This is a genomic window from Thermithiobacillus plumbiphilus (assembly GCF_038070005.1).
Classification (GTDB): Bacteria; Pseudomonadota; Gammaproteobacteria; order Acidithiobacillales; family Thermithiobacillaceae; genus JBBPCO01.
On record NZ_JBBPCO010000006.1, the window covers coordinates 1 to 56988 of the forward strand.

General features: G+C 61.7%; 50 protein-coding genes and 4 pseudogenes (1 of these 54 only partly in view). 22 read left to right on the forward strand and 32 right to left on the reverse strand.

What is annotated here, in order from left to right:
• The first annotated feature begins 157 nt into the window (after window positions 1-157).
• Window positions 158-932 (forward strand): annotated as a pseudogene (locus WOB96_RS06970) (IS5 family transposase).
• 38 nt (window positions 933-970) lie between these two features.
• Here the strand turns inward: WOB96_RS06970 and WOB96_RS06975 are convergent.
• The 10 genes and pseudogenes from WOB96_RS06975 to WOB96_RS07020 all read right to left on the reverse strand — a co-directional run bounded on the left by WOB96_RS06975 (window position 971) and on the right by WOB96_RS07020 (window position 10082).
• Entirely contained in the window at window positions 971-2197 is a 1227-nt protein-coding gene (locus tag WOB96_RS06975) for a multiheme c-type cytochrome (RefSeq protein ID WP_341370566.1), read from the reverse strand.
• Window positions 2198-2283: 86 nt separating this feature from the next.
• Complete coding sequence (locus WOB96_RS06980; protein WP_341370567.1) at window positions 2284-3807, reverse strand: hypothetical protein; 1524 nt, start codon at window positions 3805-3807, stop codon at window positions 2284-2286.
• Window positions 3808-3949: 142 nt separating this feature from the next.
• Window positions 3950-4135, reverse strand: a complete 186-nt coding sequence (locus tag WOB96_RS06985) for a hypothetical protein (RefSeq protein WP_341370568.1) — start codon at window positions 4133-4135, stop codon at window positions 3950-3952.
• The gene (locus WOB96_RS06990; RefSeq protein WP_341370569.1) at window positions 4132-4395 is read right to left on the reverse strand and encodes a hypothetical protein; all 264 of its coding nucleotides are present in this window, start codon (window positions 4393-4395) and stop codon (window positions 4132-4134) included. The genes WOB96_RS06985 and WOB96_RS06990 overlap by 4 nt, the downstream gene beginning before the upstream one ends.
• 9 nt (window positions 4396-4404) lie before the next feature.
• A complete protein-coding gene (locus tag WOB96_RS06995) occupies window positions 4405-4716 on the reverse strand; it encodes a hypothetical protein (RefSeq protein WP_341370570.1) in 312 nt (103 codons plus the stop codon).
• A gap of 2 nt (window positions 4717-4718) precedes the next feature.
• Window positions 4719-4970, reverse strand: coding sequence for a sulfurtransferase TusA family protein (locus WOB96_RS07000; RefSeq protein ID WP_341370571.1), 252 nt, complete (start codon window positions 4968-4970; stop codon window positions 4719-4721).
• A 51-nt stretch (window positions 4971-5021) separates the two neighbouring features.
• On the reverse strand, window positions 5022-6476 hold the full coding sequence (locus WOB96_RS07005) for a YeeE/YedE family protein (protein ID WP_341370572.1): 1455 nt from the start codon (window positions 6474-6476) through the stop codon (window positions 5022-5024).
• Window positions 6477-6548: 72 nt separating this feature from the next.
• Entirely contained in the window at window positions 6549-6770 is a 222-nt protein-coding gene (locus tag WOB96_RS07010; RefSeq protein ID WP_341370724.1) for a sulfurtransferase TusA family protein, read from the reverse strand.
• A gap of 580 nt (window positions 6771-7350) precedes the next feature.
• A pseudogene (locus WOB96_RS07015) lies at window positions 7351-8895 on the reverse strand (IS3 family transposase).
• Between the two features lie 458 nt (window positions 8896-9353).
• Window positions 9354-10082 (reverse strand): hypothetical protein, encoded by a 729-nt coding sequence (locus WOB96_RS07020; RefSeq protein ID WP_341370573.1) that lies wholly within the window; start codon window positions 10080-10082, stop codon window positions 9354-9356.
• 321 nt (window positions 10083-10403) lie between these two features.
• Here WOB96_RS07020 and WOB96_RS14470 point away from each other — a divergent pair.
• Window positions 10404-10565: pseudogene (locus WOB96_RS14470) on the forward strand (transposase); the annotation flags it as partial.
• Window positions 10566-10916: 351 nt separating this feature from the next.
• A complete protein-coding gene (locus WOB96_RS14475) occupies window positions 10917-11090 on the forward strand; it encodes an integrase core domain-containing protein (RefSeq protein ID WP_423229727.1) in 174 nt (57 codons plus the stop codon).
• Window positions 11091-11118: 28 nt separating this feature from the next.
• On the opposite strand, the gene WOB96_RS14480 is transcribed toward WOB96_RS14475, so the two are convergent.
• From WOB96_RS14480 to WOB96_RS07040, 4 genes are all read right to left on the reverse strand, one after another.
• Window positions 11119-11289 carry a hypothetical protein gene (locus WOB96_RS14480; RefSeq protein ID WP_423229728.1) on the reverse strand — a complete coding sequence of 57 codons (171 nt, stop codon included), beginning with the start codon at window positions 11287-11289 and terminating at the stop codon, window positions 11119-11121.
• A gap of 145 nt (window positions 11290-11434) precedes the next feature.
• Window positions 11435-12247, reverse strand: coding sequence for a type II secretion system protein N (locus WOB96_RS07030; protein ID WP_341370574.1), 813 nt, complete (start codon window positions 12245-12247; stop codon window positions 11435-11437).
• Window positions 12248-12289: 42 nt separating this feature from the next.
• Window positions 12290-13714, reverse strand: a complete 1425-nt coding sequence (locus WOB96_RS07035; protein WP_341370575.1) for a sigma-54-dependent transcriptional regulator — start codon at window positions 13712-13714, stop codon at window positions 12290-12292.
• A complete protein-coding gene (locus WOB96_RS07040; RefSeq protein WP_341370576.1) occupies window positions 13711-15180 on the reverse strand; it encodes a sensor histidine kinase in 1470 nt (489 codons plus the stop codon). Before WOB96_RS07040 ends, WOB96_RS07035 begins: the two co-directional genes overlap by 4 nt.
• Window positions 15181-15268: 88 nt before the next feature.
• Between WOB96_RS07040 and WOB96_RS07045 the strand changes: the two are divergent.
• Window positions 15269-15780 (forward strand): annotated as a pseudogene (locus WOB96_RS07045) (transposase).
• Window positions 15781-15786: 6 nt separating this feature from the next.
• Here WOB96_RS07045 and WOB96_RS07050 read toward each other — a convergent pair.
• Entirely contained in the window at window positions 15787-16407 is a 621-nt protein-coding gene (locus WOB96_RS07050) for a c-type cytochrome (RefSeq protein WP_341370577.1), read from the reverse strand.
• Window positions 16408-16616: 209 nt separating this feature from the next.
• Between WOB96_RS07050 and yihA the strand changes: the two genes are divergently transcribed.
• Complete coding sequence (yihA, locus tag WOB96_RS07055) at window positions 16617-17249, forward strand: ribosome biogenesis GTP-binding protein YihA/YsxC (RefSeq protein ID WP_341370578.1); 633 nt, start codon at window positions 16617-16619, stop codon at window positions 17247-17249.
• A 225-nt stretch (window positions 17250-17474) separates the two neighbouring features.
• Here yihA and WOB96_RS07060 read toward each other — a convergent pair whose 3' ends face one another.
• Together WOB96_RS07060 and polA are read right to left on the reverse strand one after the other, a co-directional pair.
• Window positions 17475-18752: a peptide MFS transporter gene (locus tag WOB96_RS07060; protein WP_341370579.1), complete on the reverse strand. Its 1278-nt coding sequence runs from the start codon at window positions 18750-18752 to the stop codon at window positions 17475-17477.
• Window positions 18749-21466 (reverse strand): DNA polymerase I, encoded by a 2718-nt coding sequence (gene polA, locus WOB96_RS07065; protein ID WP_341370580.1) that lies wholly within the window; start codon window positions 21464-21466, stop codon window positions 18749-18751. Before polA ends, WOB96_RS07060 begins: the two co-directional genes overlap by 4 nt.
• Before the next feature lie 82 nt (window positions 21467-21548).
• Here polA and WOB96_RS07070 point away from each other — a divergent pair, with 82 nt between their 5' ends.
• Together WOB96_RS07070 and WOB96_RS07075 are read left to right on the forward strand one after the other, a co-directional pair.
• Window positions 21549-22268 carry an LOG family protein gene (locus WOB96_RS07070; RefSeq protein WP_341370581.1) on the forward strand — a complete coding sequence of 240 codons (720 nt, stop codon included), beginning with the start codon at window positions 21549-21551 and terminating at the stop codon, window positions 22266-22268.
• 19 nt (window positions 22269-22287) lie between these two features.
• Complete coding sequence (locus tag WOB96_RS07075; RefSeq protein WP_341370582.1) at window positions 22288-23262, forward strand: homoserine kinase; 975 nt, start codon at window positions 22288-22290, stop codon at window positions 23260-23262.
• A 73-nt stretch (window positions 23263-23335) separates the two neighbouring features.
• Here WOB96_RS07075 and WOB96_RS07080 read toward each other — a convergent pair whose 3' ends face one another.
• Complete coding sequence (locus WOB96_RS07080) at window positions 23336-24124, reverse strand: sulfite exporter TauE/SafE family protein (RefSeq protein WP_341370583.1); 789 nt, start codon at window positions 24122-24124, stop codon at window positions 23336-23338.
• Between the two features lie 333 nt (window positions 24125-24457).
• Between WOB96_RS07080 and WOB96_RS07085 the strand changes: the two genes are divergently transcribed.
• Window positions 24458-25519: a DMT family transporter gene (locus WOB96_RS07085; RefSeq protein ID WP_341370584.1), complete on the forward strand. Its 1062-nt coding sequence runs from the start codon at window positions 24458-24460 to the stop codon at window positions 25517-25519.
• Between the two features lie 6 nt (window positions 25520-25525).
• On the opposite strand, the gene WOB96_RS07090 is transcribed toward WOB96_RS07085, so the two are convergent.
• From WOB96_RS07090 to WOB96_RS07105, 4 genes are read right to left on the reverse strand one after another with little or no spacing between them, the layout of a single operon-like run.
• Window positions 25526-26935 (reverse strand): 3'-5' exonuclease family protein, encoded by a 1410-nt coding sequence (locus tag WOB96_RS07090; protein WP_341370585.1) that lies wholly within the window; start codon window positions 26933-26935, stop codon window positions 25526-25528.
• 50 nt (window positions 26936-26985) lie between these two features.
• The gene (locus WOB96_RS07095) at window positions 26986-28683 is read right to left on the reverse strand and encodes a potassium channel family protein (RefSeq protein ID WP_341370586.1); all 1698 of its coding nucleotides are present in this window, start codon (window positions 28681-28683) and stop codon (window positions 26986-26988) included.
• 12 nt (window positions 28684-28695) lie between these two features.
• The gene (locus WOB96_RS07100; protein ID WP_341370587.1) at window positions 28696-29079 is read right to left on the reverse strand and encodes a DUF6394 family protein; all 384 of its coding nucleotides are present in this window, start codon (window positions 29077-29079) and stop codon (window positions 28696-28698) included.
• Between the two features lie 33 nt (window positions 29080-29112).
• Entirely contained in the window at window positions 29113-29838 is a 726-nt protein-coding gene (locus WOB96_RS07105; RefSeq protein ID WP_341370588.1) for an SIMPL domain-containing protein, read from the reverse strand.
• A gap of 163 nt (window positions 29839-30001) precedes the next feature.
• Between WOB96_RS07105 and WOB96_RS07110 the strand changes: the two genes are divergently transcribed.
• The 10 genes from WOB96_RS07110 (at window position 30002) to WOB96_RS07155 (ending at window position 40683) form a co-directional block, all read left to right on the forward strand.
• Window positions 30002-30700, forward strand: coding sequence for an SRPBCC family protein (locus tag WOB96_RS07110; RefSeq protein ID WP_341370589.1), 699 nt, complete (start codon window positions 30002-30004; stop codon window positions 30698-30700).
• A gap of 118 nt (window positions 30701-30818) precedes the next feature.
• Window positions 30819-32441, forward strand: a complete 1623-nt coding sequence (locus tag WOB96_RS07115) for a methyl-accepting chemotaxis protein (RefSeq protein ID WP_341370590.1) — start codon at window positions 30819-30821, stop codon at window positions 32439-32441.
• A 101-nt stretch (window positions 32442-32542) separates the two neighbouring features.
• Window positions 32543-33346 (forward strand): metal-dependent hydrolase, encoded by an 804-nt coding sequence (locus WOB96_RS07120; RefSeq protein WP_341370591.1) that lies wholly within the window; start codon window positions 32543-32545, stop codon window positions 33344-33346.
• Window positions 33347-33468: 122 nt separating this feature from the next.
• Complete coding sequence (locus WOB96_RS07125; protein WP_341370592.1) at window positions 33469-34626, forward strand: acyl-CoA dehydrogenase family protein; 1158 nt, start codon at window positions 33469-33471, stop codon at window positions 34624-34626.
• Between the two features lie 5 nt (window positions 34627-34631).
• Window positions 34632-36281, forward strand: coding sequence for a sensor histidine kinase (locus tag WOB96_RS07130; protein ID WP_341370593.1), 1650 nt, complete (start codon window positions 34632-34634; stop codon window positions 36279-36281).
• A 142-nt stretch (window positions 36282-36423) separates the two neighbouring features.
• Window positions 36424-38559, forward strand: coding sequence for a TonB-dependent receptor (locus tag WOB96_RS07135; protein WP_341370594.1), 2136 nt, complete (start codon window positions 36424-36426; stop codon window positions 38557-38559).
• Window positions 38560-38581: 22 nt separating this feature from the next.
• Entirely contained in the window at window positions 38582-39274 is a 693-nt protein-coding gene (locus tag WOB96_RS07140; RefSeq protein ID WP_341370595.1) for a PepSY-associated TM helix domain-containing protein, read from the forward strand.
• On the forward strand, window positions 39274-39945 hold the full coding sequence (locus tag WOB96_RS07145; protein WP_341370596.1) for a Fe2+-dependent dioxygenase: 672 nt from the start codon (window positions 39274-39276) through the stop codon (window positions 39943-39945). The genes WOB96_RS07140 and WOB96_RS07145 overlap by 1 nt, the downstream gene beginning before the upstream one ends.
• A 154-nt stretch (window positions 39946-40099) precedes the next feature.
• A complete protein-coding gene (locus WOB96_RS07150; RefSeq protein WP_341370597.1) occupies window positions 40100-40354 on the forward strand; it encodes a type II toxin-antitoxin system HicA family toxin in 255 nt (84 codons plus the stop codon).
• Complete coding sequence (locus WOB96_RS07155; RefSeq protein WP_341370598.1) at window positions 40351-40683, forward strand: type II toxin-antitoxin system HicB family antitoxin; 333 nt, start codon at window positions 40351-40353, stop codon at window positions 40681-40683. The genes WOB96_RS07150 and WOB96_RS07155 overlap by 4 nt, the downstream gene beginning before the upstream one ends.
• A 78-nt stretch (window positions 40684-40761) precedes the next feature.
• Here WOB96_RS07155 and WOB96_RS07160 read toward each other — a convergent pair whose 3' ends face one another.
• Both WOB96_RS07160 and WOB96_RS07165 read right to left on the reverse strand, forming a co-directional pair.
• Window positions 40762-43344, reverse strand: coding sequence for a YbcC family protein (locus WOB96_RS07160; RefSeq protein WP_341370599.1), 2583 nt, complete (start codon window positions 43342-43344; stop codon window positions 40762-40764).
• Between the two features lie 2 nt (window positions 43345-43346).
• Complete coding sequence (locus WOB96_RS07165; protein WP_341370600.1) at window positions 43347-44975, reverse strand: NADH-quinone oxidoreductase subunit L; 1629 nt, start codon at window positions 44973-44975, stop codon at window positions 43347-43349.
• Between the two features lie 140 nt (window positions 44976-45115).
• Between WOB96_RS07165 and WOB96_RS07170 the strand changes: the two genes are divergently transcribed.
• Complete coding sequence (locus WOB96_RS07170) at window positions 45116-46024, forward strand: LysR family transcriptional regulator (protein WP_341370601.1); 909 nt, start codon at window positions 45116-45118, stop codon at window positions 46022-46024.
• A 12-nt stretch (window positions 46025-46036) separates the two neighbouring features.
• Here the strand turns inward: WOB96_RS07170 and gorA are convergent, their stop codons facing one another.
• A complete protein-coding gene (gorA, locus tag WOB96_RS07175; RefSeq protein WP_341370602.1) occupies window positions 46037-47380 on the reverse strand; it encodes a glutathione-disulfide reductase in 1344 nt (447 codons plus the stop codon).
• Between the two features lie 35 nt (window positions 47381-47415).
• Entirely contained in the window at window positions 47416-48153 is a 738-nt protein-coding gene (locus WOB96_RS07180) for a glutathione peroxidase (RefSeq protein ID WP_341370603.1), read from the reverse strand.
• 128 nt (window positions 48154-48281) lie between these two features.
• Between WOB96_RS07180 and WOB96_RS07185 the strand changes: the two genes are divergently transcribed.
• From WOB96_RS07185 to WOB96_RS07195, 3 genes are all read left to right on the forward strand, one after another.
• Entirely contained in the window at window positions 48282-49202 is a 921-nt protein-coding gene (locus WOB96_RS07185; protein WP_341370604.1) for a LysR substrate-binding domain-containing protein, read from the forward strand.
• Between the two features lie 65 nt (window positions 49203-49267).
• Window positions 49268-49597 carry a nucleotidyltransferase domain-containing protein gene (locus WOB96_RS07190; RefSeq protein WP_341370605.1) on the forward strand — a complete coding sequence of 110 codons (330 nt, stop codon included), beginning with the start codon at window positions 49268-49270 and terminating at the stop codon, window positions 49595-49597.
• 14 nt (window positions 49598-49611) lie between these two features.
• The gene (locus WOB96_RS07195) at window positions 49612-49746 is read left to right on the forward strand and encodes a hypothetical protein (protein ID WP_341370606.1); all 135 of its coding nucleotides are present in this window, start codon (window positions 49612-49614) and stop codon (window positions 49744-49746) included.
• Window positions 49747-49750: 4 nt separating this feature from the next.
• Here WOB96_RS07195 and WOB96_RS07200 read toward each other — a convergent pair whose 3' ends face one another.
• From WOB96_RS07200 to WOB96_RS07225, 6 genes are all read right to left on the reverse strand, one after another.
• Window positions 49751-51628 carry a solute symporter family protein gene (locus tag WOB96_RS07200; RefSeq protein ID WP_341370607.1) on the reverse strand — a complete coding sequence of 626 codons (1878 nt, stop codon included), beginning with the start codon at window positions 51626-51628 and terminating at the stop codon, window positions 49751-49753.
• A gap of 2 nt (window positions 51629-51630) precedes the next feature.
• On the reverse strand, window positions 51631-51987 hold the full coding sequence (locus tag WOB96_RS07205; RefSeq protein ID WP_341370608.1) for a DUF485 domain-containing protein: 357 nt from the start codon (window positions 51985-51987) through the stop codon (window positions 51631-51633).
• A gap of 9 nt (window positions 51988-51996) precedes the next feature.
• Complete coding sequence (locus WOB96_RS07210) at window positions 51997-53151, reverse strand: porin (RefSeq protein ID WP_341370609.1); 1155 nt, start codon at window positions 53149-53151, stop codon at window positions 51997-51999.
• Between the two features lie 144 nt (window positions 53152-53295).
• Window positions 53296-54084 carry an alpha/beta fold hydrolase gene (locus WOB96_RS07215; RefSeq protein ID WP_341370610.1) on the reverse strand — a complete coding sequence of 263 codons (789 nt, stop codon included), beginning with the start codon at window positions 54082-54084 and terminating at the stop codon, window positions 53296-53298.
• Window positions 54084-55271 (reverse strand): SDR family oxidoreductase, encoded by a 1188-nt coding sequence (locus WOB96_RS07220; protein ID WP_341370611.1) that lies wholly within the window; start codon window positions 55269-55271, stop codon window positions 54084-54086. Before WOB96_RS07220 ends, WOB96_RS07215 begins: the two co-directional genes overlap by 1 nt.
• A 100-nt stretch (window positions 55272-55371) precedes the next feature.
• Window positions 55372-56988, reverse strand: partial view of a thiamine pyrophosphate-requiring protein gene (locus WOB96_RS07225; RefSeq protein ID WP_341370612.1) — the 3' portion only. It continues 177 nt past the right edge of the window; only the last 1617 of its 1794 coding nucleotides appear in the window; its start codon lies off the right edge, out of view; it ends in the stop codon at window positions 55372-55374.

Sequence of the window (56988 nt, forward strand, 5' to 3'; positions counted from 1 at the left end):
AGCAAACAGGCAGATAAACCGGGAAACGCGACTGAAATCCCGGATTTCGGACCAGCACCGGGTCCAGCGCCCGAATTCAGCCGTTGTTCAGAGGTTCCCTAGAACTCATCTCACAAATCCGGATCTGATGATAAGGAGATCGGAGTGGAGGTGAGGTATGGACCTGACGGATGCGCAATGGCGAAGACTGGCGCCTTTGATCCCCGTGCCGCCGCGCCGGGCGGATGGGCGTGGGCGGCCCTGGATTGACGCACGCGCGGTTCTCAATGGCATTCTCTGGATCCTGCGTACGGGCGCGCCCTGGCATGACCTGCCCGACCGGTATCCCCCGTACCAGACCTGCCATCGACGGTTCCAGCAATGGGTGCGGGACGGGACCTTCCAGCGGGTACTGGAAGCCCTGGCCGAGGATCTATGGTTGCGGGGTGGCCTGGATGTCTCGGAATGCTTCATCGACGGCTCCTTCGTGCCGGCTAAAAAGGGGGGCGCGGCATCGGCAAGACCAAGCGGGGCAAGGGCAGCAAGCTCATGGCCATTGCAGACCGCCCGGGAACCCGCTCGCCATGGACACGCCAAGTGCTCAACCCCATGAGGTCCGCTGCGTCGAGGACACCCTCGACACCTGCTTCACCCAAGCACTCCCCGAGCGCTTGATCGGAGATCGGGCCTATGACAGTGATCCCCTGGACCAGCGCCTCTGGCACGATTGGGGCATTGAACTCATTGCCCCGCATCGGCGCGGACGCAAGCGAGCAAAAACCCAGGACGGGCGCTGCCTGCGTCGTTTCCGACGCCGATGGAAGGTCGAACGCCTGTTCGCCTGGCTCTACAGCTACCGGCGCTTGGTGGTGCGCTATGAGTATCATCCCGAGAACTTCCTCGGCTTCGTCCAGCTCGCTTGCATCCTCATCCTGCTCAAACAGTATTTATGAGATGGGTTCTTAACACTGGTGCACTTGATGGGGTAAGGTCAGGGAAGCTTTTCCGCACGGATTCGCATCAACTCATAGCGGGCGCCTTCCACATTGGCCAGCGCGTGGCGCAACAACTCAATGGCATCGAAAGGCAGCCTGTTCGCCTGTTGCAGGCTGTCACGATAAATCCGCTCGTAATGCTCGCCCGGGGAAACCCGAAGAATCACTTCGATCTCCCAGTCTCGATTCTCTGGGGCAGAAAACGCCTGCCGGAATACGCGTTTCTCGCCCGCGGGAATGCGCGTATCGGCTATTTCGCGCGTGATGGGCGTGTCAACCTGCCAGCCGATCATCTGACGGCCAAATTCATGCACGCTGCCGTCGGCATCGCGCCTCACGAACAGCAATTCCACCTTGGCCACCATGTAAGTAGGGAAATGATGGCCGGCACCCGAGTTGAGAATCTCGGCCACCGCCTCATGATTGCCGCCACCCAGATCGGCGATCGACAGCTTGACGTCTATGGCTTTGCGCGTCATGGTCGGGTCATGAATGCCGCGCCACAGATGCTGCCGGTCCGGCATATGGCATGATTGGCAGGTCTGCTTCCCTGCTCCCCCTCGTGCGAAACGGCTCGCTAGCCATTGCCGATAGGTGTCTTCCTGTAGTTTCCCCGCAATCTGCGGCCCGTCTTCCGGAAATTGATGGCATGTGGCGCAAAAGCGGCTGTCCTCAAAAGCCTTGGATACCCTGAATCCCCCATGCGGGCCGCCCTCACTAGGCTCGATGCGCGGCGGCGGTCCGAAACGTTGGTGTCCTCGCACATGACAGCTCGCACATGTCAAGCCCTGATGCGCCAGATCGCGGCTGACATATTCCGGGATCGGATGCTGCGGGGCGTTGGGCCAAGCCTGATCCAGCGCAACTAGGGCCTTCTGTTCCGCAAGCGGCGCATGGCAGCGCAGGCAGGCGTTGCCTTGCTCCTGACTCATTAGCTTCAATTGCCAGCCTATGCCGGGCCCCATCGCCTTGCTGTGCAGGCTGCTCTTCCAGCCTTCGAATTGCCTGGCATGACACTGGGCGCAGGACTGCACTGACAGCGAGGCTTCCAGTGCGGAAAAAGCCGCCGGTGGAGCCCCTTGCGGGGGAAGCGGGTCCTGCCAGTGCTTTTCGAGAAAATTTTCGACCGGCTCCCGCCTTGGATCGCACCCCCCCAGGAAAGCCATGGCGGACAATCCTGCCAGCAGGCAAAAACCATGGCGGAAGAACATGAACAGGCGCATTTCAATCTCACCCAAAAAAAGCCCACGGTGGGACCGTGGGCCAATAGGAGCACGACTATGCAATGCAGATCAAGTATCTGTGGACATTAGCCGCACGGGTTGGCCACAATGGGGCTGGCACCTTGCGTATCGATGGTCTCGCCATACTTGTACCGCTTGTCGGCACGGATGATTTTATCCGCATGCGGGGCATAGGGGTTGGTAATGTAGCGCTGGGCAACGACCCCCGAGCCGACGGCAATGCCGGTGACAGGATCGATGGAATCCTTGGCATAGCGGAAGAAGGCTCGATCGGTCCGGTCGGTCCTCCAGGGCGAATCGGCCGGGAGAATGAGATTGCCGGAACCGTCTTCGGTTGAAGACAGAGAGTTCCACTCGACCATTGCGCCATCGTAGAAACGTACCGGCTTGCCAAGAATGGCCATGCTAGCGAAACCGGTAATCATGGCACGGAAGGTGGTTTCGCAGTAGGTGTAGATAACATCGCCCGGCCGATAGGCATTGCCCGCTCCGACCAGCTGGTAATTCCCTGCAACGAAGCCGATGCCGGAAGCGTTGGTATCGCCGTTCAGCAGCGCCGCAAGCTCAGCCTTCGGACGATAGGACGAGCCCTTGGTCAGGTCGAGAAAATGGGTGAATTGCAACTGCAATGCGCCGTTTGGATGCCCCCCCTTGGAGTTGTTGTTCTGGAAGAACGGAAGATAAATCTCGGGACGCAAAGACGCGCAATAGGCAGTTGCACACGCCTGCACGCCAGAGGTGCTTGTATCGGTATCTTCGCCCTTCTCGACATACTCACCCGAGCTGTATTGGCCAAGGTTGCGCGCATCCCAGATGAAGACCCCATCGTTCGGGTCGTTGACGTCGGTAGATTTCGCCGCATTGATGACGTCCTCGAAGGTGGCCTGGAGGATGGTATTGTCGACCTTGAGATCGCGCACGGAAGCGGTCCCGTTGTTGGGGGGGGTGCTGCCGCCGGTCGAGAAATACGAGGCGGCCAGGGCACCGCTGTCGAATTGCCACTTATGCCCGCCATTCAGTATGGCGAGATGCTCCTTCGCAACACCCCAGTAGCGCAGCGCATACCATATCCTACCCTGTGCCATGACGTTGACGGGGGACGCAGTACCCATGGTGACGACGATCATGTCCTTGCTCGGGTCGATGGCGAACTTCTTCAGCAGAACATCCATCGCCTGCCCGTCCGGGACCAAGCTCGGGGTCTCGATCACGCCGTTGTCACGGGTTTGTATCCACTCGCCCGAAGACGTGAGATAGGTCACGACATTGACGCCATTCGGCTTGATGTATTCGTAGCTAGTTTCTCCTGCCGTCGCCTGCAGGATCACCAGCTTTCCGGTAATACCGGCCGGCCGGTTGACCAGCCAATCATCGATCCATTTTTTGAGTGTGGCGGCGGTAATCAGACCGTTTATATTGTCGTCATAATTGTCAGCCGACTCCTGGGGAAGGTCTGTTACAGCACTGACCTTGATGCTGCCAACCGCATCGGCAGTCTTGTCTCCACCATCTTCGCCGCAGCCTTGCAGCCCCAGCAGCATCACCAGGACAGCGACACCGGCCCGGCTCCTGCTCAAGTGCATTTTCATAAATAGTCCTTTATCAAATTTATTTATAAGCCGCATTGCCCACCGTACGGCCAAGCAATGCCCCTCAACTTGACAGGCTTGTCAGAGTCGCCTTGCAACAGGCACAGCCAATACTCCGGCCGAAACTCAAGACCGCCATTCGTCAATCCCCTGCCGGGGGCTTGAGCACGACCGGCACCCAACCCTGCTCGATCGCATCTAGCACCGCGTTGCAGTCTTCCAGCCTCATCTGCCTCACTTCCGCTCCTGCTCTTTGCAAGGCCTCCGCCAGGCCCGGCAAGGCCTGCTCGGGGGAGAGCTCTAGCAGCAACACTTTCTTTACGCTCATACGCAAAACACCACGTCAGAATCAACAATTCGTAAGGCCAGTGCCTGGATACCGTTTTCCTCGCCGAGGTCGACAACATCGATCGGGACCTCGGAAAACTCAAGCGCTTCCAGTTGTTCCGCCGCATCGGCGCCTTCCGGAAGCCTGACCATGCAGGCTATCGACACGGCGTCATCGAGCAAGGTAAGGCCGCTCGCCATGCGCAATGCCTCGACTTTTTTTTGTGCTGCAATCATGAGAATTCTTTTCTTTTCTGTCATATTCGTGTCCTATAAAACCATCACCCTGTCGCAGTTATAGACAAGTTCGGCATCTTGGTACTGCCCACCAACCACGACATAGCTGCTCATCACACCCAGGTCATAGCGGCCCTGCGCATGGCGCTGGGCACTGTGCTCGCAGAGCGAGACATGGTTGGGATGAATCTTTGCCCGGCGAACGAAATCCTCGTCCGCCAACAAGTTGACCCCGGTGTCGGTCAGGAAGCAGAACGCCTCCCAGCCGCGGCCGACAGCCGCATCGAACAGCTGCTTGGTCAGGGAAAGATGGCCCTCGTCGGTAATCACTATTCCCAGTTTCACGGTCAATATTTCCTGATTTTCCAGACAAAGGAACCGCCTTCTTCCTTGCGTACGAACAGCTCATTGCCCTCCGACTCGCACATTGCCGCGATCGACTCGCCCGAGGACGGGTTGTCGAAAACCAGCGTCAGCACATCACCGGAGGCGAGCTTTTGCAACGCCTTCTTGGTGTACATCTGCGGATGCGGACAGGTATAGCCGCACACATCCAGCTTCCATTCATGCTCGCTTGTCTGGCTGAAACTCATCGCCATTTACGTCTCTCCTTGAAATAAGTACCAAAAAGATTGTGCCGCATGCGGACGCTACAGGCCGATTCCCGCTTCCGTCTTGGCCGCAGCCCTGTCCATCCACCAGGTAAAGACTTTCACACCGAGATAGGCGCCGAAGGTCATGCCGACGAGGAAAATCCAGCCGCTGGGGTCGCCATTGGTGACCGTGGCAAAGAAGGCGCCGATGTTGCAGCCCATGGCGAGCCGCGCGCCGATGCCCATCAGGGTGCCGCCGACGATGGCGAAGAAGGCCGTCTCCAGCGTGGGGGTTTTCCACTTGAATTCCTTCCGTGCCAGCGCCATTACTGAGGCTCCCAGGATGATTCCGATCGACATGAAGCCGGGCGCATTAAGGAGAGGATTGGGCAGGCCGTTGTCCAGACCGAAGAAGATGCTGTCCATGTTCTCGACGCCGAGCTTGTTCAGCGCCCATCCACCCCACTGCGCTTCCTGGGTAGTGATGTACCAGTAGCCGGGATCAAAGACCGTGCCTTGGATCGACAGCCCATCGGTATAGCCCATGGCGGCGAGCAGTTCGCCAAAGTTGTAAATTCCGTAATGCTCCCGCAGCGCGCCGGTGACATACATGTGCAGTCCGGCGAGAATGCCCAGGCCTATGCCCGCGATCGCGGTGTTCCTGGACGAGGTGCACATGGCCCAAATCCCGGCGAGTTCGTCCTTCAGCGCGGGATTGGCATTTTTGGTGCGGCGCAGATAGCTTTTCCGGTAGTACAGAAGATAAAGTGCAACCAAAATGACGATCACGGGCAAAATGGCCGTGAGCACGGTGTTGTACAAAATAATTCCCGCCTCGGTGCCGCCGGCGCCAAGCAGTTCGGCAGTTGTCGCGCCTTTCAGATCCCACACATAACCGGCGGTGAAGATGTCGAACCAGCCCTTGGTCACCGACAGCTCTTCCGGCATGCCTTTCGCCACGGCAGAATCTATCCAGTGCTGGGGAACCAAGTTGTCCCACCAGCCGCTCGCCGTCACTACGATGGCCTGCGAGAAGGAAATCGCGACGATGACCAGCATGGAGTTCATATTTCCCTCGCCGGCCTTGTAGAGAGAGCCGGAAGCGCAGCCACCGGTGAACACGATGCCGAATCCGAAAATGGTGGCGCCGATAAGGATGTGCCAGCCCATGGCATTGGGGTGGAAAGTGCTGAACCCGCTTATGGTGACCATGGCCGCAACTACCGAGTAGAGCGCCACCGCGATCATCACACCCACCGCCATTCGCGGCACTTTTACGGCAAAAAGATCGCGCACCGCAGACGCCATGCAGAAACGGCCGTACTGCAGCAACATTCCATATGCCAGGCCGAACCATACATACACCAACAGGTAGACAAAGCGCGTATCGATGGACAAAGCCAGAACAGAGCCCGCAACCACGAAAAGCACTACCGCCATGGACTGCAGAACGTTCTTGCTCAACATCCCGCCCGGCTTTGAAACAACAATTTCCGCTGCATCATTCACCACATTTTCCTCCTTATGGATCAATGGCCGCAGCCACAAACGATCAAACTCGATACCGGCAGGCCCGGAAAGACACTACTGGCTTTTTTGCAGGTAGATACGCCATCCCCCCGGCTCTTTCACCACAGCCAGAAGCGTGCAAAGCAGAATTTCCGCGAGAGGGGCAAACCCCTCAACCGCCGTCGGATTGTCGGTCACAATCTCCACGACTTCGCCAGGCCCAACCTCGTTCAGCAGATTCACGGCCAGCAGTTGGGGCCGAGGGCATACAGCACCGAGGCAATCTGCGGAGCGCATGATTCGCACCGTCCCATGTCCCGGCACTTCGGCAATTCGTTCCTCACTCAAATCCGGGCCGACTTTTTTGTTTCCGAACCAAAACACAACGATGACATCCCCATGACTGAGCCTGCTCGATCGTACAAACTTATAAGCAGAAATCGTGCCATTAAATTATATTTTTATAAATCAACGACTTAAAAAAAACCCGGAAGAGGGATAGGAAAAATAATGCAATTTGCGTGGAGGAGAGCCCTGCAACGCTTGGTTTTTGCAACGAGATGGGGATGGGTTGATCAGGCCTTTGCAATGCACTTGGCTCCTAGCCTTTCAGCCTCAGCCGGCCATCCCGTCACCAAGACTCGTGCATACCCGTCAAACCCGGAGGCGGGTCGATACGTCCACGGCTTCCATCCCGGATTGTCCATTGGCGTCTTGGAAGCGGCTTTGGCCGCGAATGCCGATGTCCGATCGCGCCTGAAGGCACCGACTTGGGTGCCCCCAGGCCAATGGATAATTTGGATTCATTGGCGATGTGGGATCATCCAGGAATGGCAAGTGGCCGGGACGGTGTTTGTCAACGAAGATGTCCGGTTTTTCATGCTGCGCTTTCTAAATTCTGATCTGCTGTGGCGTGCTGCTTATCAGGGTTGAGCCAGACCTCTGTGACTGGCTGCCAGTCACGTGTGGGGCGGCCCTTCCAGCGCTGCGGCATAGTTCGTTTCGCCGCCTCGTATACGGCTTTGCGATGCGCGAGAAGGGCTTTTTCCTGTCCGTAGTGACGCTGCGCCGGGGTGACGAACTTGATGGCACTGTGGCGATGTTCGGTGTTGTACCAGGTGACAAAGCGCAGCACCCACTGGCGGGCTTGTTCTATGCATCCAAACGGCTTTTTCGGGTAAGCAGGCGTGTATTTCAAGGTCCGGAACAGCGACTCGGAATAGGGGTTGTCGTCGCTCACCGCCGGGCGGCTGAAAGAGGGCAGGATGCCTAGCCGCTGCAAGGTCGCCAACATGGTGGCGCCTTTCATTGGCGAGCCGTTGTCTGCATGTAGCACCAGCTTGCCGTACATCATGACGCAGACACGCCTTGGTGATGAGGGTGGCGGCATGTTCCGCGCGTTCGTCGTGGTGGACTTCCCAGCCGACGATCATGCGGCTATAAACATCCATCACCAGGTACAGTCGGTAGAATTGTCCACGAACGGCCGTGGGCAGGAAGGTAATGTCCCAACTCCAGGTTTTCTGCGGTGCCTGCGCTACCCAAGCCTGGGGTCGGGGCAGCGTTCTGGGCGGCCGTGCACGGCCTCGGCGGTTGGCTTGGCCGTGTTCACGCAGTACCCGGTAAAAGGTCGACTCGCTGGCCAGATAAATGCCCCGATCGGCCAAGCGCGGCACGATCTGAGAGGGGGGCAGACTCTGGTGCTCCGGGCGGTTACACGCCGCCAGGATCTCCTGCTTCTGCTGTTCGCTCAAGGCCTGCGGGCAGGACCTTCTCTCCGCGCCTTTGCGTTTATCCACCAGCGTGTCTGCGCTGCGCCAACGGCGCAGGGTGCGGCATGCCAGTCCCAGCACCGCGCAGGCGCGGGATTGGCGAGCGCCAGCGATCACCGCTTCATCGATGAGTGTGATGGCCATCTGTTTCATCTCAAGAGGAATCAGTCGTCCTCGGGGATGCCCCAGATGGCCTGGGCTTTTTTTGATAAGGTCAGCAGCGCGGCGGCTTCGGCCAACGCCTTCTCCTTTCGACGCAGTTCCTTTTCCAAGGCCCGGGTCTTCTTGCGTTCCGCCGCCAAATCCGACTTGCTCGCCGGGGCCTGCACGTCTTGCGCCTCGAACGCGGCACGCCAGGCATCAATCTGCTCAGGATACAAACCGTGCTGACGGCAGTATGCCGAGCGCTCCGCCTCATTCAGGGATGCCGTCTGAATCACCGCAGCCAGCTTGGCCTTGGCATCCCACTGGTCGGCATGCGTGGATTTCCTGGGCACGACAAATCCTCTTGCACGAAACTGCTTCTTCCAGTTGTATAGACTCGCCTCCGAGATTCCTGTCTCGCGACTGAGCCCTGCCACCGTCTCATTGTGCGGTGGCATCATCTTCCTGACAACCTGTTCTTTGAATTCAGCGCTGTAGCTGGGCATTTCATCACTCCAACCGTCCCCTCAAATCCTAAAATCAATCAAGCGGACATCTATCGTGACAGAGGGGGGGGATAAGCATGCGCCGGCGCAAAAAAACCGTCATAAGCTGACGGCGTGTAGACTGGGACCCTGTTTGTGCAAGTGGCCAGGCTTGCCCGCGAATGCCGGCTCATCAAGCCGGGCTGGATGCCGCTGACCAATTCGACTCGGCACGCCTCCAACACAAGCCAATACGGCAGATTTGCGCTCTGCCGCGCAGACCACTGGCAAAAGGTAATTGCGGTTTTGAAGCCGGATTTTCCATTGGACGCCAAGGGATGCGACAACCTGGATTGCTCCCGGCTAAAGCCGCTCTCACGGCATCGGATTTCGCGCCAATAAAATCCGGGTTGAATCCTGGCGTCAGACTCACCGGCGGAAAACTCCGTGTCTTAACGCGCCGAGGCCTCATCTGGATGTTATTCTGCAACGAGCGACTTTACGCGGCGCAGGAGGTCCGCATTGTTTGTGGACAGTTCGATAAGCCAATAGCGGGCTTTGTCCGTTTCCGGTTTGCCTTGATGCGCCCTGCCCGTGCGCAAGACGAAGGAGTTGCTTTTCTCGTCCGAAATGAACAAGCGATCGCCTTTCTCGATATCCCAATAGAACGGGCTGGGGAAGGCTCCGCCTCCGAACGGATTGCTTATGCTCGGCGGGATCTTGCTTCCATCCCACTCTATTTTCAGTTTGTTGTCTGCCAGCAAACTTATTGAAGCATTCTGTGTTTTCAGGCTTTCCTGAACGATCGGATCGCCCAATGCAATATACTGCTCAATCTTTACATCACCCGAGGTCTGAATGACCGCTTTTGCATCAGGCCCGCTCGCGGGCTTGTTCATGGCTTGGAAGGCTCTTGTTTTTTCGGCGTGCGCCTGCGGCTGCGGCAAAGGCCTACTGGTTGTCTTGAGATCACTCTTTATGATTGCAGAAATCGTTTCATCTGTGAAACCGGTAGACCTGAGCTTCAGAATCCGGTCAACGTCCGTATAGCCATTCTCAACCATCATGCGTATGACGCTTTCCCCAACGCCGGAAGCCTTCAGCCTAGTCAAATCTTCCGTGGACATAGCAGCCATCGCAGATGCCGAAGCCAACATGATGAAGGTCATCGCCAAGCCCACAACCGTCGTTTGTACTCTATGTAGCATGGTCAACTCCTTATAATAGATTTATTCATTACTCCTCACAAAAGACCGACACAAGTAGTCTTCCAAAAAAAGCTTAACACAATTTCAGGCTCTTTTGAGGATGAAACGGAAAGCGGGCAACTTCAACCCGGATTTCCATTGGACGCCAAGGGACGCCACGAGCTGGATGACTCCCGGAAAACTCCGTCGCAGGAGCGGCTTAAGCTGTGCATCCTAATGCGAATCGCGCCTGAAGGCGCTCCTGCGGCAAGGGCGACGTCTCCCCTGGATTGAGTAGCGCGTCGATTTGGGGTCCAACTCTCTAACCGAAGGAGATTGGACGTGAAGAAGCGATTTTTGGAAGAGCAGATCATCGGGGTATTGAAGGAAGCCGAGGCGGGCCTGAAGGTGGCCGACCTGTGCCGCAAGCATGGCATCTCGGATGTGACGTTTTACAAATGGCGCAGCAAGTACGGTTGGCTGGAGATCTCCGAAGCCCGGCGACGGCGCAAGCGGCCCAGTCATCTGCGCGTGATACGGCCGGGGCCGACCGGGCCCGATCAGCGCTGGTCGCTGGATTTCATGAGTGATGCGCTGGTCAATGGACGGCGCTTGCGCTTACTGACGATGGTCGATGGCTGGGACCGGAGCTGTCCACACATCGAGGTCGATCATTCGCTAGCCGGTGAGCGGGTGGTGCGCGTGCTGGAGCGGCTAAAGCAATAGGGTCGCCTGCCGGCCGTGCTCCAGATGGACAGTGGGCCGGAGTTTACCAGCAAGGCGCTGGACCGCTGGGCCGATGAACACGGCGTGAAGCTGCAATTCACCTGACCCGGCAAGCCGACTGACAATGGTTTGATCGAGAGCTTCAATGGCAGGTTACGGGAGGAATGTCTGAACCAACATGTTTTCCACAGCCTGGAAGAGGTCCGGAGAATCATCGAGGCCTGGCGACAGGGTTACAATCAGGAGCGGCCACACAGCGCCTTGGGTTGGACTGAGTCCGGAGATGTTTCGGCGGCAGTTTGAATCAACAACAGATAGCCCAAATCCGAACTTAACACTGGTATACCCGGCGGGGTAAGGTCAGCATGTGCAGGGCGGACAGCAGGAGCGGGTAAACCAAGTTTAGCGGTACAGGCTTGACGGAGGTAATTATGATCGTGCTCTTGACCCTCGGCTCGATGACAAAATTCCTGCTTGTCAGCTCACCCACGGTCTTGATCACTGAAGAATATCCGCATTGACAAAGTTCAGCACGACCTTGTCGTCCTCGCTGCGCGCAGCCTGCCCTGGTGCCGACCATGCGACTGCGCCGGAGGTGAGAACCACGCTCAAGATCGAAGCGTAAAGTCGGGCAGAAATTCTTTTGATCACCGCTGTACCTTATAGGTAAGGTTCATCGATTGGCCATTGCGCTCGCCTGAGAGCGTAATTTCCTGGCTTGCCGCCGAACTCAGGAGCTGACGATTCAAGTCCTCGACATTGTTTATCCTAATGCCATTTATCGTGCGGAGAACGTCTCCATTCTGAAGCCCGAGCTTCTCGACTTCGCTGGTCGCCTTTGCCAAGACCAGTTGCCGTTCGCCGCCCGGCGGCTGCCTCAGCTCGAATTCGACATTCTGCGCATTCGCCAAGAGCGCGTTAATATCGTTTGCGGAAATCGAGATTGTGTTCTGCATCTTATCAAGAGAGCGCCCCAAACTGCCAAGGTCGAGCCTTTCCGGAATGCCATTGTTCAGCAGTCGCACATGATCTGTAGTCACCGACTCAAGAACCACGCCAGGCATGATTTGCGCCCCGGCCGAAAAAACCTCGTCCTTGCCGTCAATCGCAAGAATGGCAAATGCCTCGGCGCCGCCTATAGCGGTAAATACGCCACGAAGTTTTACATTGAGCGAAGTTCGTGCTATCTTAGGAAGCCTCTCGCCTTGGCCAGGCCCTGATTTTCCGAACAGATGCATGACCTTGAGATCTTCCAGTCCGGTCTCTCCATCCTGTGTGGCAGGAAGCGTTTTGCTCGGGGCCGCGCCGAGTTCGGCAAAACGCCACGTCCAATTGGCCATCAACACAACCAGTGCAACCAACAAGGCCACATAAATCAACAATATCCCCCACCTTGTAGAAGCTGCCGTCTGCAAGCCTTCGAGATGATTGCTGGCAAGCCCCCTCGTTTTTACCGACATTAGCAACGTTCCATAAGTCTTCGGCTCCTTCCGCGAAGGAGTTTACGCCTCTTCTATTCCATAGCGCTTGATTTTCCTCCAGAGCGTCGATTTGTCGATTCCAAGGATTTCTGAAGCCAGCGACCTGTCACCGCGGGTCTCGCGCAATGTTTTCTTGATGAAATAGGCTTCAATATCATCCAGCTTTTGCAGTGGCATGTAGTCCAACGCCCTCCTTGCAGGCATGTCATCCATGTAAAACTGCCGGGGCAGCACATTCGGCTCAATGTGGTCCGATTCCGCCATGATGATCATTCTCTGAATGACATTTTCCAGCTCGCGCACATTGCCCGGCCAGTCATAGCGCATCAATTCGCTCATCACCGCATTGTTAAGGCCCTTGATTTTCTTCCCCAGCCTTGTCCCATGCTTGTTGAGAAAATAATAGGCAAGCACCGAAATATCCTCGCGGCGCTCGCGCAAAGGAGGCACAGAGATTTCCAACACGGACAAGCGATAGTACAGGTCCTCCCTGAACGACTTCTCTTCAACCATTTTATGGATGGGCCGGTTCGTGGCGGCCACTACGCGAACGTTGACTTGCGTGGCCTCTGTCGCACCCGCAGCAAAAAAAGATCCATCCTGAATCACGCGCAACAGTTTGGCTTGGAGCGAAAGCGGTGCGTTGTTGATTTCATCAAGAAACAGCGTGCCACCGTTAGCAAACTCGAACATGCCTGGCTTATTTCTGTCTGCACCGGTAAAAGCGCCTTTGCGGTAGCCGAACAGTTCACTTTCGACCAGCGTTTCCGGGATGGCCGCGCAGTTGATTGCGATAAACGGCTTGTCTGCGCGGCTGCCCCTCAAATGAATTTGTCGCGCCACCACTTCCTTGCCGCTGCCGCTTTCTCCGCTGATAAGCACAGTGCAGTCATAATTGGCCGCCGCATTGATGATTTTCTCAAGACGTTCCCTGGCTTGCGACTGTCCGATGAGGTCTGCGCCTTCGGAGTAGACGAGATTGGCCCGCTTCAAGCGCTGGTTTTCTGTCGCGACCAGATAAAATTTCAGTGCGTTCTCGACTACATTGCGCAACTTGATGATATCAAAAGGCTTCTGGACAAAGTCGAATGCCCCTTCCTTGAGCGCGTCGATCGCCGATTCCACGGTACCGAAGCCTGTCACCAACACCACTTGTATCGCGAGGTCCCTGGACTTGACGAACTTGAGCAGCGTAATCCCATCGGGGCCCGGCATGCGCAGGTCCGTGACGATAACGGCCACGTTGTGGGTCTCGATATAGTCCATCGCCTCAGTGGCATTTTCCAGGCTGACCGTGCAAAAATCGAGTTCCGACTCGCCAAGGACGGCCAGGATCAATTTGCGCATGTTGGAGTCGTCTTCTACAACCAGTATGACCGGCTGCTTATGCTGAGCCGGGACTTCTGCCGATTCCGAGTTCTCCAGACTGGCGACATGAACTTTCATGCTGCAACTCTGTCCAAATTCACCGACGGCAACCTCACGATGAACCTTGCCCCTTGTTGATATTGGGCATCATATTTGATGTAACCACCGCGCTTCGCGACAATCGCTTGGCTGATGGATAGCCCCAGGCCGGTTCCCTTCCCCACCTCTTTGGTAGAATAGAACAAATCGAACAGACGCGCCTGGATTGCTTCAGGTACGCCTGGGCCGTTGTCGCTGACAGAAATCAGACCGTAGCCATCCTCGGCCCAAGTGTTGACGACGATTTTCGGGGATTCGACTCCTTCCAACGCATCGATCGCATTGATCAGAAGATTAGTCAATACAATGTCCAGTTGCCCGCAGCCTCCTTCAAGGATCAACTGCTCGGGACTCAGATCCAGGACAATATCAATGCGGTAACGTTTGAGCCTGCAGTTCAAAAAGGTTTCCGTAAGCTCCTGGACCAGCGCATTCAGGTCGCATGTTTCGCCATTGCAAGAGTCCTTGCGGGCAAAATTTAGCAATTCATTGATCACCAACGAGCAGCGCTGTGTTTCATCCACAATCACTTTTGCATAACCACCCATCAGCGCGTCCGTATTCAAGTTCTTTTGCAGCAGTTGGGCATATCCAAGAATATTGCCCAGCGGAGTATTAAGCTCATGCGCCACACCCGCCGCAAGCTGCCCCATGGCCACGAGCTTTTCCCGTGTGGACAGACTTTCCATCAGGCTTTTGTACTCGGTGATATCCTGCAGGATCAGTACGCTTTTCAGGTCGTCCTCATCGCTGTTGTAGAAACCGAGATTGAGCGAATAGAAAGATGATTTTCCGTTCATCCTGAGCATGATTTCCTGGTTGCCGACCGACCGCTTGTACAGAAAAGCGTCGCGCAACAGCTCGCGGTCATGCTCGTTCAAATCCATGATCTCGAAGATGTTCTTGCCCGTGAGGCTGCCGGATGGCACGGCGAACATCCTGTCGGCCTGCAAGTTGGCAACGGTTATCATCAAGTCATCATCGACGCTGAGCAGCGCCGCCGGAAGGTTTTGCAGAATTGTGATGAAGCGGTTGCGCTCGTTCAGGAACCGGTCCTGGCATTGTTCGACGGTCCGGAACATCAGGCTCAGGGTACTGACTGTCTGGCTGAACTCATTGATGAGCCGTCCCCCGCTCGTCCAGCTCTCGAAAACCGGAGCAATAGGCTCCAAAAGTCCTTCCCGCGCCTTATGGATGCCCGCTTCAAGGGCCCTGAGCGCGATCAGTTCGCCGAAGAGGCGAACCAGCGAATAGGCAACGGCAACAGCCAAAAGGACGCCGCTCAGCCAGAACAGTTTTGACTCCTGTCCGACCATTACCAGCAGCGCATACGATATAAAAGCGAGCAGAATGGCGGCCAGCGCCACCAGCGGAAAGGGAACGACAGGAATGCCGGCCAATCCGGAAGCGGTGCGGTTCGAATAAACCTGATTGATGCCTTTCATCACTGTCACCGGATACTTACAGTGCCCAACAAAATAGCCATTTCTTGCTCCTAGCTCGTATCGAGAGGAGCGTGCCACGGCCAAGCCTCTGCTGGATGATGCATTGTGGGCAAAGATCGAACCCTTGCTGCCGCCCCATCCGCCACGCCTGAGGGGTGGATGACTCCGACTACCGGATCAAGCAGCGTTGCCCGACATCCTCTTTATACTACGTACCGGCATTCCTTGGGAACACCCGCCCAAAGAGATGGGCTATGGCTCGGGCACGACCTGCTGGCGCAGGCTGCGCGACTGGCAAGCGCCGCGGCCTAGCCACCCTCGCCGGCGACCCGTGAGGTGCATACCGACAAGGGCTATGATTTCCCCTACCTGCGCCAGTATCTGCAACGCCGCGGTATTCGCCCCCGCATTGCACGGCGGGACATCCAATCCCTTGAACGCCTGGGCAAATGCCGCAGGAAAGTCGGGCGCACCTTTTCCTGGTTGCACCGCATGTGCCGTCTGCGTATCCGCTACGAGCGCCGGGCCGACATCCACCAGGCCTTCCTCCAACTCGGCTGTGCCCTCATCGCCTGGCGCCATGTCCAAAGGTTTTGTTAGAGGTACTTACAGGGACTGCAGATAAGCGGCGACTGCCTGCATGTCCGCCTCGGTCAGGTCCTTGGCGATGGAGCGCATCATCATGGCCGGATCATTGGCGCGCTGGGCACTCTGGAAGTACTTGAGCTGATTCACGACATACATGCTGTGCTGGCCGGCCAGACGCGGGAACAGGGGCGAGATGCCCTGGGCAGCGGGGCCATGGCAGGAGGCACAGGCAGGAATATTGCGGTCAGCAATGCCGCCACGATAGATGGCCTTGCCCTTGGTGATCTGCGCCGGATCAGTGGCTGCACCCTTGACCGGCTGCTGGCTGCTGAAGTAAGCGGCCAGGTTGCGCATCGTGGGTTCATCCAGAGGCGCGGCCATGCCGAACATGATGGCGGCGTCCGGATCATTCCGCGTGTGAGCCTTGAAATTGCTCAACTGCTTGACGATGTAGTCCGGATGCTGGCCGGCCAGCTTCGGAAAGGTCGGCGCCACACTGTTGCCATCCGCGCCATGGCAGGCGGCGCAAGCCACTGAAGCCGTCTGTCCAGCCGCGGCATCCCCAAGAGGAGCAGCCTGCGACACGCCAGAACCCACCAGCATGGCGACAGCCGCCGCCAGAACCCACTGTTTTTTCATGTACTTCACTCCTTGCAAAAGCTGATTCGCTTCGGGAAATGGTCGATGCACACAGGCGGTGACAATAAACCGTACTTATGGCATCATTGCAAAAAATTTGCTTATTCCATGCGGGTTTACCGCCCTCACGGGGGCCTTGAGGCCTTGTCTGGCGTTTATACCAACCCGTCTTTTGCCTGTCAAATGATCCACTAATATTCTCCCGAGCCATGACAAATACCGAAAAATTCCGCATCCCCGCCCTACGCCAGGCGACATACCGACTGAATGTCGCCAGCCCGAGCCAGCTGCCGCCCGATGAAGGGTATGAAGTGGCCTTCGCCGGACGCTCCAATGTCGGCAAGTCCAGCACCCTCAACGCCATCGTCGACCAGAAAGGGCTGGCGCGCACCAGCAGCCAGCCCGGCCGCACCCAGCAACTGGTGTATTTCGATATCGATCCCGAACGGCGCCTGGTGGACCTGCCCGGCTACGGCTATGCCCGTGCCCCGGCCGAGATCCGCCGTCAGTGGAGCGGCCTGATCGAGCGTTATCTCGAAAAGCGGGAGTCTCTGCGCGGCATCATGCTGATCATGGACATCCGCCATCCATTCACCGATTTCGACCAGATGATGATCGACTGGGCGCATGAGCTCGGCAAGCCGGTGCATGTGCTGCTGAACAAGGCCGACAAGCTCAGCCGCAGCGCCGCATTGCAGGTCCTGGCCAGGCTGCGCCGCGAACACCAGACGGACACACTGTCCATGCAGCTTTTTTCCGCGGCCGAAAAGTCCGGGATCGGCGAGGCGCATCAGAAGCTCGGGGAATGGCTGGCAATCGAAATGGAAGTAAAACCGGAATAAAAAAGGCCCCGGAAAAGGGGAAAACCGGGGCCAAGAATGAGTCCTGATTGGGTGGGTAGGACTCACGGCCCGCCCAGGGAGGATAGGAGCGGACCGGATGGTCTCGCGACCATCTGAAGCTAAGACTAAGCCCTGCCAAAAAAGTTCACAAAGTTCTTTTGGCTGATAAAATTTTTTTCAGACTCGGTCGACCTCACACATGCCGGCGCAAAAGCATCATTGTAATCAGCGCGTTCCTGCCATGAGCCGGCTCAGCCAGGGCGTGATCAGGAGCAACAGCAGTCCGGTTCCGACGGAAGTGCCCACCAGAAACCAGTAGAGCGGCAGATCCCAGCGCGTCAGCAGGCTTTCCAGGGTGCCGGCGAGATAGCTGGCCACCCCCATGGCGGCGAACCAGAGCCCCATCATCAGCGCCAGCACCCGGCCCGGCGCCACGCGACTGACCATCGAAAGCCCAATCGGCGACAGGAACAGTTCGCCCAGGGTATGCAGAAAATAGGCGCCAAGCAGCCAGCCAGGCCCGAGCAGCCCCTGCCCGGCCTGGGTCTCGGCCAGGGCCAGCACCACGAAGCCCAGCCCGAGCAGCAACATGCCAAACGCCATCTTGGCGGTGACCGGCAGGGCGAAACGCGAGGCATCCCAACGCGTCCAGATCCAGGACAGCAATGGCGCGAGCAGCAGAATGAACAAGGGATTGACCGACTGGAACCAGGCCGCCGGGAAGGTCCAGCCGAGGATCTCGCGCTCGGTATGCTGCTCGGCGAAGAGATTCATGGTGCCGCCAGCCTGCTCGAAACCCATCCAGAAAAAGATGATGAATACCGATACAATAGCCAGCCCCAGCACCCGGCGCCACTCGGCGGCAGTCAGGGCCAGGGGTGTTTCGGCAATCCTGCCGGATCGCGGCGGCGGCAGGCCGGCATCGCCCAGCCAGCGCTGTCCGCGCCAAAAGATTGCCAGACCAAGCAACATGCCGACTCCGGCTGCGGCGAAGCCATAATGCCAACCATAGGCCGCGGCGAGAGTCCCGGTGACCAGCGGTGCCAGAAAGGCCCCGAGATTGATGCCCATGTAGAAGATGGTGAAGGCGCTGTCGCGGCGTGGATCCTGCGGACCATACAAGGAACCGACCAGGGTGGAGATGTTGGGCTTGAAAAAGCCGCTGCCGATGACGAGCAACCCGAGTGCGGGGTGCAACAGGGCCGGAAAGACCATGGCAAAATGGCCGAGCGCCATCAGGCCCGCGCCCAGCAGCACCGCGCGGCGGGCGCCGAGATAGCGGTCGGCGAGCCAGCCACCGAGAATGGGGGTAATGTAAACCAGCCCCGTGTAGATGGCATAGACCTGCAGGGCAGCCGCACGCTCCTGGCCAAGCGCGGTCACGAGATAAAGCACCAGCAGGGCGCGCATGCCGTAGTAGCTGAAGCGCTCCCACATCTCGGTGAAAAACAGCATGGCAAGCCCCGGCGGATGCTGCCAGAATCCAGACCGGGCAGTGCTCAATGCGCCGCTTCCCAATTGGCCCCCACGCCGACGCTGGACTCCAGCGGCACGGCCAGTTGCGCCACGCCGCACATCAATCTGGGTAACGCTTCTCGCGCCTCCCCGACCATGGCCTCCGGCACTTCCAGCACCAGTTCATCATGCACCTGCAGGATCATGCGCCCGCGCGCCGGGTCGGCGGCGAGCCAGGCATCCACAGCGATCATGGCGAGCTTGATCAGATCCGCCGCCGTGCCCTGCATCGGCGCGTTGATGGCAGTGCGCTCAGCATAATTGCGGCGATTGGCGTTGCTGGAATGGATGTCCGGCACATAGAGGCGCCGGCCGAACAGGGTTTCGACATAACCCTTCTCCCGGGCCTGCTCGCGCATGCTGTCCATGTAGCGGCGCACGCCGGGATAGCGTTCGAAATAACGATCCACATAGCGCTGCGCCTCATTGCGGTCGATCTTGAGTTCACGCGCCAGGCCAAAGGCGCTCATGCCATAGATCAGACCAAAATTCACCGCCTTGGCGCGGCGACGCTGCTCGCCATCAACCGCTTCGGGCGCGACCCCAAAGATCTCGGCGGCGGTGGCGGTGTGCACGTCCTCACCCTCGGCAAAGGCCTTCAAAAGACGCGGCTCGCCGGACAGATGGGCCATGATGCGCAGTTCGATTTGCGAATAGTCTGCGCTGATCAGCAGGTGTCCCGGGGCGGCGACGAAGGCCTGGCGGATGCGCCGGCCCTGCTGGGTGCGCGCCGGGATGTTTTGCAGATTGGGATCGGAGGACGAAAGCCGGCCAGTGGAGGTCACGGCCTGATGAAAGCTGGTGTGCACGCGCCCGGTGGCGGGATCGATCATGCGCGGCAGGGCGTCGGCATAGGTGCTCTTGAGCTTCGAGAGGCTGCGATATTCCAGGATCAGGCGCGGTAGTTCGTAGTTTTCGGCCAGGGCTGAAAGCACTTCCTCGCTGGTGGACGGCGCCCCGCCCGGGGTCTTCTTGGTGACGGGAATCTGCAGCTTGTCAAACAGGATTTCCTGGATCTGCTTGGGCGAATTGATGTTGAAGGGTTGAGCAGCGATGGCATGGGCCTGGCCCTCGATGGCCGCCATGCTGGCGGCAAGCTCCTCGCTCAAGAGCGCCAGGGGTGCGGGATCGATGCGTACGCCGGCATCCTCCATGCGCGCGAGCACCGGCACCAGCGGCATCTCCACTTGCTTGAACAGGGCCTTCAACCGCTCCTCGGCCTCCAGTTGCGGCCACAGCACGCTGTCCAGGCGATAGCAGACGTCGGCGTCCTCGGCGGCGTAGGCGATGGCGGTATCGACGGCCACCTGCGAGAAGAGCACGCGCTGACGGCCCTTGCCGGCCACCTCGGCAAAGCTGATGCATTGATGCTGCAGACGCTTTTCCGCCTGGCTGTCGAGGTCATGCGACTGGGTGCTGTCGAGCACGTAGCTTTCGAGCATGGTGTCGCGGGCGATGCCCTGCAGATGGATGCCGTGGCGGGTCAGCACGCGCAGGTCATACTTGAAGTTCTGGGCGAGCTTGGGGTGCTCGGCACTCTCCAGCCAGGGCCGCAGGGTATCGAGCACCAGTGCCCGCGACAACTGCTCAGGGGCGCCGAGATAGTCGTGACCCACCGGGATGTAGACGGCCTCGGGGCAGTCGGCGCCCGCTGGCTGCCAGGCGAAGGACAGGCCCACCAGCTCGGCCTGCAGCGGGTTTAGACTAGTGGTTTCGGTGTCCAGGGCCGCCCGGGGGGCTGCTTCCAGGGCCACCAGCACGCCCTGCAGATCTTCGAGCGTGAAGATGCCCCGATAGCGGCTACGATCGATGGCGCTGCCCTGGGCGGCGGAAAGGCTCATGCCGCCCTGCACCTGCTCCAGCTCGCGCAGCCAGCTGGTGAACTCCAGTTCGCGAAACAGCTCGCGTAGCTCATCGACGGCCGGGGGGCGCCGGGCGAGGCTGGCAAGATCATAAGGCAGGTCCAGTGCGGTATCGATGGTGGCGAGTTCGCGGCAGAGCGGCAACTGCTCGCGGCAGGCACGCAGGCTCTCGCCGGCCTTGCCCTTGATGCTGTCGGCGTGTTCCATGAGCGCATCCAGGCTGCCATATTCGGCCAGCCATTTGGCGGCGGTCTTGGGACCGACGCCGGGCACGCCGGGGATGTTGTCGGAGGTATCACCGACCAGGGCGAGATAGTCCTGGATGCAGTGCGGCGGCACGCCAAAGCGCGTCAACACACCCTCGGCATCGAGATAGCGCTCGCTCATGCTGTCATAGAGATGCACGTGAGCATCGACGAGCTGGGCCATGTCCTTGTCGCCGGTCACCACCAGCACCTGACGCTCCATGGCGGCAAAACGCCGCGCCAGTGTGCCGATCACGTCATCAGCCTCCACTCCGCTCACCTGCAGCAGCGGGATGCCCCAGAGCTGGATGGCCTGATGGATGATGGGCGTCTGGCGCGACAGATCATCGGGCATGGCCGGGCGCTGGGCCTTGTATTCGGCAAAGCGTTCGTGGCGAAAGGTGGGTCCGGGGGCGTCGAAGACCGCGGCGAGATACTTTGGATCACGCTCGCGCAGCAGGCGGCGGATCATGTTGAGCACGCCAAATACCGCACCGGTAGGCTGGCCGGTGTGCGTGCGCAGGTCGGGCATGGCGTGGAAGGCGCGGTAAAGAAAGCTCGAAGCGTCTATCAGTATGATGGGTGATTCATTCATTGCGCTAGGGTTTCCGGGCGTTTTCAGCCATAATAGCCCCAAAATTTCCCTTCAGATAGTGCAAGGCACCGAGAGGATCCGCATGCAACCTGGTTTTTCGCTGAACTCACTGTCCCGCCTGCGCGATGAAGCGCTCAGTCGGGAACCGTGGAAGGTCCTGCAGATCATGTCGGAGTTCGTGAACGGTTTCGAGAAACTCGCCGCCATCGAGCCCTGCGTCAGCATCTTCGGCTCCGCCCGTGTGCCTGCCGATCACCCGGTTTATCAAAAGACCCAGCGCATTGCCGAATTGCTGGCCAACTCGGGCTTTGCCGTGATCAGTGGTGGCGGGCCGGGCCTGATGGAGGCCGCCAACAAGGGCGCCTTTGCCGGACAGGGGCTGAGCGTCGGGCTGAACATCGAATTGCCGCACGAGCAGCACGGCAACGGCTATCAGGACATCTCCCTGAACTTCCGCCACTTTTTCGCGCGCAAGGTCATGTTCGTCAAGTATGCCGCCGCCTACGTGGTGATGCCCGGCGGCTTTGGCACGCTCGACGAGGTGGTCGAGGCCCTGACCCTGATCCAGACCGGCAAGAGCCGGCGCATTCCGATCATTCTCGTCGGCAGCAGTTTCTGGAGCGGGCTGGTGGACTGGTTTCGCGACACGCTCATCCGCGAGGGCATGATCAGCGCTGCGGACATGGATCTTTTCGAGGTGCTCGACGAGCCCGAGGACGTGGTCAACGCCATTTTCCGCCATTACGAATACCGCGGCTTCGAACCCTCGGCATCCGAAGTGGAAGCCCTGCTCAACCTCTGACCAAAGCCACAAGACTCTTATGTCCGTCTATACCGCCGTAAGCGCCGAAGCGCTTGAGAATTTTCTGGGGCGCTACGATATCGGCCAGGCGCAATCCCTGCGCGGCATCAGTGCCGGGGTCGAGAACAGCAACTTCTTTCTCGATACCAGCGAGGGCGAGTTCGTGCTGACCATCTTCGAACGGCTCGCTGCCACGGAGATCCCCTATTTTCTCGAACTGACTGCCCATCTGGCACATCATGGCATTCCCTGTCCCCAGCCCATCGCCGACCGGGAAGGCCATTATCTGCAGTCGCTCTGCGGCAAGCCCGCCGCCATCGTGCAAAAGCTCTCCGGCAAATCCGTGGAGTTGCCGAACCCGGGACAGACCCGCGCGGTGGGCGCCCTGCTCGGGCGAATGCACAAGGCGGCCGAGGGCTTTCCCCTGCGGCGCGAGAACCCTCGGGGGCTGCGCTGGTGGATTGAGGCCTCCGGCCAGCTCAGTAGCCACCTGAGCCCCATGGACGCAAGGCTCCTGAGCGACGAACTGCAGTTCCAGCAGAACCACTGCAAGTCCCATCTCCCCCACGGCGTCATCCATGCCGATCTCTTTCGCGACAACGCGCTCTTCGAAGGCAACCTGCTGACCGGTGTCATCGACTTCTACTACGCCGCTGATGATGCCTATCTCTATGATCTCGCCATTACCCTGAACGCCTGGTGTTCGCAGCCGGACGGCGCGCTCGACGCCGAGCTCGCCCACTGTCTCTGGGAGGCCTACCAGCGGGAGCGGCCGCTTTCGAATGATGAGATCGCCTGCTGGCCCGCCGCCCTGCGCGGCGCGGCGCTGCGATTCTGGCTATCGCGCCTGCATGACTTCCACTTTCCCCGCCCCGGCGACCTGACGCATACCAAGGACCCCGAGGAATATCGCCGTATCCTGGTGGCGCGGCGCGAGATGGCCGAGTGGACGGACTTTCCGGGGGCGGAGGGACTGAGGGCGGCTTTGAAATAGGACCCTCTGAGAGATGACGCGCGAAACCGCTCAGTGCCCGGGCTGAAACTGAGGCCGCATTTTTTGAATATGCCTAGAACAACTCAAACGCCATGCGAATCGCCAGCAGATAGAGCAGCAGGGCAAACAGCCGTTTGAGATGTAGTACTGGCAGGCGGTGCGCCAGGCGCGCGCCAAGTGGGGCGGTCAGCATGCTGGCCAGCACCAGGCCAAGCAGGGCCGGCAGATAGACAAAGCCGATGCTGTAGTCTGGCAGGCCAGCGGTACCCAGGCCATTGAGCGCATAGCCAAGCGCGCCCGCCAGGGCAATCGGCAGGCCGATGGCCGCGCTGGTGCCGATTGCAACCGGCAAGGACACATTCGACCAGCTCAGAAAGGGCACCGAGAGCGTGCCGCCGCCGATACCGACCAGGCTCGACACCACGCCGATCACCAGGCCTGCCAGCGTCAGTCCCCATAAACCCGGCAACTGGCGCTCCGGCCGGGGACGAAAACCGAGCAGCATCTGGGTGGCGACATAGAACTCAAAGACAATGAAAAAAATCGCCAGCGGGCGGCTGTGCAGGTGGGCGGCGAGCGCGCTCCCGGCGAAGGTCCCGATCAAGACACCCGGGGTGACGCCTTTCAAGACCCGCCAGTTCACCGCCCCCCGCCGGTCATGGGCGCGCGCCGAGACGAAGCCGGTAAAGAGGATGCTGGCGAGCGAGGTACCAAGCGCCAGGTGCAGTATCTGCGCCTCGGGGAAGCCCTCGGCGGCAAAGATGAAGCTCAGTACCGGCACGATGACCAGCCCGCCACCGACGCCAAAGAGGCCGGCGAGCAGCCCCGCGAAGGCGCCGGCGGCAAGATAGAGCAGGATCATACCTTCCCCATGACTTGGATTTTCTTTGCACTATGCGCATGAAGGCATGATCATGCAAGTCCATGGGTTGTCTGGGCAGACAGACACCCGCTAATGACCCCGGGTAGCGGAGCTTGAATCTTACAGGCAAGACAGCGGAAGCCGCGACGCCTGAGGAAGGGTCGATTGCGGCACCCCGAGCAAGAGACCAGCTGAAGGGCTGGCTAATGGGGCAACTTCCCACGGAACTGCTATTCTTATCAAGATTCCATCCCGGTGCTTTTGACAGAGACCGCCATGAACACCGCCCTTCTCCTGGCAGATTGGTTGCTGGCAGACTCAAAATAGCGGGCAATGGCAATGATGCAATGGAAAAAAGGACTCATGCAGCCCGGCGTGCCGGCGGCACTGGGTGCAGCCATTTTGTTTGGTATCAGCACGCCCTTTGCCAAGTGGCTGCTGACCGGCATCGATCCCTGGCTGCTGGCAGGCTTGCTGTATCTGGGCTCCGGCCTGGGGCTCTTCCTGTACCGCCTGGTGCGCCAGGCCCCTGCGGCGAAACTGCCGCCCGGCGAGTGGCCCTGGCTGGCAGGCGCCATTCTGGCCGGCGGAGTGTTCGCGCCGGTGCTGCTGATGTTCGGGCTGACCGGCATGCCGGCTTCGGGCGCATCGCTGCTCCTGAATGCCGAGGGCGTGTTCACCGCCCTGCTCGCCTGGTTTGCCTTCCGCGAAAACTTTGACCGGCGCATTGCACTGGGCATGCTGGCCATTGTCGCGGGTGCTGTCGTGCTCAGTTGGCCTGGCGAGGCGCACTTCGCGGGGATCATGCCAACGCTCGCCGTGCTGGGCGCCTGCCTGGCCTGGGGCATCGACAACAATCTGACCCGCAAGGTATCACTCACCGATGCCACCTGGATTGCGGCCATCAAGGGCCTTTCGGCCGGCAGCGTAAACCTGACCTTGGCCTTTCTGCTGGGTGCGCACTGGCCGGCCCTGCCACAGATCTCAAGCGCGCTGCTGGTCGGCTGGCTCAGCTACGGCATCAGCCTGAGCCTGTTCGTACTGGGCCTGCGTCATCTCGGGACCGCCAGAACAGGCGCCTATTTCTCGGTGGCGCCCTTCGTCGGGGCGGCACTCGCCATCCCCTTGCTGGGAGAAACCCTGAGCGAACGCCTGCTGATCGCCGGCCTGTTGATGGCGCTGGGCGTCTGGCTGCACCTGACCGAGCAGCACAGCCATGCGCATATTCATGAGCCGATCGAGCACGAACACGAGCACGTCCATGATGTCCATCATCAGCACGCCCATGACGAGCCGGTGCCGCCCGACACCAGGCATCGTCACTGGCATCGCCATGAACCCCTCAGCCACGAGCACGCCCATTTCCCGGATGCGCACCATCGTCACCGGCACTGAGTCCGCTCAGGCCGCCGACTCCACCGGCCAGCCCGGCAGCTCGATCACATCCAGCCGCTGTTGCGCCAGGAAGCGGGACAGGATGGTATAGGTATCCAGATCGAAGGCCACGCCCTGGGCGGGCAGTTGCGCCAGCGCGTCGAGGCTTTCCGCGCTGCCGAGATAGCACCAGCGATCCAATAGATGCAGTTCTTCGCGGCCGGTCCTGGCATTGCGCTCGCGGATGGCCACAGGACCGGGATAGGGCCAGGTCCGCACCCGCAGCTTTTCGAGTTCAACGAGCAAGCGGGCCTGATGGTCGTGCAAGGCCTCTTCGCCGACACAGGCCCCCTGACAGCGCTTGATCTGATAGGCAAAGCAGGGGCCCTTGCCCTTCTCGAGCCCCAGAGTCTTGCGACACAGGCCCTGCTCGTCACAGAGCCGGCGCAGGAAGTCCTGAGCCTCGCGGGCACTCTTGAACAGGCCATAAAGATGCTCGGTGCGGCTGAAGTCGATCTCCCCGGCGCGCACCACCGCAGGCTTTGAGCCTGTTTCCGCCGGGTTCCAGTGCAGGGCGCAGAGAGCGCGCTTGTGGCGCAACTGGCGGTTGTGGATGGGCATCAGCTGCTTGATCAGCCGCGCCTCCTGCAGCAACGCCCCGAGCTCTCCGGCGGTCTCGATCCAGTCGACGCGCCGGATCTGCTGGGAGATGCGCAGGTCTTTGTTCAGCCGGTGATCCCCCGAGAAGTGCGCGCGCACCCGCGAACGCAGGTTGACGCTCTTGCCGACATAGAGCACGGCTTCGTTGTCGCCGTAGAAGAAATAGACACCGGGACGATCCGGCAGCGCTGCCAGGGCATCGGCGTCCAGCCCGGCCGGCAGGCTCGAATCCTTCAACAGATGCTCGATGGCATCCTGCAGGGCAGTGGGTTCCTGGCTGCGCACCAGATCCGCCAGGAAGTCCCGCACCACTTCGGCATCCCCGAGCGCCCGGTGGCGCCGGGCGCAATCTAGCCCATGCCGATTCATGATGGCGTCGAGATTGTGATGACGCTCCTGCGGGAAGAGCCGGCGCGAGAGCTTGACCGTGCAGAGCACCCGCGCCTGGAAACTGATGTTCAGGCGGCGGAATTCGTTCTTGAGGAAGGCGTAATCGAAGCGGGCGTTGTGCGCCACCAGTACGCGACCGGCCAGGCGCGCCTGCAGTTCTTCGGCAAGGTCCTCGAAGCTCGGGGCATCGGCCAGCATGGCATTGCTGATGCCGGTCAGCCCCTCGATGAAGGCGGGCACGGACTGTTGCGGGTTGACCAGACTCGACCAGGATTCTGTATGGCCATCGGGATCGATGGTGATCAGGCCGATTTCGGTGATGCGTTCGCGGGTGGGATTGGTGCCGGTGGTTTCCAGATCAAGGATGGCAAGCAACTGCTCGAACATGCGGGGATTTTTCCAGTGAAAATGGCCTCCCAGCCTGTTTTTTCATAAGCTTACCTGTCCGGCACGCTTCCTGCAAGCCAGCGCCAGAGCGTGCCGCTGGGCCGTTCCTCGCCGGTCAGGACATAGTTGAGCACATTCTCGTTGCGCGCAGTCCAGCTCAGGTGATCGGCGCTTTCCAGCACGCCGCAAAAGAGCAGCCGGTCGCCTGCCGCCAGCCGATGATCCTCGCCCGGCAGAAAGATTTCCTGATCCTGGCGGGCGATCATCAGGGCAAAGCAGGGCATCAGTTGCCGGCGGTCGCGCGGATCGGCATAGAGCGCGCCGAGCGGCACCGCTTGCCCCGCCTGCAGCGCTTTCCAGAGCGCGGGAGTCTCCCTGGCGTCGACCGTCATCACCCAGGTGTCGGGAATGGCATCCCCGGTCACGCCGGCGATGCGGCTGATCAGCACGTTGGCCCAGTCGTCGTCCTGGTGCCGCACCTCGCGCAGGAAGGCACTCAGGAGCGGATTGGTCAGCAAGGCCATGACCTTGCGGGCGATGATGCTGCCGGCCTGCATGATCAGATCCACATCGGCCGCCTGGAAGAGGGCATCATTCTGACGCTGGCGCTGACGCGCCACGATGAACAGGCCGGGATTCATCAGCCTGGCCGTCATCACGATCGAGAGATTGTCGGTGTCGTCGTCCGTACCAGCCACGATGGCCACGGCCTCATCGATGCGTGCCTCGCGCAGGGTAACGGTTTCGGTGCCGCGCCCGGTAATTGTGTCTGGCGGCGCCTCCATGGCCGCTGGGGCATGGTCCACGATCACGCTCTCGATGCCTTCAAAGTTCAGAAAGCGCTGCACCGCCTTGCCAAAGCGGCCATAACTGCACAGGATCCAGAGCCCTCGCGGGGCCGCCAGGGGTTCCTGCAAGGGCGTTCCCAGTGGGCTGGTCAGCCATTCAAACAGGGTGTAACGACCCGGCGAATGCAGGGCCATGCTCAGGCGGTCAGCGAAGCTTTCAAAGGGATTGATGATGTCATCGGTGCCAAAGGAGGCCATGTTGGCGGCAGCCGTCTGGCTTTCCGCCCGGCAGATCACCCGCAGGCCCGGACTGAGCAGCTTGCTGGTGATGGCCACCTTCAGATTCACCGCGTCCTGATTGGTGAGGGCGATCACGCCGGTGCAGTGCGGATGGGTCAGACCCGCGATCTGCAACGTGGAAGGGTCGGCGGCATCCGCACAGAGCCCCGGCACGCGCAGGCCGAGGTCGGCCATGCTCAGGGCGTCGATGCGCTCGGCGTCGATGTCCACCACCACTGCGCGCAGTCCATGCCCGGCCAACTCCTGCACGAGAAAACTGCCGGTATCGCCATAACCACAAACCAGATAAAACGGCTCACGCAGGGCCCGCACCTGACGCTCGAAGGCATTGCGACGCAGCACCCGGCGCAGGGCGGCATCCTGCATCAGGGTCAAAAGTGCGCCGATGCTATAGAGCCAGCCGATGACGGTCAGATAGATGGTAAGGCTGGTCCAGAGTCGCTGCGCGCCGGTGAAGGGATAGGGAATCTCGCCAAAGCCGATGGTCGAGGCCATATAGCTGACGAAATAAAAGGCATGCATGAAGTCCATGTGCCAGGGCCGGCCTTCGGCATCCTGACCGGGAATGAGCACAAAGCCCAGGATTGCGATCGCATAGGTCCCGATCAGTATGGCCAGCGGCCAGCGCATGCGCCGCAGCAGCAGAAAGATGGCATTCATGGCAGGGCTCGCTCAGCGCCGCATCATCAGGGTTTCTGCCATCAGAATCACCACCGAAACGAAATTGGCGAGCAGCGCCCCGCCCGACATCGACACGATGGCCACTGTCACCTGGGGCGTCAGGCCCACCCCGGTCCCATAGACCGCCACGCCCCAGATCACCGCCGCCGCGATCAGCTGCAGGTCCGCCACCAGGCTGGTGGCCAGCAGCACCGCACCGATATGGGTGCGGTCACCGAACTTCAGCACCGTGGCGATCAGGTTCACGACGATGGCGGCGAACAGTTCGAAACGGTCATGGTGGACGGGGTTGTCGATATCGCCCACGAAAAACCCGAAATTCAGGGTCAGAGCCAGCACGATGAAAAAGGCAAAGGTAATGCGTTCAAGATTCATGCGGATTCCATTCTGCTGCAGGGGCCGCGCCAATCAGCGCGGCATGAAGCGCCAGCGGGTGCTGACCACGGTCTCCACCGTGACCTCACCGGGGCTGATGGGTGTCTCCACTTTGGCCTGCTCGGCCATGGCCGCGCGAAATGGCACCGGCCCTGGCGAAGCCGGATTGGTCGAGAGCTCCAGCAACTCGCCAAGCCGGCCACCAGCGGCATCCGCCATGGCCTGCGCGTCACCCCGCGCCTGTACGATGGCCTGCGCCAGGGCAACTCGTCGGACATTGTCGAGCTGGCTGGCAGTGAACTCGACGCCACCGATGCGCGTCGCGCCTGCCGCCAGCGCGGCGTCCATGTAGGCACCAAGCCGCGCCAGCTCGCGGGTCTTCACCTTCAGGGTATTGGCGGCGTCGTAGCCGTCCATCCGGGACTGCTCGCGCTCGTAGCGAATCCGCGCCTGCACGGTATAGTCCTGGGTACTCAGGGCTGCCGCTGGCAGGCCGGCGCGCTGCAGGGCCTCGCGCACAGTCTGCATCTGTCGGGCATTGCTCGAAGCAGCCGCGGCCGCCGTGGTGGCATGCGTTTCGACGGCGATGGTCAGCGTCGCCTCGTCCGGCGCGACACTCGCCCGGCCGGTGCCGGATACCAGGATCTGCGGCTGTTCGACCTGAATGGGCATGGCCTGGGCCAGTCCCGGCATGAGCATGGACAGGCAGAGCAGTCCGGCCAGCCCCACAGGAATACCTGAACGATAAAAAGATCTCATCCTTCCGCCTTGCAATCGTGCATGAAAGAAACCACCTGAGGTCGGATTATAGCCCTGTTTCGGCCGGCTGCGCCTTGCGCCTTCCCGATCCGCTTCCTACACTGGACGTGCCCAGCAGGGATTCCCGGAGCAATGCGTGCACACACAGGACTGGCTGCCTCGAATGTTATCCGTATCAGCCCAGGCATTTGGGTCACCCGGACTCGCCCGGACCAGCACCAAGCCTGGGCAGTTGCGCAGCAGACGAGGATGGCTGGCCATCCTGTGCCTCGTCCTCTCAGGTGCGGCGGACATCGCCGGGGCGGCCAGCCTGCGCGTGCAGGCCGAGCGCCGGATCGGCAGCGAAGCCGCCCACATCGAGACGGAGATGCGCCTGCCCTATCCTTCCGGCCTGGTCTGCACGGTGATGACTGACTACGACCACATGGCCAGCTTCGTACCGGACCTATCCACGAGCCGGCTGCTCGAAAGCAGCCCGGAAAAGCGGGTCGTGGAATGGCGCGGCAATGCCGGCTTTCTGTTTTTCAAATTTCCCGTTACCGTGGTACTCGACATCGAACGCCGCGAGGATGGCATCCATGTGCAGTCCCGCTCGGGCAATCTCGCATATGAAGGCCTGACGAAATTTTCCCGTCTCGGCCAGCAGGTGCTTGTTACCCAGAATCTCCAGATCACCCCGACCTTCACGGTTCCCATGCTCATCGGGCCCTCACTGATTGCCCGCCAGATCCGCCGCCAGCTCGAAGGCCTGATCGTCGAGATGGACCGTCGCGCCGAACACTGGGATCCCCGCCAGACCGACGAATGGTGCCGCTTCAACCCTGACGCCCCCCAGCCGACAAAGCCCTCTGTCGCACCCTGACAATATCAAGTTTTGCTGATATGTGCCGTAACCTGCCTGTACGACCAGGATACCGGTCTGTCGCGTGCTTTGGCGGGCACAGCATTGGCCGTCTTCAACCATGAGCAAGGAGAAAGATATGTTTGGGAACTGGAATATCGGCAAGCGGCTCGGATTGGGCTTCGGGCTCCTGCTGGTCTTCATGGCCGCCATCGCGCTGGGCGCCCTGCAGCAGATGGCCTCGCTCAACCAGCAGATGGATGACCTGGCCAATCGCAACCTGCGCGGCGTGGTGCTCACCTCGGAGATGCTCGACGCCATTCACATCGTCTCGCGCGTCACCCGCAACCTCATCCTGCTTCAGGACCCGGCAGCACGCGAGGAACAGCAAAACACCTTGAAAGAAGCACGCGGCCAATATGACAAGGCTTATGCGGAGATGAGCCGGCTGGTCAGCTCACCCGAGAGCAAGGGCATCCTGGCGCGCATCGATGCTGCCCGCCAGCAGACCCGGGCGGTGAACAATCAGGTAGTCCAACTGGCGCTGGCCGGGCAGTCCCAGGAGGCCTTCAGCATACTGATGACGCAATCGCGCGCCAAGGAAAAGACCTGGCGCGAAGAGATCCGCAACTTCGGAAATCTGGAGGAAAAGCGCGCGCTGACGGCTTACAAGGCCGCTGAGCGTACCTATACCCGCATGCGCCTGATTCTGCTCGGCGCCACCGGCCTTGCCATCCTGCTCGGCTTTTTCATGGCGATAAAGATCACCCGCGGCATCACCGGCCCCCTGCACGAAATCGAGGCTGCCACAGGCCGCATTGCCAGCGGGGACCTGACCTGCAAGGTACGGGTGCAAAGCCGCGACGAGTTGGGCCGCATCGCCGACAGCTTCAACCGCATGAGCACGGAACTGCGCAAGATGATCGGCGGCATCCGCGGCTCCTCGGAGCAGGTGGCGGCCTCGGCCAGCCAGCTTTCGGCGGCTTCCCTGCAGCTCGATCATGATGCCGATGCCCAGAACCAGCAGACCGCCCAGGCCGCCACCGCCATGGAAGAAATGAGCGCGACAGTCACCGAGGTAGCGCGCAGCGCCGCTTCCGCCGCCCAGTTCGCGCGTGAGGCCAACGACACCGCCCAGCGCGGCGGCCAGGTGGTGCGCCAGACCGTGGATGGCATGCGTCAGATCTCCCAGTCCGTGGGCAGCAGCGCCGAGGTGGTCTCGGCCCTGGATCAGAGTTCGGCGGAGATCGGCAAGATCGTGTCGGTGATCGCCGACATCGCCGACCAGACCAATCTTTTGGCCTTGAATGCCGCCATCGAAGCGGCGCGCGCCGGCGAGCAGGGTCGCGGCTTTGCCGTGGTGGCCGATGAGGTCCGGAAGCTCGCCGAACGCACCGCCACGGCCACCGGTGAGATTGGTCGCATGATCGAGACCATCCGCCGCGACACCCAGCAGGCGGTGAACACCATGGGTGGGGCGCGTCAGGAGGTCGAGGACGGCATGCGCCTGGCCGGCCAGGCCGGGCAGTCGCTGCAGCAGATCCTTGAGGGCGCCCACCAGCTCTCGGACATGATCACCCAGATCGCCACTGCCTCCGAGGAACAAAGCGCGGTGGCCAGCGAGATTGCCGGCAATGTCGAGACCATCGCCAATCTCGCCACGCGCGGCAAGGCCAACATCTCGGAAAGCGCCCAGAGCGCGCAGAATCTCACCCGCGTTTCCGAGGAACTGCGCCAGACCGTGAACCGCTTCAAGGTCTGAGCTTGCATGAGTGCTGTCAGCCCGCCCTCGTGGCGGGCTTTTTTTATGTCGATAACGCGTGCTAGGCTGTGACAAATCCCGCTTACAAGAAGGAGAACGCCATGCCGCGCCGCCTGTTGCCTCTGTTGCTCACTGCCCTGCTGTGCGCCACCCTGCCAGCCGGCGCCGCGGCCGCCACCAGTCTCACCTGGTATGGCCACGCCGCCTTCAAGCTCGTCACGCCCCAGGGCCGGGTGCTGCTGATCGACCCCTGGATCAGCAATCCCGCCAACAAAAACGGCAAGCAGGATCTGGCCGCCATCGACAAGGCCGACCTCATCCTCGTTTCCCATGGGCATGCCGATCACGTGGGCGATGCCGCCGAAATTGCGAAAAGGACCGGCGCCAGGCTGGTATCCACCTTTGATCTGAGCAACGCCCTGGTCCAGTTCGCCGGCTTCCCGAAGGATCAGGCCGGCATGAGCACCGGAGGCAACTTCGGCGGCGAGATCAGTCTGCTGGATGGTGAGGTGAAGGTGGCCTTCATCCCGGCCGTGCACGGCTCCACAGTGACCGGCATGGACAAGATTCCCCATACCGGTGGCAATCCCGGCGGCTTTCTGATCAGCATCAAGAACGGCCCGACCATCTACCATACCGGTGATACCGACGTCTTTGGCGACATGCGCCTGGTGCCACAGTTCCACAAGGTGGACGTGATGCTCGCCTGTATCGGTGATCATTTCACCATGGGACCGCAGCGTGCCGCCGAGGCGGTGCGCCTGGTGCACCCCAAAGTGGTCATTCCCATGCACTACGGCACGTTCCCGGTGCTGACCGGCACCCCCGAGGCCTTCGGTCAGGCGCTCAAGGGCAGTGGGGCGAAGCTGCAGGTGATGCAGGTGGATCAGACCCTCAAATTTTAAGCACGATGGGCAGTGCGAGCCGGTGGGGCCGCTCACCCGCCGGCGCATTTGACTTGTAATCCTTGGAAAACATTGTTTTAATTTAACGCAAACCTCCGCACCGTATCCCTCTTCAGGAAATCATGACCAGCCCAGCGGACCACCTCATCCTGCGGCAGCGCTTTGCCGAAATTGCCCGCAGCGTCGTACTGGCGGAAGTGGCCGCCATCGAGGACTACCACTGGCCCCAAAAAAGCCTGCAGGCGCTGGCGGATTCCGGCCTCCTGCCGCTGGCCATTCCAAAGCGCTTTGGCGGCCTCGGGGCGGGCATGACCGGCATGGTCATTGCCGGCGAGGAACTCGGCCGCATCTCTCCCTCCGCTTCCCTGTGTTACTGCATGCACGTCGTCGGTTCCGCCGTGATTGCCGCCAAGCCGAGCGAGCTGCAGGTGGAGAAATACCTGCTGCCCATCGTGCAGGGCCGTCATCTGACCACACTGGCCTTGAGCGAGCCCGGTAGCGGCGGACACTTCTATGAGCCGGGCAGCCGCCTGGAGCGCGCGGGCGATCACTACCTGGTACATGGGGCAAAGAATTTTGTCACCAATGGCGGGCAGGCGGATTCCTACGTTATTTCGACCCTGAGCGAACAGGGCGAGGCGGCACCCGGCGTCTTCAACTGCCTGATGCTCGACCGCGACACTTCCGGTATGGAGTGGGAGGGATCCTGGCGGGGCCTGGGCATGCGCGGCAACTCCTCGATCAACCTGCATCTGGATGGTGCCCGAGTGCCTCTGGGCAACCTGCTGGGCGAGGCCGGGGACCAAAACTGGTACGTCTTCGAGGTGGTGGCCCCCTATTTCCTCATTGCTATGGCGGCCACCTACCTGGGCCTGGCGCAAGGCGCACTGGACCTTGCCATGGATCACCTGAAGCAGCGCCGCTATGCGCATAGCGGCCAGAGCTTGGCCGAAGACTCCATCATCCAGCATCGGCTGGGGGAACTCTGGATTGCCGTGCAGCAGGCCAGACTGCTCATTTTCCATGCGGCGGAACGCGGCGATCTGGGTAACCCGGACGCCTTGCCCTTCATTTTATCCGCCAAGGTGGCCGCGGCAGAGGTGGCCGTGCGCACCACCAATGAAGCGCTCACATTCACCGGCGGCAGTGGCTATCGCGACAACTCCCTGCTCTGGGCGCGCCTGCGGGATGCCCGGGCAGCCGATGTCATGGCGCCCTTGACCGACGTTCTGAAAACCTGGACCGGCCGTGCCCTGCTGGGCCAGCCGCTGTTGTCATAAGCACCATGGAAGATCAAGTATTCCCTGCCCTGCTCGTGACCTTGTTGGCGCTGGATCTACCCGCCGCGGACCAGGCGCGGATCACAGGCATCCTCGGAAATACAACGCGAATCCTGCAGCTCTCTAATTGGGATGATCTGCCTCAGGAGGAATCCGCCAGCATCGACATCGTAGCGCTGGCCCCGGAAGATCCGAACCACAGTGGCTGGCTGGCACAAACAATCCGCACCCGCTTTCCTCTGGCCCAACTGCTGTTTCTGGGTGATGCCGCGCAACTGAACCTGATTCGCCAGCAATTGATCCTGGCGGGCATCCCCAAGGCCCATTGGAGCTTGCTAAAACAGGAACGGGGAGAACAATGGGGGACCGTGCTGGCGGAAATCCATGAAAAGGCCATCCTGCGCCAAGCCGTCGAGGTATCACCACAGGCTGTGGATTCTGCTGTCGTCATGCGCTTGCAAAGCGCGCGCCCTGAGCAGGATGCGCAGTTCATGGCCAGTGCGCTCCGACACGCGCATGAGGCTATCCTGTTCCTGGACCTGAAAGGTCGCATCACCTTCTGCAATCAGGCTGCCGAGCGGCTTTACGGGCTCCGCCAGGATGACATGCTGGGGCGCCCAATACTGGAATGGATCGTCGAGCAGCAGCAGGAAGGCTTTATGCGGACCGTCGAGAGCGTGCGCAGTGAAGGCAGCGACCTGCGTTTCCAGGCTACGCACGTGAATTGTGATGGCGATCTCATCCCGGTCGAGCAATCTCTGGCGCCGGTACGTGATTGGCGCGGGCTGATCATGGGCATCACCAGCGTGGTCCATGACCAGCGCGAGCACATCGAACAGGAAAAACTCCGGATCGAGCAGGCTTCACAACAGCTTTTTATGGATAGGATGGAAAAGATGCAGGCCGAACTGGAGTGCCGCATCGATCAACGTACACGGGACCTGCAGGTCGCCAACGAGGAACTGGAAAGTTTCAGCTATTCCGTATCCCATGACCTGCGTGCGCCGTTGCGAGCCATTGAGGGCTTCAGCGCCATCCTGATGCAGGATTTCACAAGCCACCTGCCTGCAGAAGGCCAGATACTCCTTCAGCGCGTGCGTCAGGCCATCTATCGCATGAACCAGCTGGTAGATGACCTGCTCGGGCTGTCAATGGTCAGCCGCCACGAACTGCATGCGGAATCCGTCGACCTCAGCCAGATCTCAGCGCACATCGTTGGGCGCCTGGCGGCAGAAGCCCCCAAGCGCCAGGTGATCTGGCAGATTCAGCCCGAGGTCGAAGCCAAGGGTGACCCCCATCTACTGGAAATCCTGCTGGAAAACCTGCTGGGGAATGCCTGGAAATATACTCGCAAGGCGATGCAGGCGCGTATCGAGCTTGGCGTTATGATCGACCAGCCGGAGGGGGCGGTATATTTCGTGCGCGACAATGGTGCCGGCTTTGACATGCAATATGCGCACAAGCTTTTCACGCCCTTCCAGCGCCTGCACGGCGCCAATGAGTTCGAGGGCACTGGCATCGGTCTGGCCACGGTCGCCCGCATCGTCCGCCGCCATGGGGGCCGCGTCTGGGCCGAGAGCCAGCCGGGCCAGGGCAGCACCTTCTATTTCACGCTGGAAACCGAACCCCATCCACACCGCCGAGCCACCGATTGAGATGCCATTTTCATCTCAGTATTGATTATCGTTATCATCTAAATTATGCTGCGTGCCTGAAGGACCCCACGGTCCGTAATCGTCGCCAGCCAGCGGTCTCCCGCAAGCCAGCCAACAACAACTGGTATTTCGGGAGAAAAACATGCACAAGCAGCCGCTGTTCCTGGCCCTCATGGCCGCCCTGTCCCAAGCCGTCGAACCCGCACGTGCCGAAGATGCCGCAGAGAGCACCGCCCTGCCGGAAGTGGTGGTGAAGTCCGCCGCCGAGCAGGAGGAATTCCGCGCCGGCACCATATCCTCCGGCAGCAAGTTCGAGGCCGACCCGCGCGACGTGCCGCAAGCGGTCAGTGTCGTCAACAACCAGCTGATCGAATCCCAGAGCAGCTTCAGCCTGCGCGACGCCCTGAAGAACGTGGCAGGCCTCACGGTTGCCGCCGGCGAGGGTGGGCGCACCGGCGACTCCATCACCCTGCGCGGCTTCGCCGCCAATTCCGACAACTACCTCGATGGCGTCAAGGACATGGGCCAGTATGTGCGCGACACCTTTTTCATCGAGCAGGTGGAGGTCCTGAAGGGGCCCTCCTCGATGCTGTTCGGCCGCGGTTCCACGGGCGGAGTCATCAACCAGATCAGCCGCAAGCCCCGGCGCGCCGACGCGCCCGCCTTCCTGGAAACCGAGGCGAGCTACGGCTCCTTTGATTTCAAGCGCCTGAGCATGGATGCCGGCGGCCCGCTGACTGATGGCGTGCAGGCGCGGGTCAGTGCGGTGATGCAGGATGCCGGTTCCTTTCGCAACTTCAACTTTACCGATCGCCAGGGCATTGCGCCCTCGCTCGCCTTCGATCTCGGCGCGCGTACCCGCCTGACCCTGCAGGGCCTGCTGCAGGAGGAAGACAGCGTCTTCGATTACGGCGTGCCGATGTACCGGGGCCGGCCGGCGGACGTGCCGGTGGAACAGTTCTACGGCTATACCGACGACCGTCTGCAGAAATATGAGACCCGCATCGGCACCGCCATCCTCTCCCACAAGTTCTCCGACAGCTTTTCGCTGCGCAACACCCTGCGCCTCGGCGACTACTCCCGCCTGTACCGTACCCATCTCTTCGGCGCGGTGAACGAGACCGACCCGGCCAATCCGACCGTGGGCCGCAGCCAGGCACTGCGGCGCGGCAGCCAGGAGAGCCTGATCAACACCACCGATTTCCAGCTCAAGGCGCCTCTGGGCAAGCTGCCCAATACGCTGGTGTTTGGCGTGGAAGCCGGCAGGGAAGATTTCAGCTATCGCGCCAGTGATTCCAGCGGCACCAGCCCGATCTCGATTTTCAACCCGCAGCTGACGCCAAGCGTGGGCGCCGGCCGGGCGAATGATTTCGCGGGCGCGAAGGGCCGGGATGTGGAGACGACCACCCTGGGCGCCTATGTGATGGACCAGCTGGAATTCGTGCCTGGCTGGAAGGCCGTGGCGGGCATCCGCTATGACAGCTTCAAGGCGGAACAGGACGACGTCAGCAACGATGCCAACGATCGCAGCCGCACGGACCGCATGTGGAGCCCCCGGCTCGGGCTGATCTGGCAACCGGGCGATACCCAATCCTATTACCTGAGCTATGGCGAATCCTTCAATCCCTCGGCGGAAGGCTACTCGCTCTCGGCCACATCCCAGCCGCTGGACCCGGAGGAGAACCGCAACTTTGAAATCGGCGCCAAGCTCGACTTCCTCGACGGCAGGCTCGGGCTCGATACCGCCCTGTTCCGGCTGGAGAAGAACAAGGCCCGCACGAACACCGATGACCCGACCGTCCAGGTACTGGCCGGCCAGCAGCATACCAATGGCTTTGAGCTGGAGCTTACCGGGCGGCCCACGACGCGCTGGAATCTGCGGCTTGCCTATGCCTTCCTCGACGCCAGGGTGGACGAGTCCAACAACACGGCGGTCGGTAGCGTGAGTGATGTCAGCCAGCCGCTGGAAGGCAAGGTGCCGGTCAATGTGCCCAAGCATAGCGGGGCGCTCTGGAGCGTGTTCCAGGCGACGCCGCACTGGTCCCTGGGCGGCGGCGTATTCTTCGCATCCTCGCGCTATACCGACAGCGTCAACGAGGTGAAGCTGCCCGGCTATGCCCGCTGGGATGCGGTACTGAGCTATACCCAGCCCAGATGGGCCTTGCAGTTGAACGCCTACAACCTGTTCGACACGGTCTACTATGAGTCCGGCCAGGTCCGCTCGGCCCTGCCGGGTACCCCGCGCTCGGTGTTGGGCACCCTGCGCCTGGCATTCTGAGCATCGACATCGAGAATGAACCATGAAAATCGAAGCAATCCCGCGGATCGACACCGGAAAGCGTCAGGAAACGGGTTATCTCTTTATGCCCAAGGCCTGGCGCCGGGGCCGCTTTCTGGTCTGGCTGCGCCGCACCCACGCCTGGCTGGGCCTCTGGGGCGCGGCCCTGGGCCTGCTCTTTGGCCTGAGCGGCTTTCTGCTCAACCACCGCCAGGAGATGAAGATCCCGGCCGCGCAGCAAAGTGAAATCCGGCAAAGCATCAGCCCGCCGGCCGGTGCCCTGAAAAACCCCAAGGCGCTGGAAGCCTGGGCCAGGGAGACCTTCGAGATGCAGGATGCCCGCGGACGCAGCATGAAAAAGCCGGCAGCACCGGCGCCCTGGGGCAATGGCAGCGTCATCCAGCCCGCGCACTGGCAGGTCAATCTCAACAGCCTGAATCAGTCCGTGTCCGTGGATTACTGGCAGGGCAACCGCATGGTGGCCGTGGAAGTGCGCAAGCCCAATCTCTGGGCCACACTCACCAGGCTCCACAAGGGCGCGGGCATGCCGGCGGCCTGGGTGCTCTTCGCTGACACCCTGGCCGGCGCCCTGATGATGCTGGCCCTGACCGGCACCCTGCTGTGGAGCCGCCTGCACGGGCCGCGGCTGCTGGCGCTGGGCCTGGTGGGGGGCTGCCTGACGCTGGGGCTCGTCATCGTCAGCGGGGCGCTCTGATGCTGCTGGAAGTCAATCAGGTGCTGGATGCCGCCGAACTGGCCATGATCCGTCAGAAGCTCGCCGAGGCCGAATTCGACGACGGGCGCATCACCGCGGGTTATCAGTCGGCCCAGGTCAAGCGCAATCGTCAGCTTGCCGAGACCCACCCATTGGCCCGGGAGATCGCCGAATATATCGCCCAGACCGTGCAGCGTCATCCGCTCTTCATCACCGGAGCCCTGCCTCGGCGCATCTTCCCGCCGCTGATCAACCGCTATGAGGCGGGCATGGATTTTGGATTGCACGTGGACAATGCCCTGCGTGGCCGCAGCGAGCCACTGCGCACCGATGTGTCCTGCACGCTGTTTCTGTCGGAACCGGGCGAATACGCGGGCGGCGAGTTGGTGGTCGAGGACACCTATGGTAGCCATGCGGTGAAGCTCGCCGCGGGTGATATGGTGCTCTACCCGGCCAGCAGTCTGCACCGGGTCACGCCGGTGACGCGCGGCGTGCGGCTGGCCGCGTTTTTCTGGGTGGAGTCCCTGATCCGCGACGACAGCCGGCGCAATCTGCTGTTGAACCTCGATGTCGCCATCCAGAGCCTCACCCGCAAGCAGCCGGATGCCCCGGAGCTGGTGCAGCTCACGGCCTGCTATCACAACCTGCTGCGGATGTGGGCGGAGACCTGAGGGCTGAGACCGGCTTCAGGTGCCTGCAGCGAGGCTCGATCCAGTCCCAGCGTTTGTCTTTGACGAATGCAAAACGTTTGACGCCCTTGCAAATGTCCCGCCCAATGGCACGACGCGCTTTCTGCTGACAGCATATTTTGCTATCATTTGGCACATGAACAGTACGCATCGCAAAACGCTTGAAGCCCTTTTTGCCAACCCGGTCAATGGCAACATCGAATGGCGTCGGGTCGAAGCGCTGTTCCGGGCTTTGGACTGCCGGATCATCGAGGGCGCGGGCTCATCCATCACGGTCGAACGTGATGGCGTGCGGGCTTATTTTCACCGCCCGCATCCGCAGAAGGAGGCGCTCAAATATCGGGTGCGCGATGCGCGGGAATTCCTGGAGAAAATTGGAGAGACGCCATGAACAACATGAGCTATCGAGGCTACACAGCGCGGGTCGAAGTAGACACGGACGACGAAATCCTGGTCGGGCGCGTGCTGGGCCTGCGCGATGTCATCGGTTTCCATGGCCGCAATGTTGAGGAACTGCGCCAAGCCTTCCACGAAGCCGTCGATAATTATCTGGCGGCCTGCGAACAGCTTGGGCAGGCGCCGGAGCGCCCCGCCTCCGGCCGGGTGATGCTGCGCATTCCGCCGGAGGTGCATGCCTCGGCACTGATCGCCGCTCAGGCTGCCGGCAAAAGCCTCAATCAGTGGGCAGCCGATGTCCTGCAAAAGGCGTCGCGGGGCTAGTGCCCGCCTGAGGGCGCTCCCCCACTCCGGCGAAGCACTGAAAGCCTTCATGGCCTCGCCGTCGCAGAACAGGAACACTCAGGCGGCAGTCTGCTCCCAGTTCTCATGGGCCACGCGCCGGTAGACCCGGCCATCGTCGCCGATCCGGAACAGGTGCAACCAGCCATTGTCCACCAACTGGCGCACCAGTTCGTGGCGGGCGATGACATCGTCCATGGCGTCTTCGGGGGCCTCGATGAATACGCTCAGGCGCAGCGGCTCATGCACCCAGCCCTTGCCGTCGTGCAGCGACTGCAGCGGCAGGCCGATGCGCAGGTCGCCGCCATTGCCTTCCAGCACCCCGATCGCACCCCCCACCACGTTGTGCAGCACCTTGTTGCCGCTGCCAAAACGCTGATTGTCCACCACCGAACCGTAGTACTGCATGTTGATCCAGTTGGCTACCACCATGGGTGCAGTCATGATCAGCTCAAGGATCTTGAACTCCTGGTCCTTGCGCCACTGGTACTCGTGCAGGAAGGCGCGGCCCTCCAGATCGGCCCCGAGGCTGCGGTCCCTGGGCGCGGCGATGAAGGCGGCATTCTTGGCCAGGGCCCACTCCGGACGCACCTGGGACCAGTCGCGGCTGCGTCGGCGCAGGTCGGCCTCCAGGTCCTGACCTGGCAGCCCGGCGATGCCCATGCAGCTGGCGCGCTGCATGCGGGTCAGATCCCCGGCCTGGTCCAGCCACTGGCGCAGTCTGGATAGATCCGGCGCGAGTTCCTTCGGCAGCGCGTCGGTATCGAACAGGCGCAGCTCGTCCGTGGTGGTGTCGTGCAACCCGGCCAGGAACCAGGTGTCATTGGGGATGACGATGCCCCGATCACGCAGGCCGCGGCGCACCTGTGGCTGATTGAGCAGCGCGGCGACGATGCGGGCGCTGGCTTCGCCCGTCTGGCCGGCGCAGGCGCCGCAGTCCAGGCTGCTGGCGTGCGGGTTGTTGACCGTGCTGCTGCCATGCCCGACCAGCAGCACCAGGCGCGCGAAGTTATCGGTCAGGGACATGCTGCGCAGGATGCGTTCGGCATTGTCCACCCAGTCGGATTCCGGGATACCGGAATCAGCGTGATGCGGGCAGCACTGATCCTGCGGCACTGGCGCGAGACTGGGGGCGAGCCGGTCGATCGTGGCATCATCCAGGCCCTGTCTGGCGGGATCGGGGACCGGACGGGTCCAGCCAAAGCTGTCGGTGAGCAGCTTGGGGGCATACATCAGCCCGGCGGCCTCGACAAAGGAGAAGCAGGAGGAGGCCGAAAGCTTGAAGCCCTTCCAGATCTTGCTCAGTCCCAGGCGCTCACGCCGCTTGTCCAGCACTTGCGCGTTCTGCGCCGCATCACCATCCTTCACCCGCTCGTACACGCGATAGGCTGGGTTGAAGATCACCGGGACGTGGGAACGCCCGGCACTGGCGCCCAGCGGTACGTATTCGATGGAGATGCCGAAGAAGCCGGCGAAGCCGATCGTCTGGGCGGCCGGGGCCACGGTCTCCAGGGAACGCCGGAACACTTCCGAGCGCACGTCGATGCAGAAGGCCGCCTGTACCGCCGGGCGCACGGCGGCTTGGGCGCTCGGACCAGTGCGCAAACCGGCGATGACCTCGCGCTGAAAGCCGATCTCCATGGCATTGAGCAGAATGCGGTCGATCTCCGCCGCAGCCTGGCGCTTGGCGGAAGGCGGGCGCATGCTGGCGGCCAGCATCTCGCGCCAGCGCGCCACCAGGGCGGCGGTGGCCTTTTCGTTGTACAGCAGCACGTCCCACATTACGCGGATGGCCAGCAGATCGACGATGGCATCATCCTGCCGTCCGGCGAGCTCCGCCTGCCAGCGCAGATAGCGGGCCCAGGCCGCCCAGCCGCCGATGCTCAGCAGCGAGGCGTGCAGGTAACGCTCCACCGCCTCGTCAGGAATGCCCAGCTCCGTCAGCGCCCAGGCAATCGCGGCACGCGGCTGTTCGGGCAGCCGGGCGACACTGCCCCGGAAGTCCCCCAGGCCCATCATGGCCGGGCTCAGGTCGATCGACGCGGCCTTGCGCCAGGAGGTGTACAGCGACTCGTCCCGCCAGGGCATGTGCACGAGCGACTGGCCCAGGTCGAAGTAGGACGCGCAGTGCAGGCTGATGCGCTCGGTGACGAAGCTCGTCCACATGCCGCCTTCCACGCGCTCGAGGATGTCGCTGACCGAGGCCATGCCGATCTTCGGCGTCGGCGCTTGCGTGGCCAGGGCGCGCTCCACAGCCGCCATATTCAGCCGGCTGCCGCAGCGGGCAATGGCCTGCTCCAGGTCCTCGCGGCTGATGCGTCCGGACGCCAGCTGTTCGCGGTAGTAGGCCCAGGGCATGTAGAGACTGGTATCGACCAGGCGGGCCAGGGTGTCGGAGGCATCCTGGAAGCTCAGGTCGCGCAGGCCAAAGAACGGGTTGACGGCGACGAAGTGCTTCAAGGGCCAGAGCGGCGCGATGCGTGCGCAGGCCGCATCGATGCGCTGGTCCAGCGTGGCGGCATCCAGATCCATCGGGCCACTTGCCTGTCCGGCCGCCCGGCTTGCGTCCCGGCTCCGGGCAAGGGCTTCATTGCGCGTCTCGCCGTCGGCTTCTCTCAGAACAATGGTGTCGGCAAGATTCATGATCAGGCTCCTCTGGATTCCGTGGTCTGCGCCGGGCTGGGCCAGACGCGCTGCAGGATTCGGGTCAGATAGACATCGATATACAGGCCGTTGTACAGATGCACGTACAGGGCTTCGCTGGCGGCAGAGCGCCCTGGGGCGCGGAACAACTGCTGGGTCAGCAGCAAGCCCAGAAATGCCACGATGGTCAGGCCGATGATGACCAGTTGCGCCGTGCTCGCGGGATCGCGCAGGGGCAGCACGCTGTCGCGGATGGCCACATCAAACAGCGCATGCAGCCCGAAGTAGGCGGTGCTGACGACGGCACTGAGGCCCAGGGCGCGCAGCAGGAAGGCGGCATTGCCCATCTCGCCGGCCTGCAGCAGCAACTGGCTCAGGGCGATGGCGACGATGGCGCCGGTGGCGATCAGGGCCGGCTGCTCCTGTACCGTGATGCCGAATGCCGTGGCCACGCCCAGAGTCATCACGCCTGCAATCAGCAGGGCCAGCATCAGGCGGCCGGGCTGGAGCCGCTTGGCGCCATGGTAGGCCAGCGCGGGGGCGCGGAAGCTGTCCACCCCGCTGCCGGAGGACAGGAAGGCGTGCGCCTTGTAGAACGAATGCGCCACCAGGTGCAGCATGGCCAGGCTGTACAATCCAAGGCCACACTCAAGCAGCATGAAACCCATCTGCGCCGTGGTGGACCAGGAGAGCGAGGCCTTGATGCTGGTCTGTGTCAGCATGACCAGGGAGGCGAGCGTCAGCGTGACCAGACCAATCAGCGCCAGCAGGGCCAGGGCGGTTCCCGCGTGGGACATGATCGGGCTCATGCGGATGATGAGAAAGGCGCCGCCGTTGACGATGCCCGCATGCAGGAGCGCGGAGACCGGGGTGGGCGCCTCCATGACCTGCAACAGCCAGCCGTGGAAGGGAAACTGCGCCGACTTGAGCCCCGCGCTCGACACGATCAGGAGTGCCGCCCATTGCAGGGACTGGGGCAACGGGCCGTCCTGAGCGGCCATGATGCGGAAGATGTCGGCAAACTCCAGGGTGTGGAGCGTCGAGCCGATCAGAAAGGTCGCCAGCAGCAGGCACGCGTCCCCGATACGGCTGGCGACGAACTTCTTGTGGGCCGCGAGCACGGCGGCCGGGCGCTCGCGATAGAATATCAGCAACTCGTGCAGGCAGAGGCTGGTCGCTATCCAGGCCAGCGAGAACATGAGCAGGTTGCTGGACACGATCAGGGTCAGGATGGACGCGAGCGTCAGGCTCAGCCACTTGTGAAAGCGGCCCTGATTGCGGTCACCATCGAGGTAGTTGCGGGCATAGCGCGAGACCACGACGCCCACGAAGGACACCAGCAGCAGCATGATCACCGTCACCCCATTGACGTAGCTGCCGAGGGAGAAGGCGCCGATCCCGCCGGGCAGGGGGATTGAGTACAGGGTCCAGACGCGCGTGCTGTCGAACATGTGCGCCACTGCGGCGAGCAGGGCGCTGGCAAAGGCCAGCCAGGCAGCACCCATGTTCAGGCGCGCCATCAGCTGCGGACGCGCGTTGGCCCATGCGGTCGGCATCAGCCCGACGGCCCAGAGCAGCAGGGGCGCCAGCAGGGCGATGGCGGGGGTGAAAGAGAGTGATGTTGATGGCATGGTCCGACTCCTTGTGGCGTTGCAATCAACCAGGGTTGAGATCAATGCCGCAGAGTCTAGGAAATGTCTACCAGAGATAAAAATGAATTGTTCGACTGAAAATGATAGCCTCAAGGCTATGCATATAGGGAGAAAGCCCGATGAAGCGCATCAGCCTGCGTCAGTTGCGCACCTTCGAAGCCGTGGCCCGTTTGAAGAGCTTTTCGCGGGCCGCCGAGGAAATGCACGTCACCCAGCCGACGGTCTCCAAGCAGATCCGGCTGCTCCACGAAGAAGTGGGGCTGCCGCTGCTGGAGCAGATCGGCAAGAAGATCTTCCTGACCGAGGCGGGCGAGGAACTCTATGCCACCTGCGCCGGCTGGCTGGAGACCTGGGGCCGCTTCGAGCAGAAGATCGCGGATTTGAAGGGCGTGAAGCAGGGCCGGCTGAGGATTGCGGCCGTCACCACCACCAAGTTCTTCATGCCGCGGATTCTCGGACCCTTTTGCGCGCAGTTTCCGGGCATCGACATCGCCCTGGAAGTGGTCAATCGGGATCGGGTGCTGGAGCGGCTTGGGCGCAATCAGGATGACCTTTATATCATGGGGGTGCCGCCGGAGACGCTCGACATCGAATGCGAGCCCTTCATGGAGAATCCGCTGGTGGTGCTGGCGCCGAAGTCCCATCCTCTGGCGCAACGGAAAGACATCCCCCTCGCCGAGCTGGGCAATGTGCCCTTCATCGTGCGGGAACACGGATCGGGCACGCGCCTGACCGTGGAACGCGTCTTTGAAGCGCAGAAAGTGCCGCTCAACATCCGCATGGAGCTTGGCAGCAATGAGGCAATCAAGCAGGCGGTTGCCGGCGGCCTTGGACTGGCCGTGCTGTCCCAGAGCACGCTCAGCCTGGATCCCCAACATGAAGAAGTGGTCGCCCTCGACGTCCAGGGCTTCCCGATCCGGCGTTACTGGTACGTGGTGCGCCCACGCGGCAAGCAGCTATCGGTGGTGGCGCAGACCTTTCTTGATTTCCTGCGCGCGCACGTGCAACTGCTGGAGCCACGGCACTGATTTCCACTTGCGCTAGCGCAAGGTCACCAGTTCCTCGGCGCTGGTCGGGTGGATCGCCAGGGTGTCGTCAAAGTCCCGCTTGGTGGCGCCCATCTGCATGGCGACGGCAAAGCCCTGCAGCATCTCGTCAGCCCCCTCGCCGATGATGTGGCAGCCCACCACCAACTCGTCGGGCCCGGCGGTGATGAGCTTCATGGCGGTCTTGCCCGGATGCGGGGCGAGCGCGTCCACCAGGGGCGTGAAGCGGGCCTGATAGACCTTGACGTCCTCATGACGGTGACGCGCCTGCGCCTCCGACAGGCCCACCGTGCCGATCGGTGGATGGCTGAAGACCACCGTGGGCACCAGATCGATCTGCAGACAGCGATCCGGCTGGCCGCCGAACAAGCGATCTGCCAGGCGCCGGCCGGCGGCAATGGCGACCGGGGTCAGGGCCGGGGCGGCGGTGACGTCGCCCACGGCATAGACGCCAGGAGCCCCGGTACTCTGGAAGGCATCGACATGGATGTGCCCCTGCGGGCTCAATGCCAATCCGGCATTTTCGACAGCAAGCCCCTGGGTATTGGGGCGCCGGCCCACCGCCCAGATCAAATGGTCGAAATGCGCCAGCTTCCTGCCATCCGCAAGCGTCAGGCTCAGGCCATCCGCCTGGCGTTCCACGGCGGCGGTCTGGGCCCGCGTGATGACGTCGATGCCCTCGGCACGCATGGCGATCATCAGTTCATCGCCGAGCATGGCGTCGAAGCCGCTCAGCACGCGCTCGCCACGCAGCAGTAATGTCACCTCGCTGCCCAGTGCCCGCAGCACACCGGCGAGTTCGACGGCGATATAACCACTGCCGGCCACCACCACGCGCCGCGGCTGTTCGGTCAGTGCAAAGAAGCCGTCGGAATCGATGCCAAGTTCAGCACCCGGAACGTCCGGGCGCACGGGATGGCTGCCGGTGGCAATCAGGACATGGGTGCCGCTGATGTGTTCACCATTGACCTCCACAGTGCGGGCATCGACGAAACGGGCATAGCCCTCGACGCGCTCGACACCATTACTGTCGAGCTTGCCGGCATAGATACCGTTGAGCCGGCGGATATAGGCCTCGCGGGCGCTGACCAGCGCGGTCCAGTCGACCCGGTTGCCACCGACATGGGTGCCACTGGCCCAGGCCTGGGATAAACGATGCTGCAGGTGGGCGGCATTCCACATGATCTTTTTCGGCACGCAGCCGACGTTCACGCAGGTGCCGCCCAGGCGACCGCCCTCGATCAGCACTACCCCGACGCCGTAACTGGCGGCGCGATTGGCGGCGGCAATGCCGCCGCTGCCGCCGCCGATGACCACAAAGTCATAGTGTCTGCTCATGTCTGCTCTCCAGGCCAGGTGCAGCCGGCCTTTGCTCAGCCCTGCCGGGCGAAGTACTGCTCCAGATCGTCCGACCCGCCGATGTAACGCCCGCCGATGTAGATCTGCGGCACGGTGGATTTCCCGGTCGCGGCACGCACGGCACGGCTGGAGACATCGCGCCCGACCACGGCCTCTTCATAGTTCATGCCGCGCTGTTCGAGCAGGGTCTTGGCGCGGGCGCAGTGCGGGCAGCCGGCCTTCGAGAACAGGAAGACGAACTCGGGCTTTTTCGCCCGCGGGTTGATGTAGTCGAGCATGGTATCGGCGTCCGAGACCTCGAAGGGGTCGCCGGCCACAAAGGGCTCGATGAACATCTTCTCGACCACGCCATCTTTCACCAGCATCGAGTAGCGCCAGGAGCGATCGCCGAAACCGAGATCCGACTTGTCCACCAGCATGCCCATGCCGGCCGTGAAGTCCCCGTTGCCATCGGGCAGGAAGGTGACATTCTCGGCCTTCTGATCCTTCTGCCACTCATTCATGACGAAGGTATCGTTGACCGACACGCAGATGATCTCGTCCACGCCATTGTCCCAGAATGCCGGGGCGAGCTCGTTGAAGCGCGGGACATGGCTCGATGAGCAGGTCGGGGTGAAGGCGCCAGGCAGGCCGAACACCACCACCGTGCGGCCATTGAAGATCTCGTCGGTGCTGCGGTCCACCCACTCGTTGTTCTCGCGGATATGAAAAATAACGTCCGGTACGCGCTGTCCTTCATGGCTTTGCAACATGCTGATTCTCCTTGCGGGTATGGGGCCGGGCTGGCCCGATGGAGTAATCCTACGGGATCTGGCCTGATAGGTGAAATTGATAATTCAAAATGGCATCATAGGGTGAGACTATTTCGAAAGGAGGGCAGATGACCCTGACGGAACTTCGTTATATCGTAGCCCTGGCACGGGAACGGCACTTCGGACGCGCGGCGGAGGCCAGCTTCGTCAGCCAGCCCACCCTGAGCGTGGCCATCAGGAAGCTGGAGGACGAACTGGGGGTTTCGATGTTCGAACGCCGGCCCAATGAGGTGGCGCTCACGCCCATTGGCGAGCGGATCGTGGCGCAGGCGGTGCGGGTGCTGGAGGAGGTGCGCGTTCTCAAGGAGCTGGCCCGCGACGGCGAGGACCCGCTGGCAGCCCCGCTGCGTCTGGGCGCGATCTATACCATCGGGCCCTATCTCTTTCCGACCCTGATCCCGGCATTGAGAGGACTGGCGCCGCAGATGCCGCTGCTGGTGGAGGAAAACCTCACGGTGGTGCTGGCGGAACGGCTCAAGCAGGGACAGCTCGACGCCATCATCGTCTCCGAGCCCTTTCAGGAGCCCGGCATCATCACCTTGGCACTGTATGACGAGCCTTTCGTGGTGGCCCTGCCGCCGGAACATCCCTGGACAGCGCAAGCCACTATCGCGTCCGAGCGTCTGGCCGAGGAAACGGCCTTGCTGCTCAGTACCGGCAACTGCTTTCGGGATCAGGTATTGAAGGCCTGCCCGGATCTGAACCGCGGCGGCAGCGGCGAACTGCAAAGGACGCTTGAGGGCAGTTCGCTGGAAACCATTCGCTACATGGTGGCCACCGGCGTCGGCATCACGGTGCTGCCCTGCAGCGCCGCCCAGCGCACTGGGCAGGGCGAGATGGTCACGACCCGACCCTTTGCCGCGCCCCTCCCCAAACGCCGCATCGTACTCGCCTGGCGCAGCCAGTTCCCGCGCCAGCAGGCCATCGAAATCCTGCAGAAGGCCATCCGCGCCTGCCCGCTGGACTGCGTGGACTGGGTGGGGGCGTGAGAATGCTCGTTTTCTGAGATAAACGCCTGCTATATTGGAATAAAAGATAACAACCGGAGGCCGCCATGGACCCTATCACTGCGCAGGCAACGCGTATTTTCCTGGAGAAGGTCAGGACACGCTATTCCGTGGCCGGGGCCTTTCTGTTTGGCAGCAGGGCGCGAGGCGACTTCCGACCGGATAGCGATCTGGATATTGCCGTGCTCTTGCAGGGAGCGCGTACATCTCGAGTGGATGCAGCGCTGGAGATGGCCGATCTTGCTTTCGATGTGCTGATGGATACCGGCATTCTGATCGAGGCCTTCCCACTCTGGGAAACAGAATGGGAGCATCCCGAACAGTTCAACAATCCCGCCTTGATCGAGAACATCCGCCGGGAAGGCCTCCGCCTGTGAGCCCACAAACCTACATGGCCAAAGCGGCTCGCGCCCTGATCTCTGCAAGAATCCTGCTGGATAGCGGGGATACCGACGCCTCCTGGCAGATTACACCGGCGAAGATGTCTCGCCTGAAAAAGCCCGCCGAAGCGGGCTTTTTAAGGTGATCCGCTACTCCGCGTGTATGCCCGTGTTCTGGCGCACGTAAAGCTCATCCCACATCTCCTCAGCGCGCTTGTCGCGGTACAGCAGCGAACCGATGAATGCGGCGAGAAAGCCGAGCGGAATCGAGACGATGCCCGGATTCTTCAGCTCGAATAAGGGCTTTTCCAATCCCATCAGGCTGCTGCGCTTATCGCCGACCTTGGCGATATCCTCCTCCGCCTTTTTCACATCGGCATCCAGCCTGGCCAGATCAGCCTGCGCCTTCGCAGCAGCAGCGGGATCGGCGAGCTGGGCCTGCAGGGCGGCGCGCCTGGCGGGCGCCTCGGCCACCACCTTCTCGGCATCGGCCTTGACCTTGAGCGGATAGGTCATGTTCGGCGAGACCAGCACCAGCACGATGGCAGCAGTAGCACCCACCAGCATGCCGGCGATCACGCCACCGGTATTGAAGCGCTTCCAGTGCAGGGTCAGCAGCAGCACCGGCAGATTGGCCGAGGCCGCCACGGCAAAGGCCAGGCCCACCAGATGCGCGACGTTCTGACCCTTGGCAGCGATGCCGATGACGATGGCGAGAATGCCGACCAGCACGGTGGCCACGCGCGCGGCCCTGACTTGCTCCTTGGCGCTGGCGTGCTCGCCCTTGATCACACCTACGTAAAGATCATGCGCCATGGCCGAGGCTGCCGCCAGCACCAGGCCCGCGACCACCGCGACGATGGTGGCGAAGGCCACCGCCGCGACGAAGGCCAGGAAGAAGTTGCCAAGCATGGACTCCGGCCCGCCACCGACATACTGGGCGAGCAGCGGGGCTGCCATGTTGCCGCCCTTGTCGATGCCGATGATGGCCGCAGGCCCGACGTTCAGCGCCGCACCAAGGCCCAGGAACAGCGTCATGACATAGAAGCCGCCGATGAGGATCATGGCCCAGATCACCGAGGTCCGCGCCGCCCGGGCGGTGGGCACGGTGTAAAAGCGCATCAGGATATGCGGCAGGCCGGCGGTGCCGAACACCAGCGCCATTCCGAGCGATAGCTGGTCGATGGGATTCTTGAGGAAGAGGCCCGGCTCCAGGAAGCGCTGCCCCAGTTCCTCCGGGCTCATGCCCGCCGCCTTGTCGCCCAGCAGCTTCGCCACGTGATTCTGGATGTTCGGATCATTCACAACGGCATTCAGGAATCCCGGCAGGCTGAAGCCGTACTTGCCCCAGACCACCAGCACCAGGATGAAGGAGGCGATGATGAGGATGACGGCCTTGATGATCTGCACCCAGGTGGTCGCCAGCATGCCGCCAAATACCACGTAGGCGAGCATCACGATGCCGACGATGATCACCGAGGTCTCGTAGGGAATGCCGATCAGGAGCTTGATCAGGGAACCCGCGCCAACCATCTGCGCGGTGAGATAGAAGGTCGAGACGATGATGGTCGAAAGCGCCGCCACGGTGCGGACCTTCTTTGGCTCGCTGCGAAAGGCGAGGATGTCAGCCATGGTGTACTTGCCGGTATTGCGGCAGGGCTCGGCAATCAGCAGCAGCACCGTGATATAGGCCATCAGAAAGCCCACCGAGTACATGAAGCCGTCATAGCCGTAAAGCGCGATCAGACCGGCAATGCCCAGAAAGGAGGCCGCCGACAGATAATCCCCAGCGATGGCGAGCCCGTTCTGGAAGCCGGTGATCGAGCGGCCTGCGGCATAGAACTCGGCGGTGCTGTGGGTGCGCCTGGCCGCCCAGTAGGTGATCATCAGGGTGATGCCGACGATCACGGCAAAGAGGCTCAGGGTCAGGGTCTTGTGGGTGTTGACGCTGGCGTCCTGGGCCCAGACGGGCAGGCTGGCAGACAGCCCCAGCAGGCCCAGGGCCGCGGATGGAATCGAGGGCTTCATGCTCAGGCTCCGAATTTGTGGCTGTCTTTGGCGATGTCCTGCGCCAGGGGATCGAAATCACGTCCGGCCTTGCGCGAGTACAGCGCGGCGATGAACCAGGCCACCACGAACTGCGACAGCGCGAACAACAGGCCCACATTCACCGGACCCCAGACCTGGCGGTTGAAGATGCCGGGGAAGTAGGCCGCGCCGATGGGCAGTAGGAAATAGTAGACCACAGCGGCAATCATCCAGCCCCAGAGAAAGACGTTCTTTTTCCGGTGCAAGGCACGAAAGCGCGGATCTGCCTCGATGGCCGCCCAGTTCAGGCGGGCCTTTTGCGTGCCGGCAGCGCCGGACTTGGGTTTGGCTGAAGCCACTGGATCTCCTTAATAGAGGAATTGTGCCTGCAGGCGGAAGGCATCCTTCTCCTCGCCATCGGCGCCGATGCGGTCATGCAGGGCATAATCGACCTTGAGGTTGGCATTGTGCCCCTTGATCAGATAGTTCATGCCCAGATGATAGGTGTCGAGCTTGCGTCCGGCATCGGGGTCCTGATGCTCCCAGCGCAGCACCGGCTGCCAGTGCGGGGTGACGAGATAACCGGCCTGGGCGAAGGCTGTGTTGCCGCTGAAATCACCAGCGGCGTGCTCCCAGTCGAACCAGGCGGCCGAGGCGGAGATGGCCTGGCCATTGCCCAGCGGCTGTTCAAGCTGGCCGTCCACCTCCCAGGCGCGATAGTCCTGGCGGCTGGCCAGCGTGGTGACACTGGGCGAGACAGACGTGTCGGTCGTATAGACTGGCGTGGCATCGTCCTGCATGTCGAAGCCCACTCCGAGCGAGCGGATGGTCTGTTTGCCGAAGTTGCTGTTGCTGTAGAACCAGCCGGGTTGGGCCTCGGCGAGGTTGAGCATCACATGCCCGGTGTAGCGCAGGTGATCGTCGGGATTGATAGCGTTGTCCCGCTGGCCGGTGAAGACGCCCACCCGGTAATCGATGAGGTTGTTGAGCAGCAGGCCGCGCGCCTCGACGCCATTGTCGCGCCAGGCAGCCAGCGGCTCGGAGAAGGTCGGAATCTTGATGGCATTGAGATTATAGTCCAGCCCCAGCAGCGCCGTGGCGCTCTGTTTGTTCTCATAGGAGAAAGGCAGCAGGATGCGGCCGACCTCGAATTTCAGGGCGGGAACGAGGTTGAAATCGACGAAGGCGTCATTGAGGATGAGCTTTTCCTGCGGTGCCGGCTGGCCAAAATCGGCACTCTTGCCGGCATTGGGAATGTCGGTATCAAAGAGGAACTGCACATTCTTATGCACCGAGCCCTGCATCAGCAGGCGGAAACGGCGCACGAAGGCACCATTGGACCACTGATCGCCATTGGTCCCGGCATTGTCCTGCTTGGCCTCGAACTGGAACTGCCCGAGCACGCCTACCTGGGCCCAGGTGTTTTCATCGACAGCCAGTTTAGGGCTCCAGGCCAGGGCGGGCGTGGCACAGGACAGGACAATGCCGGCGGCCAGGGCCGGCAGCAGGATCTTGAGATACATGATCTCTCCTCAGCTTGTAAGGATGCGTACAGGAATTATAGTTCGCTTGCCAGCAAAATGTGCAATAACATAGCTGGATCAGGAGATTTGGCAAGCGGTGTTTTGAGGAAATCTGTTGCTGGCCTGGTGGGGAAAGCGGTGGTCTCAACCCTGCCCGGCGATACCCAGAAAGGGTGCGATGACGCGGAACAGCTCCAGCGGCGCGGCGTAGTTGAGCACATGCCCATAGCCGGGCACGACCCGCAATTGTCCCTGTGGCAGCAGGCGGGTGACCTCCTTCGCCCATGTCCCCGGCACCAATGGATCCCTGGCGCCAATGACGACCAGAGTCGGCACATCCACCAGCGGCAGGCGCTCCTCGATCCGATCCGCCAGCACGATGCGCACCGTAGCAAGCGCGCGGGAGATCCCGGCCGCGGCGTAGTCTTTCAGGCTGATCAAGGCAAGCCCAGGCGGCTCCTTGGCACTGTCTTGCATTAATCGCCACCATTGGCGACCAAGACTGCGGGCCTGCGGGTCCACGGTCGGGGCCTGCAAAATCAGCCGGTCCACGCGCTCGGGATGGCGAATGGCGAATTCGGTCAGGATCTGGCAGCCAAAGGAATTACCAAGGAAGTGCGCCTTTTCCAGCCTGATGGCATCCATCCAGCGGACCAAGGCATCGGCCAGTTGCGGCACATCCAGTACCGGCCAGGGCTTGTAGCTCCTGCCAAAGCCCGGCAGGTCTGGTGCGAAGACCCGACAGTGCGGGGCCAGATACTCGCCGATGGGCAGCATGTAAGCGCTGGAAACCACCAGGCCATGGACCAGCACGATGCTCGGGCTGTCCGGCGGCGGCAGGCTGCTGTTGCTGCGATAAAACAGCGTACCACCGGGCAACTGGATCCAGTTCTCGCCCAGTGGCGCGGTGCTCAGGCCCGGTTTGTCCCCCATTACTTCAGGAAAGACAGCCTGCCGTGCTTCAGCCCGGGCAAAAGACCCTGCTTGCGGGCGGGCATGTGCAGCAAGTTCCGCGTGAACGCGCTCAGGCGATCCTTGTATTTTGAGGGCAGCAGTCCCTTGTCGCGCTTGAGACTGGGTAGCCCGTCCTTACTGATCCGGCTCAGGTGCCGACCCAGCCTGCGGTGCATCGGCAGGGGCTTGCGATAGCGCTGACTGAGCAGGTAGCCGATGCCGGCGCTCAGGGCCATGGCGCCCAGCGCGGCGCCTGCCATGGGCAGCTTTCTGCGGCCCTCATCGACCTTCCAGCCGCCGCTGGCACAGTCATAGCCGGCCATGGGCTCGTATAGATTGCCGGCGCTGCTGGCTGCCGGCCGGTCCTGAAAGTGCGTGGCATCCACCCGCTTGGCCAACATCTTCTCGCTGGTGGCGGGCGCCATCTTCTTCATGCGGATGGCCCGGCTTGCCGCAGCGCCGACCGTCACCTCGCGGCGCGGATGCTGGATCAGGCTGAGGATGGTGCGTGCGACGTCATCGACCTCATAGACCGGCGGCATGGCCTGGATGGCACGGCCGGAATAGTTGGCGGCGTGCTGAAAAAACGGCGTGTCGATGGTGGCCGGGAGCACGGTGCAGACGTGGATCTCCGGCGCATCCTCCAGTTCCATGCGCAGGCTTTCGGACAGCCCGACGATGGCATATTTGCTGGCGGTATAGGCGCTGAGATAGGGCGCGCCGGTCTTGCCGACCATGGACGCGACATTGATGAGCGTGCCGCTGCCCTGCTCGCGGAAATACGGAATGACCGCGCGCGCGCCATGCACATAACCAAACAGATTGGTTTCCAGCACCTGGCGGAAGGCCTCGGCCGGCATCTCCTCGAATCGGCCAAAGGCAATGACGGCGGCATCATTGATCCAGACATCGATGCGCCCGAAATGCGAGGCAGCCTGGCGGGCGATGGCGCGAACCGCCTCTTCATCGGTCACGTCGGTCGGCACAGCCAGAGCCCGGCCTCCGAGCTTCTCGCACTGTTCGGCCACCTCGACAAGGGCCTCCTCGCGCCGGGCGGCGAGCACCAGGCTGGCCCCCTGCCCGGCCAGCATCAGAGCCGTGGCGCGGCCAATGCCACTGGAAGCACCGGTGATGACGACAACGGAATCGGCAATCTTTCTGGCCATGAATCTCTCCTTCTTCTGGTGATCATGCGTGCGTGCAAGCTTATAGAAACTGGACCACCGGCCTTTTCGATGGTTCCGGTCCGAAGGTCCGTAGCCGATCTCAGTCGCGCCGCTTTGGATGCGGCAAAAAATCCTGCAGGAGATCCTTCGCACCCTGGCGGATCATGCCCCAGGCCTCGGGCTCGCCCTTGAGCAGGGCCTTCATGGTGGCCTTGCCCTGGGTTACGGCATAATGCCCCGGCAGCAGCGGCACATTGGGATCGGTGCGGGCCTCCAGCAGCACGGGTCGATTGGCCTGCAGGGCCGTGCTCCAGGCAGCAGCCAGCTGATCCGGGTGGTCCACGCAAATGCCCTGCAGCCCGATCAGCTCGGCATAGCGGGCATAGGGAAAGTCCGCGAGGTTCTGGGAGGCCTCGAACTTGGGCGTGCCGGCCAGCGCCCGCTGCTCCCAAGTGATGAAGCTCAGGTCCTGATTGTTGAAGACCAGCACGATCAGGCGCGGGTCGGCCCATTCGCGCCAGTGCCGGGCGATGCTGAGCAGCGCGGTATTGCCGCTCATCTGCATGGCGCCATCGCCCACCAGGGCGATCACCGGGCGATCGGGATGCACGAGCTTGCCGGCCAGGGCATAGGGCAGCGCCGTGCCCATCGCCGTCAGGCCACCGGAAATTGCGGTACACATGCCGGCGCGGATGCGGATGTCACGCGCCAGCCAGAGCACAGCGCTACCCGAATCGGCGCAGAGGATGCTGTCGTCCGGCAACTGCCGTGAGAGCTCCCAGATCACCCGCTGGGGGTTGACGGGATCGGCATCGTTCATGGCGCGGGCCTCGACGATGGCCCACCAGTCGCTGATCTTGCGTTCCAGGCGCTCACGCCAGGCGCGCCCGGCCTTGTGTTCCAGCAAGGGCAGGAGTGCCTGCAAGGTCTCGCGGCTGTCGCCGAGCAGATTGACCTCCATGGGGTAGCGCAGGCCGAGCTGGCGTGGCGACAGATCAATCTGCACGCCCCGCGCGCTGCCGGGCTTGGGCAGGAACTCGGAAAAAGGAAAATCGGAACCGATCATGAGCAGGGTGTCGCAATCGGCCATCAGGTCCCAGCTCGGCTGGGTGCCGACATAACCGATCTGGCCGGTGACAAAGGGCAGGTCATCGGGCAGCGCCGCCTTGGCGAGCATGGTCTTGGCCACACCGGCGCCAAGCCGCTCGGCCACCGCGATGACCTCATCAGTGGCCTTGAGTGCCCCGGCGCCGATCAGGATGGCCACGCGCTGGCCGGCATTGAGCACCGCGGCAGCCCACTGCAGCTCGGCCATCTCCGGCACCACGCGCGGCGCGTGATAGCCGACGGCGCTTGGGACCCGCTCGTGGGCATGCTTGAGCTTGGTCATCGGCTGCTGCTGGATGTCGGTGGGTATGATGACGCAGGCCACGGTGCGCTCGCCGAGAGCGATGCGGATGGCGCGATCCAGCACATGACGCGCCTGCAGGGGGTTGGCGATCATCTCGACATAGGCGGCCACATCCCCAAAGAGATCGCGGAAATCGACTTCCTGCTGGAAATCCGCGCCTACGGCACCGATGCCGACCTGGCCGAGAATGGCGAGCACCGGCTGATGATCCTTCTTGGCGTCATACAAGCCATTCAGAAGCTGCACGCCACCGGCGCCGGTATCGCCCACGCAGACCCCGAGCCCGCCGCTGAACTTGGCATGGGC

Coding starts and splice junctions, on each gene's coding strand:
- WOB96_RS07180 (WP_341370603.1), bottom strand. CDS start 48,153: ATGTTGCAAAGCCATGAAGGACAGCGCGTACCGGACGTTATTTTTCAT.
- WOB96_RS06990 (WP_341370569.1), bottom strand. CDS start 4,395: ATGACAGAAAAGAAAAGAATTCTCATGATTGCAGCACAAAAAAAAGTC.
- WOB96_RS07010 (WP_341370724.1), bottom strand. CDS start 6,770: ATGCGCTCCGCAGATTGCCTCGGTGCTGTATGCCCTCGGCCCCAACTG.
- WOB96_RS07040 (WP_341370576.1), bottom strand. CDS start 15,180: ATGAAAGGCATCAATCAGGTTTATTCGAACCGCACCGCTTCCGGATTG.
- WOB96_RS07215 (WP_341370610.1), bottom strand. CDS start 54,084: ATGGGGGACAAACCGGGCCTGAGCACCGCGCCACTGGGCGAGAACTGG.
- WOB96_RS07145 (WP_341370596.1), top strand. CDS start 39,274: ATGCTGCTGGAAGTCAATCAGGTGCTGGATGCCGCCGAACTGGCCATG.
- WOB96_RS07110 (WP_341370589.1), top strand. CDS start 30,002: ATGTTATCCGTATCAGCCCAGGCATTTGGGTCACCCGGACTCGCCCGG.
- WOB96_RS06980 (WP_341370567.1), bottom strand. CDS start 3,807: ATGAAAATGCACTTGAGCAGGAGCCGGGCCGGTGTCGCTGTCCTGGTG.
- WOB96_RS07100 (WP_341370587.1), bottom strand. CDS start 29,079: ATGAATCTTGAACGCATTACCTTTGCCTTTTTCATCGTGCTGGCTCTG.
- WOB96_RS07165 (WP_341370600.1), bottom strand. CDS start 44,975: ATGCCATCAACATCACTCTCTTTCACCCCCGCCATCGCCCTGCTGGCG.
- WOB96_RS07090 (WP_341370585.1), bottom strand. CDS start 26,935: ATGTTCGAGCAGTTGCTTGCCATCCTTGATCTGGAAACCACCGGCACC.
- WOB96_RS07195 (WP_341370606.1), top strand. CDS start 49,612: ATGGCCAAAGCGGCTCGCGCCCTGATCTCTGCAAGAATCCTGCTGGAT.
- WOB96_RS07035 (WP_341370575.1), bottom strand. CDS start 13,714: ATGAAAGTTCATGTCGCCAGTCTGGAGAACTCGGAATCGGCAGAAGTC.
- WOB96_RS07030 (WP_341370574.1), bottom strand. CDS start 12,247: ATGTCGGTAAAAACGAGGGGGCTTGCCAGCAATCATCTCGAAGGCTTG.
- WOB96_RS07105 (WP_341370588.1), bottom strand. CDS start 29,838: ATGAGATCTTTTTATCGTTCAGGTATTCCTGTGGGGCTGGCCGGACTG.
- WOB96_RS06975 (WP_341370566.1), bottom strand. CDS start 2,197: ATGCGCCTGTTCATGTTCTTCCGCCATGGTTTTTGCCTGCTGGCAGGA.
- WOB96_RS07000 (WP_341370571.1), bottom strand. CDS start 4,970: ATGGCGATGAGTTTCAGCCAGACAAGCGAGCATGAATGGAAGCTGGAT.
- WOB96_RS07085 (WP_341370584.1), top strand. CDS start 24,458: ATGGCAATGATGCAATGGAAAAAAGGACTCATGCAGCCCGGCGTGCCG.
- WOB96_RS07020 (WP_341370573.1), bottom strand. CDS start 10,082: ATGCTACATAGAGTACAAACGACGGTTGTGGGCTTGGCGATGACCTTC.
- WOB96_RS07115 (WP_341370590.1), top strand. CDS start 30,819: ATGTTTGGGAACTGGAATATCGGCAAGCGGCTCGGATTGGGCTTCGGG.
- WOB96_RS06985 (WP_341370568.1), bottom strand. CDS start 4,135: ATGAGCGTAAAGAAAGTGTTGCTGCTAGAGCTCTCCCCCGAGCAGGCC.
- WOB96_RS07075 (WP_341370582.1), top strand. CDS start 22,288: ATGTCCGTCTATACCGCCGTAAGCGCCGAAGCGCTTGAGAATTTTCTG.
- polA (WP_341370580.1), bottom strand. CDS start 21,466: ATGAATGAATCACCCATCATACTGATAGACGCTTCGAGCTTTCTTTAC.
- WOB96_RS07190 (WP_341370605.1), top strand. CDS start 49,268: ATGGACCCTATCACTGCGCAGGCAACGCGTATTTTCCTGGAGAAGGTC.
- gorA (WP_341370602.1), bottom strand. CDS start 47,380: ATGAGCAGACACTATGACTTTGTGGTCATCGGCGGCGGCAGCGGCGGC.
- WOB96_RS07130 (WP_341370593.1), top strand. CDS start 34,632: ATGGAAGATCAAGTATTCCCTGCCCTGCTCGTGACCTTGTTGGCGCTG.
- WOB96_RS07135 (WP_341370594.1), top strand. CDS start 36,424: ATGCACAAGCAGCCGCTGTTCCTGGCCCTCATGGCCGCCCTGTCCCAA.
- WOB96_RS07220 (WP_341370611.1), bottom strand. CDS start 55,271: ATGGCCAGAAAGATTGCCGATTCCGTTGTCGTCATCACCGGTGCTTCC.
- WOB96_RS07155 (WP_341370598.1), top strand. CDS start 40,351: ATGAACAACATGAGCTATCGAGGCTACACAGCGCGGGTCGAAGTAGAC.
- WOB96_RS07120 (WP_341370591.1), top strand. CDS start 32,543: ATGCCGCGCCGCCTGTTGCCTCTGTTGCTCACTGCCCTGCTGTGCGCC.
- WOB96_RS07150 (WP_341370597.1), top strand. CDS start 40,100: ATGAACAGTACGCATCGCAAAACGCTTGAAGCCCTTTTTGCCAACCCG.
- WOB96_RS07160 (WP_341370599.1), bottom strand. CDS start 43,344: ATGAATCTTGCCGACACCATTGTTCTGAGAGAAGCCGACGGCGAGACG.
- WOB96_RS07185 (WP_341370604.1), top strand. CDS start 48,282: ATGACCCTGACGGAACTTCGTTATATCGTAGCCCTGGCACGGGAACGG.
- WOB96_RS07080 (WP_341370583.1), bottom strand. CDS start 24,124: ATGATCCTGCTCTATCTTGCCGCCGGCGCCTTCGCGGGGCTGCTCGCC.
- WOB96_RS07210 (WP_341370609.1), bottom strand. CDS start 53,151: ATGTATCTCAAGATCCTGCTGCCGGCCCTGGCCGCCGGCATTGTCCTG.
- WOB96_RS07140 (WP_341370595.1), top strand. CDS start 38,582: ATGAAAATCGAAGCAATCCCGCGGATCGACACCGGAAAGCGTCAGGAA.
- WOB96_RS07125 (WP_341370592.1), top strand. CDS start 33,469: ATGACCAGCCCAGCGGACCACCTCATCCTGCGGCAGCGCTTTGCCGAA.
- WOB96_RS07070 (WP_341370581.1), top strand. CDS start 21,549: ATGCAACCTGGTTTTTCGCTGAACTCACTGTCCCGCCTGCGCGATGAA.
- WOB96_RS07095 (WP_341370586.1), bottom strand. CDS start 28,683: ATGAATGCCATCTTTCTGCTGCTGCGGCGCATGCGCTGGCCGCTGGCC.
- yihA (WP_341370578.1), top strand. CDS start 16,617: ATGACAAATACCGAAAAATTCCGCATCCCCGCCCTACGCCAGGCGACA.
- WOB96_RS07170 (WP_341370601.1), top strand. CDS start 45,116: ATGAAGCGCATCAGCCTGCGTCAGTTGCGCACCTTCGAAGCCGTGGCC.
- WOB96_RS07050 (WP_341370577.1), bottom strand. CDS start 16,407: ATGAAAAAACAGTGGGTTCTGGCGGCGGCTGTCGCCATGCTGGTGGGT.
- WOB96_RS07200 (WP_341370607.1), bottom strand. CDS start 51,628: ATGAAGCCCTCGATTCCATCCGCGGCCCTGGGCCTGCTGGGGCTGTCT.